Annotated in this window: 49 protein-coding genes, 1 tRNA gene and 1 pseudogene (1 of these 51 running past the window's edge); 28 read left to right on the plus strand and 23 right to left on the minus strand. The window is 69.1% G+C overall.

All coding sequences use genetic code 11. The features are described 5' to 3' along the window. Positions 1-788 carry the 5' portion of an aspartyl protease family protein gene (locus tag BW41_RS03315; RefSeq protein ID WP_037531420.1) on the minus strand. The gene continues 394 nt to the left of window position 1, outside the view, so the window shows 788 of its 1,182 coding nt (coding positions 1-788); the start codon lies at positions 786-788; the stop codon falls past the left edge of the window. Between the two features lie 192 nt (positions 789-980). On the opposite strand from BW41_RS03315, the gene BW41_RS20850 reads away from it, so the two are divergent. From BW41_RS20850 to BW41_RS03330, 3 genes are all read left to right on the plus strand, one after another. Further along, complete coding sequence (locus tag BW41_RS20850; protein WP_037531421.1) at positions 981-1,403, plus strand: DUF2946 family protein; 423 nt, start codon at positions 981-983, stop codon at positions 1,401-1,403. Positions 1,404-1,467: 64 nt separating this feature from the next. Beyond that, positions 1,468-3,501, plus strand: a complete 2,034-nt coding sequence (locus BW41_RS03325; protein WP_037531423.1) for a TonB-dependent receptor — start codon at positions 1,468-1,470, stop codon at positions 3,499-3,501. Beyond that, positions 3,498-4,610: a PepSY-associated TM helix domain-containing protein gene (locus BW41_RS03330; protein ID WP_037531425.1), complete on the plus strand. Its 1,113-nt coding sequence runs from the start codon at positions 3,498-3,500 to the stop codon at positions 4,608-4,610. Before BW41_RS03325 ends, BW41_RS03330 begins: the two co-directional genes overlap by 4 nt. 8 nt (positions 4,611-4,618) lie before the next feature. Here the strand turns inward: BW41_RS03330 and gorA are convergent, their stop codons facing one another. The 5 genes from gorA to pgi all read right to left on the minus strand — a co-directional run bounded on the left by gorA (position 4,619) and on the right by pgi (position 8,561). Beyond that, a complete protein-coding gene (gorA, locus tag BW41_RS03335) occupies positions 4,619-5,965 on the minus strand; it encodes a glutathione-disulfide reductase (RefSeq protein ID WP_037531428.1) in 1,347 nt (448 codons plus the stop codon). 103 nt (positions 5,966-6,068) lie between these two features. After that, a complete protein-coding gene (gene vapC / locus BW41_RS03340) occupies positions 6,069-6,380 on the minus strand; it encodes a type II toxin-antitoxin system VapC family toxin (RefSeq protein ID WP_235199493.1) in 312 nt (103 codons plus the stop codon). Then, a complete protein-coding gene (locus BW41_RS03345) occupies positions 6,377-6,580 on the minus strand; it encodes a type II toxin-antitoxin system VapB family antitoxin (protein ID WP_037531430.1) in 204 nt (67 codons plus the stop codon). The genes vapC and BW41_RS03345 overlap by 4 nt, the downstream gene beginning before the upstream one ends. Before the next feature lie 54 nt (positions 6,581-6,634). Next, on the minus strand, positions 6,635-7,036 hold the full coding sequence (locus BW41_RS03350) for a DUF4174 domain-containing protein (RefSeq protein WP_037531432.1): 402 nt from the start codon (positions 7,034-7,036) through the stop codon (positions 6,635-6,637). A gap of 34 nt (positions 7,037-7,070) precedes the next feature. Then, complete coding sequence (pgi, locus tag BW41_RS03355) at positions 7,071-8,561, minus strand: glucose-6-phosphate isomerase (RefSeq protein ID WP_200870334.1); 1,491 nt, start codon at positions 8,559-8,561, stop codon at positions 7,071-7,073. A gap of 116 nt (positions 8,562-8,677) precedes the next feature. Here pgi and lepB point away from each other — a divergent pair, with 116 nt between their 5' ends. Genes lepB through era form a run of 3 tightly spaced genes read left to right on the plus strand, consistent with a single transcriptional unit; the run spans position 8,678 to position 11,137 of the window. After that, positions 8,678-9,514: a signal peptidase I gene (lepB, locus tag BW41_RS03360; protein WP_037531436.1), complete on the plus strand. Its 837-nt coding sequence runs from the start codon at positions 8,678-8,680 to the stop codon at positions 9,512-9,514. After that, positions 9,511-10,179 carry a ribonuclease III gene (gene rnc / locus BW41_RS03365; RefSeq protein WP_037531533.1) on the plus strand — a complete coding sequence of 223 codons (669 nt, stop codon included), beginning with the start codon at positions 9,511-9,513 and terminating at the stop codon, positions 10,177-10,179. Before lepB ends, rnc begins: the two co-directional genes overlap by 4 nt. A 58-nt stretch (positions 10,180-10,237) precedes the next feature. Next, positions 10,238-11,137: a GTPase Era gene (era, locus tag BW41_RS03370; protein ID WP_037531438.1), complete on the plus strand. Its 900-nt coding sequence runs from the start codon at positions 10,238-10,240 to the stop codon at positions 11,135-11,137. A gap of 162 nt (positions 11,138-11,299) precedes the next feature. Here era and BW41_RS03375 read toward each other — a convergent pair whose 3' ends face one another. Beyond that, the gene (locus BW41_RS03375; RefSeq protein ID WP_037531441.1) at positions 11,300-11,992 is read right to left on the minus strand and encodes an NAD-dependent deacylase; all 693 of its coding nucleotides are present in this window, start codon (positions 11,990-11,992) and stop codon (positions 11,300-11,302) included. Positions 11,993-12,073: 81 nt separating this feature from the next. On the opposite strand from BW41_RS03375, the gene BW41_RS03380 reads away from it, so the two are divergent. The 5 genes from BW41_RS03380 to opgC all read left to right on the plus strand — a co-directional run bounded on the left by BW41_RS03380 (position 12,074) and on the right by opgC (position 15,261). Beyond that, a complete protein-coding gene (locus BW41_RS03380; RefSeq protein WP_037531443.1) occupies positions 12,074-12,349 on the plus strand; it encodes a hypothetical protein in 276 nt (91 codons plus the stop codon). Between the two features lie 103 nt (positions 12,350-12,452). Then, complete coding sequence (gene dapB, locus BW41_RS03385) at positions 12,453-13,181, plus strand: 4-hydroxy-tetrahydrodipicolinate reductase (protein WP_037531445.1); 729 nt, start codon at positions 12,453-12,455, stop codon at positions 13,179-13,181. After that, a complete protein-coding gene (gene nth, locus BW41_RS03390) occupies positions 13,178-13,843 on the plus strand; it encodes an endonuclease III (RefSeq protein ID WP_037531448.1) in 666 nt (221 codons plus the stop codon). The genes dapB and nth overlap by 4 nt, the downstream gene beginning before the upstream one ends. A gap of 46 nt (positions 13,844-13,889) precedes the next feature. Continuing rightward, a tRNA-Arg gene (locus BW41_RS03395) sits at positions 13,890-13,966 on the plus strand. 185 nt (positions 13,967-14,151) lie between these two features. Next, positions 14,152-15,261, plus strand: a complete 1,110-nt coding sequence (gene opgC / locus BW41_RS03400) for an OpgC domain-containing protein (protein WP_081792873.1) — start codon at positions 14,152-14,154, stop codon at positions 15,259-15,261. On the opposite strand, the gene BW41_RS03405 is transcribed toward opgC, so the two are convergent. Continuing rightward, complete coding sequence (locus tag BW41_RS03405; RefSeq protein WP_037531454.1) at positions 15,251-15,721, minus strand: hypothetical protein; 471 nt, start codon at positions 15,719-15,721, stop codon at positions 15,251-15,253. The two genes, opgC and BW41_RS03405, sit on opposite strands and share 11 nt — an antisense overlap. Positions 15,722-15,788: 67 nt before the next feature. Further along, the gene (locus tag BW41_RS03410) at positions 15,789-15,959 is read right to left on the minus strand and encodes a Flp family type IVb pilin (RefSeq protein WP_037531535.1); all 171 of its coding nucleotides are present in this window, start codon (positions 15,957-15,959) and stop codon (positions 15,789-15,791) included. 90 nt (positions 15,960-16,049) lie between these two features. Here BW41_RS03410 and BW41_RS03415 point away from each other — a divergent pair, with 90 nt between their 5' ends. The 5 genes from BW41_RS03415 to BW41_RS03435 all read left to right on the plus strand — a co-directional run bounded on the left by BW41_RS03415 (position 16,050) and on the right by BW41_RS03435 (position 21,839). Next, on the plus strand, positions 16,050-16,832 hold the full coding sequence (locus tag BW41_RS03415) for an enoyl-CoA hydratase-related protein (RefSeq protein ID WP_037531456.1): 783 nt from the start codon (positions 16,050-16,052) through the stop codon (positions 16,830-16,832). An 81-nt stretch (positions 16,833-16,913) separates the two neighbouring features. Continuing rightward, on the plus strand, positions 16,914-18,416 hold the full coding sequence (locus BW41_RS03420) for an efflux transporter outer membrane subunit (RefSeq protein WP_051583224.1): 1,503 nt from the start codon (positions 16,914-16,916) through the stop codon (positions 18,414-18,416). Next, positions 18,416-19,795 (plus strand): efflux RND transporter periplasmic adaptor subunit, encoded by a 1,380-nt coding sequence (locus BW41_RS03425; RefSeq protein ID WP_037531459.1) that lies wholly within the window; start codon positions 18,416-18,418, stop codon positions 19,793-19,795. Before BW41_RS03420 ends, BW41_RS03425 begins: the two co-directional genes overlap by 1 nt. Positions 19,796-19,917: 122 nt before the next feature. Continuing rightward, a complete protein-coding gene (locus BW41_RS03430; protein WP_037531460.1) occupies positions 19,918-20,637 on the plus strand; it encodes an ABC transporter ATP-binding protein in 720 nt (239 codons plus the stop codon). Next, positions 20,634-21,839, plus strand: coding sequence for an ABC transporter permease (locus BW41_RS03435; protein ID WP_037531462.1), 1,206 nt, complete (start codon positions 20,634-20,636; stop codon positions 21,837-21,839). The genes BW41_RS03430 and BW41_RS03435 overlap by 4 nt, the downstream gene beginning before the upstream one ends. Before the next feature lie 79 nt (positions 21,840-21,918). On the opposite strand, the gene BW41_RS03440 is transcribed toward BW41_RS03435, so the two are convergent. The 6 genes from BW41_RS03440 to BW41_RS03465 form a co-directional block, all read right to left on the minus strand. Beyond that, on the minus strand, positions 21,919-22,548 hold the full coding sequence (locus BW41_RS03440) for a nucleotidyltransferase family protein (protein WP_037531464.1): 630 nt from the start codon (positions 22,546-22,548) through the stop codon (positions 21,919-21,921). Then, on the minus strand, positions 22,545-23,471 hold the full coding sequence (locus BW41_RS03445) for an XdhC family protein (RefSeq protein WP_037531466.1): 927 nt from the start codon (positions 23,469-23,471) through the stop codon (positions 22,545-22,547). Before BW41_RS03445 ends, BW41_RS03440 begins: the two co-directional genes overlap by 4 nt. Before the next feature lie 153 nt (positions 23,472-23,624). Continuing rightward, on the minus strand, positions 23,625-25,811 hold the full coding sequence (locus BW41_RS03450) for a xanthine dehydrogenase family protein molybdopterin-binding subunit (RefSeq protein WP_037531467.1): 2,187 nt from the start codon (positions 25,809-25,811) through the stop codon (positions 23,625-23,627). A 385-nt stretch (positions 25,812-26,196) separates the two neighbouring features. Next, positions 26,197-28,431, minus strand: a complete 2,235-nt coding sequence (locus tag BW41_RS03455; protein WP_037531468.1) for a xanthine dehydrogenase family protein molybdopterin-binding subunit — start codon at positions 28,429-28,431, stop codon at positions 26,197-26,199. A 2-nt stretch (positions 28,432-28,433) separates the two neighbouring features. Then, on the minus strand, positions 28,434-29,414 hold the full coding sequence (locus tag BW41_RS03460; protein ID WP_037531469.1) for an FAD binding domain-containing protein: 981 nt from the start codon (positions 29,412-29,414) through the stop codon (positions 28,434-28,436). Further along, positions 29,411-29,950, minus strand: coding sequence for a 2Fe-2S iron-sulfur cluster-binding protein (locus tag BW41_RS03465; RefSeq protein WP_081792874.1), 540 nt, complete (start codon positions 29,948-29,950; stop codon positions 29,411-29,413). Before BW41_RS03465 ends, BW41_RS03460 begins: the two co-directional genes overlap by 4 nt. A 144-nt stretch (positions 29,951-30,094) precedes the next feature. Between BW41_RS03465 and BW41_RS03470 the strand changes: the two genes are divergently transcribed. Beyond that, positions 30,095-31,087, plus strand: coding sequence for a glycerophosphodiester phosphodiesterase (locus BW41_RS03470; RefSeq protein WP_235199494.1), 993 nt, complete (start codon positions 30,095-30,097; stop codon positions 31,085-31,087). Beyond that, a complete protein-coding gene (locus tag BW41_RS03475) occupies positions 31,088-31,363 on the plus strand; it encodes a hypothetical protein (RefSeq protein WP_037531471.1) in 276 nt (91 codons plus the stop codon). A gap of 618 nt (positions 31,364-31,981) precedes the next feature. Here BW41_RS03475 and BW41_RS03480 read toward each other — a convergent pair. Together BW41_RS03480 and BW41_RS03485 are read right to left on the minus strand one after the other, a co-directional pair. Next, a complete protein-coding gene (locus tag BW41_RS03480; protein WP_037531473.1) occupies positions 31,982-32,770 on the minus strand; it encodes a hypothetical protein in 789 nt (262 codons plus the stop codon). Next, positions 32,761-33,435, minus strand: a complete 675-nt coding sequence (locus BW41_RS03485; protein ID WP_051583225.1) for a TIGR02117 family protein — start codon at positions 33,433-33,435, stop codon at positions 32,761-32,763. Before BW41_RS03485 ends, BW41_RS03480 begins: the two co-directional genes overlap by 10 nt. 26 nt (positions 33,436-33,461) lie before the next feature. Between BW41_RS03485 and phhA the strand changes: the two genes are divergently transcribed. After that, complete coding sequence (gene phhA, locus BW41_RS03490; protein ID WP_037531476.1) at positions 33,462-34,322, plus strand: phenylalanine 4-monooxygenase; 861 nt, start codon at positions 33,462-33,464, stop codon at positions 34,320-34,322. Positions 34,323-34,372: 50 nt separating this feature from the next. Here the strand turns inward: phhA and sdhA are convergent, their stop codons facing one another. The 3 genes from sdhA to sdhC are packed head-to-tail and all read right to left on the minus strand — an operon-like array spanning position 34,373 to position 36,986. Next, a complete protein-coding gene (sdhA, locus tag BW41_RS03495) occupies positions 34,373-36,175 on the minus strand; it encodes a succinate dehydrogenase flavoprotein subunit (RefSeq protein ID WP_037531479.1) in 1,803 nt (600 codons plus the stop codon). Next, positions 36,175-36,558: a succinate dehydrogenase, hydrophobic membrane anchor protein gene (sdhD, locus tag BW41_RS03500; protein ID WP_037531481.1), complete on the minus strand. Its 384-nt coding sequence runs from the start codon at positions 36,556-36,558 to the stop codon at positions 36,175-36,177. The genes sdhA and sdhD overlap by 1 nt, the downstream gene beginning before the upstream one ends. Next, complete coding sequence (sdhC, locus tag BW41_RS03505) at positions 36,558-36,986, minus strand: succinate dehydrogenase, cytochrome b556 subunit (RefSeq protein ID WP_037531484.1); 429 nt, start codon at positions 36,984-36,986, stop codon at positions 36,558-36,560. Before sdhC ends, sdhD begins: the two co-directional genes overlap by 1 nt. A 207-nt stretch (positions 36,987-37,193) precedes the next feature. On the opposite strand from sdhC, the gene BW41_RS03510 reads away from it, so the two are divergent. From BW41_RS03510 to BW41_RS03550, 9 genes and pseudogenes are all read left to right on the plus strand, one after another. Next, entirely contained in the window at positions 37,194-38,555 is a 1,362-nt protein-coding gene (locus BW41_RS03510; RefSeq protein WP_081792880.1) for a methyl-accepting chemotaxis protein, read from the plus strand. 1 nt (position 38,556) lies between these two features. Then, positions 38,557-39,894 (plus strand): methyl-accepting chemotaxis protein, encoded by a 1,338-nt coding sequence (locus BW41_RS03515; protein ID WP_037531485.1) that lies wholly within the window; start codon positions 38,557-38,559, stop codon positions 39,892-39,894. Between the two features lie 321 nt (positions 39,895-40,215). Continuing rightward, entirely contained in the window at positions 40,216-40,908 is a 693-nt protein-coding gene (locus BW41_RS03520) for an SDR family NAD(P)-dependent oxidoreductase (RefSeq protein WP_037531487.1), read from the plus strand. Beyond that, positions 40,898-41,854, plus strand: a complete 957-nt coding sequence (locus BW41_RS03525) for a 50S ribosomal protein L11 methyltransferase (RefSeq protein ID WP_037531488.1) — start codon at positions 40,898-40,900, stop codon at positions 41,852-41,854. Before BW41_RS03520 ends, BW41_RS03525 begins: the two co-directional genes overlap by 11 nt. Positions 41,855-42,125: 271 nt before the next feature. Beyond that, complete coding sequence (locus tag BW41_RS03530) at positions 42,126-42,665, plus strand: glycoside hydrolase family 108 protein (RefSeq protein WP_037531490.1); 540 nt, start codon at positions 42,126-42,128, stop codon at positions 42,663-42,665. 14 nt (positions 42,666-42,679) lie between these two features. Further along, positions 42,680-42,919 (plus strand): annotated as a pseudogene (locus BW41_RS03535) (3TM-type holin); the annotation flags it as partial. Positions 42,920-43,243: 324 nt separating this feature from the next. After that, complete coding sequence (gene hslV / locus BW41_RS03540; RefSeq protein WP_081792876.1) at positions 43,244-43,789, plus strand: ATP-dependent protease subunit HslV; 546 nt, start codon at positions 43,244-43,246, stop codon at positions 43,787-43,789. 97 nt (positions 43,790-43,886) lie between these two features. Next, entirely contained in the window at positions 43,887-45,179 is a 1,293-nt protein-coding gene (hslU, locus tag BW41_RS03545) for an ATP-dependent protease ATPase subunit HslU (protein ID WP_037531497.1), read from the plus strand. A gap of 83 nt (positions 45,180-45,262) precedes the next feature. Then, entirely contained in the window at positions 45,263-46,363 is a 1,101-nt protein-coding gene (locus BW41_RS03550) for a mechanosensitive ion channel family protein (RefSeq protein WP_037531499.1), read from the plus strand. On the opposite strand, the gene BW41_RS03555 is transcribed toward BW41_RS03550, so the two are convergent. The 3 genes from BW41_RS03555 to otsB are packed head-to-tail and all read right to left on the minus strand — an operon-like array spanning position 46,305 to position 50,253. After that, positions 46,305-47,723, minus strand: coding sequence for an alpha,alpha-trehalose-phosphate synthase (UDP-forming) (locus BW41_RS03555; RefSeq protein WP_051583226.1), 1,419 nt, complete (start codon positions 47,721-47,723; stop codon positions 46,305-46,307). The two genes, BW41_RS03550 and BW41_RS03555, sit on opposite strands and share 59 nt — an antisense overlap. Next, a complete protein-coding gene (locus BW41_RS03560) occupies positions 47,705-49,510 on the minus strand; it encodes a glycoside hydrolase family 15 protein (protein ID WP_037531501.1) in 1,806 nt (601 codons plus the stop codon). The genes BW41_RS03555 and BW41_RS03560 overlap by 19 nt, the downstream gene beginning before the upstream one ends. Further along, positions 49,507-50,253 (minus strand): trehalose-phosphatase, encoded by a 747-nt coding sequence (gene otsB, locus BW41_RS03565; RefSeq protein ID WP_037531503.1) that lies wholly within the window; start codon positions 50,251-50,253, stop codon positions 49,507-49,509. The genes BW41_RS03560 and otsB overlap by 4 nt, the downstream gene beginning before the upstream one ends. Positions 50,254-50,272: the final 19 nt, after the last annotated feature.

Below are 50,272 nucleotides of genomic sequence, written 5' to 3' on the forward strand. Positions count from 1 at the left end.
GGCTCGACGCGCGTCTCGACATTGCGGATCTGCTGCTGGCCGATCTCGACCGCCGGCAGGATGGCGAGCGTGCTCACCGTCTCGCCGGCGAGGCCGAAGGAGATGGTCGTCGTCGTCGGCAGCTTGGCGATGCCCGCACTCGCCGCCGACGCCGCCGACAGCGTCAGCGCCGACCCGTCGCCGGTGTCGACGATCATCGGCGACAGCCGCTTGCCCGCGATCGTCGCGCTGCTCTCATAGACGCGGCGCCCGGCCGAGATGGTCAGCGGCGCGATCGCGCCGACGAACGGCAGCCGCCCCGACGGGAGCAGGCGGAAGCGGTGATTGGCATAATCGATGTCGAGCGCATGGCCGCCGGTGACGTCGCGGCCGATCAGCATGTCGACCGCCTGTGCGCTGCCGGTGGCGAGCGCCGGTAGATCGGCGACGGTGACGCCGCCGCCGCTGCGCGTCAGCCCGCCGATCACCAGCCGCCGGGTCGGCAGCCAGCCGACCGCCACCGCGCCGTTGCCGCCGCCGCCGATCGCCGTCGCCTGTCCGTCGGCGGTGATCCGCGCCGGATCGGCGGCGGCGGATTTGCTCGCCAGCACCGAATAACTCACGCCGGTATCGAGGATTGCGGTCACGGGGCGCGCATCGAGCGTCAGCGTGAAGCGGATCTGGTTGCCCGGGGTGAGATCGAACGGCACCCAGCGCGCTTCGCTGTCGGCGGCGAGCGTCGCCACGCCTTCGCGCACCGGAGGCACGGGCGCGGCGGCGATCAGCAGCAGGGGAAGAAACAGACGCATCGCCGGACCCTAACGACGGATCGCCGACGCCGCCACAAAGGCTTGGGGGCAGGGTGGCATCAACCCGGTCGAGGATCGGGCCGAATGTCGCTCGATGCTTGTGCAGGCATGGCCCTGGCGCGATCCACCCACCCATCACCGCCGTCATCGCGGTGAATGACAGCCGCCGCCGCGTCGCCTAAGGGATTGCGCGTGACGTCGCTCCGCCGCCTGTTGCTGGATCATCGCGCGCTGGCGGCGTGGCTGCTGGCGCTGGCGCTCGCCGTGCGGCTGCTCGTGCCGGCGGGCTATATGATCGATCGGGTCGATGGCCGGCCGGTGCTGGCGATCTGTAGCGGTTATGGGCCGGTGCGCGCCGCGCCGATGGCCATGACGATGCCGATGGCGCATGCCGGTGCCGGCCATGACGCGCAGGGCGCACCGCATCCGGTCGCGGACAGCCCTTGCCCGTTCGGCGCGCTCGCGCAGGCCGTCGCGCTGCCGGTCGTGCCGCTGCTGCTCGCGCTCGCGATCGCCTTTGCGATGGCGCTGGCGATGCGGCCGCACCGCCGGCCGGTCCTGCCCGACCGCATCTACCCCCGCCCGCCGCTGCGCGGACCGCCGCGCCCCGCCTGATCCGACCTTTGCCTTCATGACGGCGCGCGCCAGCGGGTGCGCGCCTGGATCAGGACGAATATCAATGCACCTCAGACCAACCGCGGCAGCGGCGGGCCTTGCGCTCGCGCTGGCGAGCCCGGCATCCGCACAACAGGACGACGCCACGCGACCATCGGCGACGCAGGACACCAGTTTCTCGGTCGGCGACATCGTCGTCACCGCCGGCGAGATGATGCGCGCGCCGAGCAACGTCGTCACCTCGATCGACCGGCTCGGCGGCGATGTCGCGCAGCGGCAGAATGTCGACAACAGCTGGGAATTGTTCGCGCGCCTGCCCGGCGTGTCGCTGACCGACTTCAACCAGGGCACCACCTCGGGCCGCTTCTCGATCCGCGGCTTTAACGGCGAGGGCGAGATCAACGCGGTCAAGCTGCTGATCGACGGCGTGCCGAGCAATGCCAACGACGGCAGCATGCCGCTGATCGACGCGGTGATGCCGCTCGACATCGCGCAGATCGAGCTGGTCCGCGGCACCGCCGACCCGCGCTACGGCCTCCACGCGATCGCCGGCAGCGCCGATATCGCGACGCGGATCGGCGGCAATTACCTCGACATGCGCGCGCTCGGCGGCGCGTTCGGCACCGCCGACGGACAAGTGTCGGCGGGGGTCGAGACCGGCCGGTTCAGCCAGAATTACGCGCTCGGCTACCGGCATAGCGACGGCTATCGCGATCATGCCGGGCTCGATCGGCTGAGCTTCGCGGGCAAATGGTTCTACGACTGGGGCGGGGTGCGGCTCGGCGGCATCGCCCGCTATGCGCAGACGCGCGCCGACGAACCCGGCTATCTGACCGATGCCGATGCCTATCGCGACCGCCGCCTGTCCTATCCCGTCTCGGCGAGCGACGGCGGCCGGCGGCAGACGGGCCAGTACAGCCTTCACCTCGATGCCGATCTCGCCCCGACGCTGGCGCTGACCGCCAAGGGCTATGCCAGCAGCCTCGACGACGATCGCTACGTCCGCTTCTCGGCGACCGTCGCGCAGCAGCGGCGGCTGACGCAGGAGCAGCAATACGGCGGACTCGCCGCGCTCCATTACCATCCGCAGGTCGGCTTTCTGCACCGGCTGATGATCGAGGTCGGCGGCGACGTACAGCGGCAGGACAACCAGAGCCTGCGCTGGCTGACCGCCGACCGCCGCATCACCAGCCAGACACGCGATCAGGCCTTCGGTCTGACGATCGCCGGCGGCTATGCGCAGGCGGTGATCGAGCCGGTCGGGTGGCTCAGCATCACCCCGGGCTGGCGCATCGACACGGTGTCGGGATCGCTGCGCAACCGCCTCAACGGATTACGCTATCCCATCAACGATTACGGCACGATCAGCCAGCCCAAGCTCAGCGTCGCGGTCATGCCGCTCGCCGGCCTTACCGCTTACGGCAATTACGGGCGGACGTTCCAGATCGGCGTCGGCGCGGGCTCCTATCGCGTGCCGCCGCGGATCACCAATCTCGCGCCGTCGATCAACGAAGGCTGGGAGGCAGGCGTCAAATATGCACGTGGCCGCTGGCTCGAGACGCGGGTCGCGCTGTGGCAGCAGACCGCGAGCGGCGAGATCAAGCGCCGGCTCAACGATCCCTCGGGCGACAGCGACAATCTCGGCAGGACACGCCGGCGCGGGGTCGACGTCCAGCTCAACCTGACGCCGGTGCGCGGCGCGACGCTGTGGGGCGCCTATTCCTACCAGCATGCGCGGATCGTCACCCCCGATCCGGCGACGCCGTCGCAGGCGGGCAATTGGATCGACCATGTCCCCCAGAACCTGTTCTCGGGCGGTGTCGACCTCGTCCCCGCCGAACGCTGGCGGCTGTCGCTGTCGGGCAACGGCCAGTCGAGCTATCATCTCACCCCGGCCAACAGCCTGCCGCGCTATGGCGATTATCTGGTGGTCAACGGTGAGGTGGCGTGGCGGCTGCGACCGCAGCTGGAGCTCGCCGCGCAGCTCAAGAACATCGGCAACCGGCATTACGAATATGCGTGGTACGACGGCACGCAGGTGCTGCACTCGCCCGCCGATCCGCGCGCGCTCTACGGCAGCCTGCGGCTGACGCTGTGAGCGCGCGCGGTATCGTCCGCCGGGTGCATCTGTGGCTGGGGCTGAGCGTCGGCGCATTGTTCGTGCTGACCGGGCTGACCGGCAGCCTGCTCGTCTTCTACCCGGCGATCGACGGTGCGCTGCACCCCGGCCTCGCGCGGGTGGCGGCGGGCGCACGGCCGGCGTCGTGGCAGGCGGTATATGACGCGCTGCGCCGCGCCGAACCGGGGCGTGACGGGGCATGGCGGATCGAGGTGACGCCCGACGGCGGGCCGATCCCGGTCCGCTATTACGCCGCCCGCGAGACGCGCGCGCGTGCCTTCGCGCCGCTGATGCTGTGGCTCGATCCGGTACGGCTGACGGTGGTGCGGCGCGGTTTCTGGGGCGGCTATGCGACGACCTGGCTCTACGATCTCCATTACCGGCTGCTGCTCAAAAAGCCGGGGGCGCTGGTGATGGGGATCGCCGGGATCGTCATGCTGGCGATGCTGGTCAGCGGATTGTGGGCGTGGTGGCCGCGACCCGGCGGCTGGCGACGCTCGCTTGCGTGGAAGCGGGAGGCGGCGCGCTCGCGGCGCCTGTACGACTGGCACAAATGGGCGGGGATCGGCAGCGCCCTGGTGCTGGTCGTCGTCGCCGCGACCGGCGTGCTGCTCGACCTGCCCGATCAGGTCCATCCGCTCGTCGCGCGCGCCTCGCCGCTGTTCGCGACGCCGCGGCTGCGCAGCGTCCCGAACGGCCCGCCGCTGCCGCTCGATACGCTGGTCGACCGCGCGGAGCGGGCGCTGCCTGGCGGCGCGCTGGCGTGGATCGAGACGCCGGCGGACGCGCATGGCGTGGTGCGCGTCAACCTCGCGCTGCCGGGCGAGCCGAGCCGCCGCTTCCCGCGCAGCAACGTCTGGCTCGATCCCTATACCGGGCGGGTGCTCGCGGTGCGCGACGCGCGGCGCGACGGCGGCGGCGATACGCTGCTCGACTGGCTGCACCCGCTGCACGATGGCGAGGCCTTCGGACTGGCGGGACGCTGGCTGGCGTTCGTCTCCGGGCTGGTGCCGGCGGTGCTGTTCGTCACCGGTGTGTGGCGGTGGCGGGGGCGGGGGCGGGCTCGAGCGAGGGCGGAGGCGCGCTAGGCGCCGCCTTATTTCATCAGCACCAGTTCCTCCGCCATCGTCGGGTGCAGCGCGACCGTCTCGTCGAACTGCGCCTTGGTCAGCCCCGCCTTGACCGCGATCGCCGCCGCCTGGAGGATTTCCGGCACGTCGGGGCCTATCATGTGCAGGCCGACGATCCGCCCGGTCTCGCCGTCGCAGACCATCTTGTAGAGCGCCCGCTCGTTGCGCCCGGCGAGCACGTTCTTCATCGGCCGGAAGTCGGACGAGTAGACGCGGATCGAGCCGAGCTTCTGCTTCGCCTCGCTCTCGGTCAGGCCGACGCCCGCCATCGGCGGATGGCTGAACACTGCCGAGGGGATGTTGGTGTAATCGACGCTGGTCGGCTTGTTGCCGTAGAAGGTGTCAGCGAACGCCTGGCCCTCGCGGATCGCCACCGGGGTCAGCTGGATGCGGTTGGTGACGTCGCCGATTGCGAAGATGCTGTCGATGCTCGACCGGTTCTGCGCATCGACGACGATCGCACCCCTGTCGAGCGCGACGCCTGCTGCCTCGAGCCCGAGGTCGCGGGTATTCGGTACGCGGCCGGTGGCGAACATCACCATGTCGACGGTGACCGGCTCGTGGTTGCTCATATGCACCGTCAGGCAGCCGTCCTCGCCCTTGACCAGTTGCTGGAAGGTCGCGTCGAACTTGAATTCGAGGCCCTTCATCATGCTGATCTGCAACAGCCGGTCGCGGATCGACAGGTCGTAGCCGCGCAGGATGTCCTGCGTCCGGTTCATGATCGTGACGTGCGCGCCGAGCTGATGGAAGATGCCGGCGAATTCGTTGGCGATATAGCCGGCACCGGCGATCAGGATGCGCTTGGGGATGGCATCGAGGTGGAACGCCTCGTTGCTGGTGATGCCGTGCTCCGCACCGGGGCAGTCGGGCACCGCCGGATGCGCGCCGACCGCGACGAGGATGCGCTCGGCCGTCTTCTCGCTGCCGTCGGCGAGGCGGACGCTGTGCGGGCCGGTGACGACGGCGCGCTGGTGGATGATCTCGACGCCGTGATTCTCCAGCGTCTGCGTATAGGCGCCGTTGATCCGGTCGACCTCCTCCAGCACATTGTCGCGTAGCGTCGGCCAGTCGAAGGCGCATTCGTCGGGCACCTGCCAGCCGAAGCGCTTGGCGTCCTTGAGGTCCTCGGCGAAATGCGCACCGTAGATCAGCAGCTTCTTGGGCACGCAGCCGCGGATGACGCAGGTGCCGCCGACGCGATATTCCTCGGCGACCGCGACCCTGGCGCCGTGCGCCGCGGCGACGCGGCTGGCGCGTGTGCCGCCCGATCCTGCGCCGATGACGAACAGGTCGTAATCATAGTCAGCCATTATACACTCCGGGAGCGTCGAGCGCCGACCGAAGGCCGAGATGCTGGACGAAGGGGTCGAAATCACGATCGCTATACAATAGCGGCAGGCGATCAAGGATGCATCACGTCGCGATCAGCGTGTCGATCGTCTTGCGGACGGTGATGCCGCGGCTGCGCAGGTGGCGATAGTGGCGTGCCGCTTCGATGGCGACGCGGTGGTCGCTGACGAAAACGAATTCGAACGCCGACAACGCCGCCAGAGCGGACGAGAATTCCCGTTGATCGCGTGTGCCCTGCAACACTTCCGTGAGGATGAGATCGCCGACCAGGAGCTTACCATGCCGGGCCGTGATCGCCCGCAACGCGGTGGTGTGCCGCGTAACACGATGCGCTAGGTGATCGATCCATACCGATGAATCAACAAGTACGATCACTTCGCCGGGATGTACTTGCTGGTCCGCATGTCGTCGAGGTCACCTTCCCAGCCTAACCCCTGAAGGGCGTCCAGCGCCGCCAGTTGACGCTTGACCCGAAGATACTCCCTCAACGCATAGGATACTGCTTGCTCGGCGGTAGTGGCGTTCGCTACCTGCATTGCTTCCGTGACCAATGCATCATCGATTTGGACGTGCATGTCTTAGACTCCGCCGATACCTCAATATAGAGGCATCGCGACGCAGCGACAACGTCACCGCTCGCCGGCGCGGCGCATCGGCATGGCGTCGATCGTTTCGGCGAGCATCTCGGCCGCGATCGGCGTGGCCTTGCGCAGCTTGACGCCGCCGTCCTTGCCGATCAGCACCGCGGCGAACCGGTCCGCCGGCATCCGGTAGCGCCGGCGCAACGCCGTCGCCGTATCGGCCGCGCCGGTGACGCGGTCGCCGATCACCGTCACCACGGTGAGGTCGCGCTCGCGCGCCGCTGCATCCCAGCCGGCAAGCGCGTGGCGCTGCGCCACGAGCGCGGGATCGTCCGCGCGCGGTGCCGTCATCACCAGCACGCGCCGCTGCCAGCGCATGGCGGCGACCGTCGTCGGCGACGGAGCGGCTGGGGCGGGTGCAAGCGCCGCGGCGAGGAGGAGCGGGATCATCCGACGTCAACGCCCGACGATCCCGCCGGTCGCATCAGTCGAGCCCGGCGCGGCGGATCAGGTCTTCGGTCGAGGCGTCGAACGACTGGCCGCCGTGATCCGCCGCCTTGGCCATCTCCTTGCCGAGCTCGACGCCGAACTGGTCGAACGAATTGATGTCGAGCAGCACGCCGTTCACGAACACGCGATGCTCGTAGAAGGCGATCAGCGCGCCCAAGGTCCGCGGGTCGAGCACGTCGAGCAGCAACGTCGAGGACGGCCGGTCGCCGCTGTACGAGCGCGCCGGATCCTCGACCTGCTTGCCCTTCATCAGCGCCGCCCCCTGCGCGAAGGCGTTGAGCAGCAACTGGCGGTGGTGATCCTCGGCCAGCGTGTCGCCCGGCTCGATCACCGCGATGAATTCGACGGGGACGAGGTGCGTGCCCTGGTGGAGCAGCTGGAACACCGCATGCTGCGCGTCGGTGCCGACGCCGCCCCAGGTGATCGCCGCGGTCGGCCGCCCGACCGGCCGACCGTCGACCGTCACCCCCTTGCCGTTCGACTCCATCTCGAGCTGCTGGAGGTAGCTCGGCAGCAGCCGCAGCCGCTCGTCATAGGCGAAGGGCGCGCGCGTCTCGGCATGGCGGACCTGCGTGTAATAGAGGTCGGCGAAGGCGGCGAGCGCCGGCGCATTCTGCGCGAGCGGGGTCAGGCGGAAATGCCGGTCCATCGCCGCCGCGCCTTCGAGCAGCTCCTCGAACGCGCCCCAGCCGAGCGCGATCGCCGCGGGGAAACCGATCGACGACCAGAGCGAATAGCGGCCGCCGACGCCCTCGCCGAACGGCAGGATGCGCGTCTCGTCGACGCCCCATTCCATCGCCTTGTCGGGTGCGGCGGTCAGCGCGATCACCTTGCCATAAGGGTCGCTGACGCCGTGTTCGGTCATCCACTGCAGCGCCGATTCGGCGTTGAGCATCGTTTCCTTGGTGGTGAAGGTCTTCGACGCGACGACGAGCAAGGTCGCGGCCGGATCGAAATCCTTGATCGCATCCTCGAGCGCGACGCCGTCGACGTTGGAGACGATCGCGACGTCGTAGCGCTTGTCCTCGCGGCCGAGCGCGTCGACGAGCAGATGCGGCCCGAGCGCCGAACCGCCGATGCCGATGTGCAGCACGTGGCGGATCTCGCCGAGCGCGCCGCCCTCGATCGCGTCGATCAGCGAACGCATCCGCTCGTGGAACTTGCGCGCCAGCGCGACGCTCTCCGGATCGCCCTCGCCGCGCTCGGCGGTGTGACCGACCGGGCGGTCCTCGGTGACATTGACGTGCTCGCCGCCGAACATCGCGTCGCGCTTGCCGGCGAGGTCCTTGGCCTCCGCCAGCGCGACGAAGGCGTCGATCGCCTCGCGGGTCAGATGCGTCTTCGACCAGTCGAAATGGATGCCGGCGACGTCGAGGCTCAATGTGGAGAGCCGCTCGCCGTCCTGTTCGAACAGATCGACCAGCTTGACGGAGGGGAGGGCTTCGATCGCAGACCAGTCGCTCATGATATGTCCTTCGGGGAAGGGATGTCCGGTTGGCTCCGTATCGAACCTGCGCGTCGCGGCAAGCCCCTCGGAACGACTACTCAGGACGCTTAGGGGGCGCTAAGGCTCCCTTCGCTATGGATCAGACTCCCCAAACCGCGCCGGCCGCGGCGACCACGCCGGCCAAGCCCCGGTCCGAACTCGCCGAGACGCTGCGCTTCCTCGTCAAGCTGGCGGTCATCGTGCTGATCCTCAGGAGCTTCCTGTTCGCGCCCTATTCGATCCCCTCGGAATCGATGCTGCCGCGGCTGCTGATCGGCGACTATCTGTTCGTCACCAAGTGGAATTACGGCTATTCGCGCTGGTCGCTGCCGGCCGGGGTGCCGCTGATCCCGGGGCGGATCCTCGGCCGCGATCCGGCGCGCGGCGACGTCGTCGTGTTCCGCTCGCCGGGGCCGGACGATCATGACGTCATCAAGCGCGTCATCGGCCTGCCCGGCGACACGATCCAGGTCCGCCACGGCCAGGTCATCCTCAACGGCAAGGCGATCCCCAAGCAGCGGATCGGTGATTTCATCCTGCCGCTCACCGCCAATTTCGATGCGCAGAAATGCGGCGCGAGCTTTCAGGACGTCGATGCCGCCGGCGTGCCGATCTGCCGCTACCCGCGCTTCCGCGAGACGCTGCCCAACGGCAAGAGCTATGAGGTGCTCGATCAGGCCAACATTCCGCAGGCGGACGATACCGGCCTCTATACGGTGCCGGCGGGCGACGTCTTCCTGATGGGCGACAATCGCGACGACAGCGCCGACAGCCGCTTCCCCGCGCCGATCGGCATGGGCTATATTCCGATGGAGCGGATCGAGGGCAAGGCGGTGGTCACCTTCTTCTCGACCAACGGCAATGCCTCGTGGATCAATCCGGTGAGCTGGTTCACCGCCGCACGCTGGCAGCGGATCGGAGAGGGCTTCTGACCGCCGCGCTACCCGACTGGCTCGGCCGCACCTTCGGCCGCCGCCCCGCCGACCTCGCCCCCTTCGAACGCGCGCTGACCCACGGCAGCCAGGCGGCGGAGAATTATGAGCGGCTCGAATTCCTCGGCGACCGCGTCCTCGGCCTGGTCGTCGCCGAATGGCTGTGGGAGCTGTTCCCGAACGAGCCCGAGGGCCATCTGTCGAAGCGGCTCAACGCGCTCGTCACCGGCGCGACCTGCGCCGAAGTCGCGCGCGAACTCGGTGTGCGCGATCATCTCCGCCTCGGCAAGCAGGCGCGCGATGACGGCGCGTCGAACAGCGACAATATCCTCGGCGACGTGATGGAGGCGCTGATCGGCGCCTGGTATCGCGAGGCGGGGCTCGACGGCGCGCGCGCCTTCATCCGCTCGGCGTGGCGCGAGCGCGTCCAGCGCGGCGACAAGGCGCCGCAGCATCCCAAATCGGCGTTGCAGGAATGGGCGGCGGCGGCGGGGCGTCGCGCGCCCGAATATCAGGTCGTCGACCGCTCCGGCCCGCATCACGCGCCGCGCTTCACCATCCAGGTCCGCATCGGCAGCTTCGCCGAAGCGAGCGCCACCGGCACCAACAAACAGGAAGCGGAAACCGCCGCGGCCAAGGCGCTGCTGGACAAGCTGCGCACATGAGGCGCTTTCCGTTCCCCTCGATTGCACCGATCGTGCATCGCCCAACACCGGACCATCCATGACCCAGACCCAACATTGCGGCCTCGTCGCCGTGGTCGGCGCGCCCAATGCGGGCAAGTCGACGCTCGTCAATGCGCTCGTCGGCCAGAAGGTCGCGATCGTCAGTCCCAAGGCGCAGACGACGCGCACCAAATTGCTCGGCGTCGCGATCGAGGGCGAGGCGCAGATCCTGCTGGTCGACACGCCCGGCATCTTCGAGCCGCAGCGCCGGCTTGATCGCGCGATGGTCGCCGCCGCCTGGACCGGAACGGAGGGCGCCGATCTGATCGCGCTCGTCGTCGACGGCAAGGGTGGCGTCGGCGGCAAGGTCGAGCGGATCGCGGAGGCGCTGAAGGATCGGCCCGAGCGCAAGATCCTCATCCTCAACAAGGTCGACATCGCCGACAAGCCGAAGCTGCTGCTCCACGCCGAGAAGCTCAATGCCTTGATCGGTTTCGCCGACACCTGGTTCGTCTCGGCGCAGACCGGCGACGGCGTCGCGGAACTCAAGGCGGCGCTCGCCGCCGCCATGCCGGCGGGGCCGTGGCATTATCCCGAGGATCAGGTGTCCGACGCGAGCGAGCGGGCGCTGGCCTCCGAAGTGACGCGCGAGCAGCTCTACCTCCAGCTCCACGCCGAACTGCCCTATGCGAGCACCGTCGAGACCGAGAAATACAGCGAGCGCGAGGACGGATCGGTCGAGATCCACCAGCAGATCCTCGTCGAACGCCCGACGCAGCGCGCAATCGTGCTCGGCAAGGGCGGCCAGCGGATCAAGGAGATCGGCGCGCGCGCCCGCGCCGAACTGGCGGGCATCATGGACCGGCCGGTCCACCTCTACCTCCACGTCAAGGTCAAGCCGGGCTGGGACGAGGACCGCGAGGTCTATCGCGACATCGGCCTCGACTGGGTGGAATAGCGCGCGAGGCGGCGCCCCCGTCGCGGGAGGGGAGTCGGGAGGATGTTCGCGCGCAGGCGCGGAGGGCGGGTGACCGCCGCGGCAGCGCCATTCTCCCGGTCAGGTTGAACCATGCCGTGCCCTCTCAGGCGCGCGCCTCCGCGCCTCCGCGCCAACCCGCTGCTAGGCCAGCATCTCCGCCACCCAGGCCGGCACCAGCGTCCCCGCCGGCCCGAGCCGCGTTTCGGCGAACAGCGCGCTGCCCGCCGAGCGTTCGAGATTGAGTTCGAGCGTGTCCGCGCCATAGGCATCGGCGAGCTGGACGAAGCCGGCGGCAGGATAGACGGCGCCCGATGTGCCGATCGAGACGAACAGGTCGGCGCGCGCCAGCGCCGCCTCGATCCGTGCCATCTGATAGGGCATCTCGCCGAAGAAGACGATGTCCGGGCGCAGCGCCGCCGCACCGCACGTCTCGCAACGGGTGCCCGGCGGCAGCGCCTCGGACCATGGCCGACGCGCGCCGCACGCGGCGCATAGGGCCGACTGGAGTTCGCCATGCATGTGCAGCAGCCGCCGCGTCCCGGCGCGCTCGTGCAGATCGTCGACGTTCTGCGTCACGATCAGCAACTCGCCGGGCCAGGCCGCGTCGAGCGCGGCGAGAGCGCGATGCGCCGCATTGGGCTCGACCGCGGCGAGCGCCGCCCGCCGCGCGTCGTAGAAGCGGTGCACCAGCAGCGGGTCGGCAGCGAGCGCCTCGGGCGTGCAGACGTCCTCGACGCGGTGCCCCTCCCACAGGCCGCCCGGCCCGCGGAACGTGGCGATACCCGACTCGGCGGAGACGCCGGCGCCGGTGAGGATGACGAGCGATGCGGTCATCCCGCCACGATAGCGCCGCGCCGCCGCCGCGCCAGCATCAGTTCTATGACGAGGGGTCAGCGGACGGCGGGGAGGGGGATATTGATCGCCTATCTCGCGACGGTGGCATTCGACCAGACGATCCTGCTGATCGCGCTGATCGGCGATCATCAGGGGCTATCCGACGGCTATCGCTTCGGGACACCCGATTGGCCGGTCCTCGATCGGGCAACGCATCCGTACCTGATGCTCATCGGATCAGCGCTGTTCTGCCTTGGCGTGGCGATGATCTTGGGGCGGCGTCGGCTCGGCCTCCGCCTCCGCACGATCGTCGGTTGGATCGGCTACCTTGGCCGGTTCGTCACCGATCTGGCATAAGCGGCACGCTCGATCTCTGTCAGCGAGAGGCTGGGCTGTCGCCCGGCGCGGCGCTGTGGCAGAGGGCGCGCATGGACCATTCTCCCCACGTCGGACCCGCAGCATGACCGCGATCGGCATCTATGGCAGCAGCGGCCGGATGGGCCGCGCGATCACCGAGCAGATCGCGATCGAAGGCGCGACGCTCGCCGGCGGCACCGATGCCGGCGGCGATCCGGCGGTGCTGGCGCGCGTCGCCGACGTACTGGTCGATTTCTCGACGCCGTCGGCGCTCGGCGCGCATCTCGCCGCCGCCCGCGCGGCGCGCACGCCGCTGCTGATCGGTACGACCGGGCTGACCCAGTCGCAGCATGCCGCGATCGACGACGCCGCTGCCGAGATCGCGATCCTGCAGACCGGCAATACCTCGCTCGGCGTGACGCTGCTCGCGCAACTGGTGCGCGAGGCGGCGACGCGGCTCGGCACCGACTGGGATATCGAGATCGTCGAGAGCCACCACCGCCACAAGGTCGACGCGCCCTCGGGCACCGCCATCCTGCTCGGCGAGGCGGCGGCGGCGGGGCGGGGGACGATTCTGTCGGAGCTGCGCGTCGACGGCCGCGCCGGGCTGACCGGCGCGCGCACCGAGGGGACGATCGGTCTGTCGTCGCTGCGCGGCGGATCGGTGATCGGCGATCATACGGTCGTCTTCGCCAGCGAGGGCGAGCGGATCGAGCTGTCGCATCTTGCGCAGGACCGGTCGATCTTCGCCAAGGGCGCGGTGCGTGCGGCGCTGTGGCTCGCCGACCGGCCCGCCGGCCGCTATCGCATGGGCGACGTGCTCGGCCTGTGAAGAAGGCCGACGTCTTCGAATTCTACCGGCGGCTGGGGGAGGCCAATCCGCATCCCGAGACCGAACTCGAATCGGGCAACGTCTTCCAGTTGCTCGTCGCGGTGGTGCTGTCGGCGCAGGCGACCGACGCCGGCGTCAACAAGGCGACGCGCGCCTTGTTCGCCGAGGTCGGGACGCCCGAACAGATGGTCGCCCTCGGGCTCGACGCGCTCAAACAGCATATCCGCACGATCGGCCTGTTCAACACCAAGGCCAAGAACGTCATCGCTCTGTCCGAGGCGCTGGTCGCCGACCATGACGGTATGGTGCCCGCCGACCGCGCCGCGCTCGAGGCGCTGCCCGGCGTCGGTCGCAAGACCGCCAATGTCGTGATGAACGTCGCCTTCGGCGCGGAGACCTTCGCGGTCGACACGCATATCTTCCGCGTCGGCAACCGTACCGGCCTCGCTCGCGGCAAGACGCCGCTCGCGGTCGAGCGCAAGCTCGACGCGGCGACGCCGCAGCCGTTCCGCCTGCACGCGCATCACTGGCTGATCCTGCACGGCCGCTACGTCTGCAAGGCGCGCCGGCCCGAATGCTGGCGCTGCATCGTCGCCGACCTCTGCGCCTTCAAACCCAAGACGCCGCCGCCGAAGACCGCCGCATCTCCGCCACCGGCATAAAGCCACTGGCGCCGCGCCTTCGGCTTTGCTAGGCGCAGCCAACCAGGCACCCGTAGCTCAGCTGGATAGAGCGCTGCCCTCCGAAGGCAGAGGCCACAGGTTCGAATCCTGTCGGGTGCGCCACCCATTCGTCCTGTCCCATTTGCCGGTCACCACCGGTCAAGCCGTCCGTCGCATACGGGGCCGCCTGCGATTCAGCGGCGGCGGAGGTGTCCTGCGTCACGACAAAAACGTCACCCTTCAATACCAAAAACTAAACCTTTGTGGTCACTGGCTATTTCGAGGGCCGGCGAGGCCAGGTGACGGGGATGGTTACGATGACGGCGGGGCCAGGACGCGAGACGCGTATCGATATCTTGCGCGGGCTGGCGATGGTGGTGATCGCGATCAACCACATCACCGTCGCCTTCCAGATCTATCATCTCGACGGTCGCGGCGTACCGACGCCGTCGTCCTTCGGCTATTCGTCGTCCGCGTCGATCTTCGTGATCATGTCGGGCTACATGGTCGGCATGGTCTATCAGCGAAAGGCCAATCCGACCGCGGCGGTGTTGCGGCGGGCGGCACGGCTCTACGTCTACGACGGGCTGCTGCTGCTCGCGGTGACGCCGGTCCTGGCGATGATGCCGGCCTGGGAGGCGACGGCCTGGAGCGCCGACTTCCTCCATCGCAGCCCCACCGAAGGGCTGCTGCTGTTCCTCGCGCTGCTGCGCGCGCCGACACTGCTCGACGTGTTGCAACTCTATGTGATCTTCATGCTGGTCACGCCGGTGGCGCTGTGGCTCCACCGGCGCAGCGCGACGCTGTTGGTGGGCGTGTCGGTCGGCCTGTGGCTGGCATCGCAGCTCGCGACCCTGACCGGGCTGCTCGATCCTGCGGTGGTCGAGTGGAAGTTCAACCCGGCGGCGTGGCAGATCTTCTTCTTCGTGCCGATGCTTCTCGGGACGCGTCGCGCGCATGAGCGGGTCTTCGCCTATCTGGAAGCGCATCGCCAGACGACGATCCTGCTGGCGGTGACCGTCGGTGCCTTCGCGGCCGCCAAGCTTCTCCATATCGAGCGGCATATTCCCAATTCCGGGCTGCTGACGTCGAAGGGCAATCTCGGCCTGCTGCGGCTGATCCATGCGCCGATCATCATCGCCTTCTATTGCGGCCTGCTGTCCTGGCGGCGCGATCTGGTGGCATCGGCGCCGATGCGGGCGCTCGCCTGCATCGGCCGGCAGACGCTCTATTGCTATATGGCGACGGTGTGGATCACCTATGTGCTCGCCGCGCTATGGTATCGTGCGGGCGGGGGTTATGCGACCTATCTCGGCGCGGTGATGCTGGCGGTGCTGCTGACGGCGGCCGTCGCCGTGGTGTTCGATGCGCGTGCGCGGCGGACGACGGCGCACCGGAAGCTGGCGATCACCGCGTAGCGGGCACGTCGCCGGCATTCCGATCGGCGCCGAGCAGCGAAGCGATCGCGGCCTGTTCGACGCGCAGATGGTCGAGCAACTGTTCGGTGATCGTCATCATGTCGCGCCGATAGGCGGCCCAGTCGGCGGCGAGGTCGGCATGCTGCCAGCGGCTGACATAGGCGGCGAAGCTGTCGCCCATCAGCACGCATTCGCATTTGAGCAGCCGCGCCGTCGCGCAGCGCCTGCCATGCCCTTCGGCGATGACCGGATCGAACACCCGGCCGTGCTTGAACCGCTGATAGTCGCCGAGCAGCGCGACGATGCGCGCCCGGTCGCGGATCAGCGTCGCCGCCGCGGCGCGCCTGTCGGCGATCACCAGCGCCCGCGCGTCGCGAAGGAGGGTCGTCGCCTCTGCGACGAAGCGATCGGCCGCGATCCCGACCGCGGCGATGTCAGACGGGCATAAGTCAATGTCCATATCGGACTATTGCGGCATCATCTGTTAACGGAAGCACCTTGATCGAAGGCAGCGTGTCGCCTTTGCTCTAGGTCGCCTTCATGTTGGATGAGACGTTCTGGAACGTCGTCTTGAGCTTGTTGCCGAGGCCCTGCATCGCGGCGATCGCTGCGACCGCGATAAGTGCGGCGATCAGCCCATATTCGATGGCGGTGGCGGCCTTGCGGTCGCGGACGAGCGAATGAAGGATATGACGCATGATCATCCGCTCAACCACGCGAAGGTGAAGAAAGCGTAGCGCCCGCCGCGGCGGCGGCCTAGACCTGCGCGAGCCATGCAGGGGAGAGCGATGACCTACCAGCATATCCTCGCCGAGGCGCGCGGCGACGTCCGCGTGCTGACGCTCAACCGGCCCGAGCGGCTCAACGCCGCACCGCCCGCGCTGTTCGACGAGCTGCGCGACGCACTCGACCGGCTCGACGGCGCCCGCGCGGTGCTGATCACCGGGGCAGGGCGCGCCTTCTGTTCGGGCGCGGACGTGGCCGGCGGCGCGCTCGACGGCGACGATCCCGGCACGGCGACGCATGCGGCGCTCACCGATCATTACAATCCGACATTGGTCGCGATCGCCGATTGCCCGGTGCCGGTGGTCAGCGCGGTGCGCGGCCCCGCCGCCGGCATCGGCTGCAGCCTCGCGCTCGCCGCCGATCTCTGCATCGCCAGCGACACCGCCTATTTCCTGCAGGCGTTCGTCAATATCGGGCTGGTGCCGGACGGCGGCGCGACCTGGATGCTGCCGCGGCTGATCGGCCGCGCCCGCGCCACCGCGATGATGCTGCTCGGCGAGCGCGTCCCCGCCGCCACCGCGCGCGACTGGGGGATGATCCACGACGTCGTCGCCGACGATGCGCTCGATGCGGCGGCGCTGGCGCTGGCGACGCGGCTCGCCGCCGGGCCGACGGTGGCGCTCGGGCTGATGCGCCGCGCGATCGGCCGGGCGCTCGACGGCGACTATGCCGGCGCGCTCGCCGCCGAGGCGGAGGCGCAGCGGACCGCGCGCGGCACGGCGGATTCGCGCGAGGGCGGAGCGGCCTTCCTCGCCAAGCGCACACCCGTCTTCACCGGCCGCTGAGCCGCGGCGGCGCGCGGATGCGACACATATTGCGACATAAAAAGGCTGGACGCGCCGGTGTGTCGGCCACACGATACGGCCATGGTCCGCGCCTCCGCTCTGTTGCTCGTCCCCGTCGCGCTCGCCGGATGCACCGTCGGCCCTGACTATCACCCGCAAAGCGCCGCCGCGCTCGGCGTGCCCGACGGCTATTCGGTACCGGCGCAGCAGACCGCCGAGGACCTGACCCGCTGGTGGGCGAATTTCGACGATCCGGTGCTCGGCCAGCTGGTCGAACAGGCGCGGCTCGCCAACACCGATATCGCGCAGGCGGTGGCGCGGCTGCGGCAGGCGCGCGAATCGCTGGTGCAGAGCCGCGCGTCGCTGCTGCCGACGCTGTCAGGTTCGGCAGGCTATCAGCGCAACGAGAACCTGCGCGGCGGCGGACGCTCGTTCACCTTGCCCGACGGCACCGTCGTCGACACCGGCGGCGGCGGCACCAACAGCTTCTCCGCCGGCCTGTCGGCGAGCTACCAGCTCGGCCTGTTCGGCGAGGTGCGCCGCACGGTCGAGGCGACGCAGGCGCAATATGCCGCGACCGGCTTCGATTATGCGACGACGCTGCTGACCGTCGAGAGCGAGGTGGCGACCAATTACGTGCTCGCCCGCGCCTATCAGGCGCAGCTCGCCAATGCCCGCGCCAATCTCGCGATCCAGGACGACAATCTCGAGATCGCCGGCTTCCGCGTCCAGGCCGGGCTGGTTTCCTCGGTCGATGCCGAACAGGCGCGGGCGCAGCGCGCGCAGACCGCCGCGACCGTGCCGCAGATCGAACAGCAATATGCCGCCGCGGTCGCGCGGATCGGCGTACTGACCGGTCAGGCGCCCGGCGCGCTGCGCAGCCGGCTCGCCGCCGCGCGGCCGATCCCGCGCGGCCCGGCGACGGTCGGCGTCGGCATCCCCGCCGACGCATTGCGCCGCCGCCCCGACGTACGCGCCGCCGAACGCGCGCTCGCCGCCGCGACCGCGCAGATCGGCGTCGCCAAGGCGCAGCTCTATCCGGCGCTGGCGATCAGCGGCAACGTCAACTCCAACGCGACCGGGCTCGGCAGCCTTGGCAATGCGATCACCGGCAGCCTGTTCGCCGGGCTGACCCAGGCGATCTTCAACGGCGGCCGATTGCGCAGCCAGGTGCGATCGAACGAGGCGGCGGCGGATGCGGCCTTCGCCGCCTATCGCGGCACGATCCTCACCGCGCTCGAGGATATCGAGAATGCGATCGTCGCGCTCGATTCGGCGCGCCAGCGCGAGACGCAATTCGGCATCGCTTATGATGCGAGCAACGCCGCGGCGATCCTCGCGCGCAGCCAGTATCGCAGCGGCCTCACCGATTTCACCACGCTCAACCAGCAGGAGGCGACGCTGCTCTCCGCGCAGAACGGCCTGACCCAGGCGCGCTCGGACCAGGCGACCGCGCTCGTCGCGCTGTACAACGCGCTCGGCGGCGGCTGGGACCCGAGCGTCACGCCTGAGGCGCCCGCCCGCGCCGCCCGCAACCCGGCGGCGCAACCGCCTGCTCGAACCGCTCCAGAAGAGACCCGCTGATGGCCGAACCGATCGACGATTTTCTCGGCGTGAAGCCGGTGCCGGTGTGGCGGCGCTATCTCAAATGGGTGTTCGTCGCGCTCGGCGTCGTGCTGCTCGCGCTGCTGCTCAAGAGCTGTTTCGGCGCCAAGGCGGAGGCGGGCTATGCGACGCAGGCGGCGACGCGCGGCAATCTCACCGTCACCGTCTCGGCGACCGGCAAGCTCGCGCCGACCAATCAGGTGACGGTCGGCTCGCAGCTGTCGGGCCTCGTCACCAAGGTGGTGGTCGACGTCAACGACCGCGTCAGCGCCGGCCAGCCGCTCGCGCTGATCGATCCGCAGCAGATCGACGACCAGATCCGCCAGCAGCAGGCGCAGATCGCCGCCAACCAGGCGCAGGTCAATCAGGCGCAGGCAACCGTCGCCGAAAGCCGCGCGCAGCTCGCCCGGCTGGAGGAGGTCTACAAGCTGTCCAACGGCCGCGTCCCCTCGGGCACCGAATTGCAGACCGGCCGCGCCGATTATCAGCGCAGCGTCGCCGCGCTGAAGGTCGCGCAGGCGAACGTCGCCGCGGCGCAGGCGGCACTGGCGCAGAACCAGACGCAGCGCGCCCGCGCGGTGATCCGCTCGCCGGTCAACGGCGTCGTGCTCGCGCGCCAGATCGATCCCGGCGCCACGGTCGCCGCCTCGTTCAACACGCCGACCCTGTTCGTCATCGCCGAGGATCTCAGCAAGATGAAGCTCGAGGTGGCGATCGACGAGGCCGATGTCGGCGAGGTCAAGGTCGGGCAGAAGGCGAACTTCACCGTCGACGCCTTTCCGGGCCGCACCTTCCCGGCGACGATCACGCGCGTCGATCTCGGCTCCAACCTGACCGTCAGTTCGGCGAGCTCGACCTCGACGACGACCACCACCAGCTCGACCAGCGGGCAGGTGGTGAGCTATGCCGCCGACCTCACCGTCGCCAATCCCTCGCTGCAGCTGCGCCCCGGCATGACCGCGACCGCGGACATCGTCACCTCCGACAAGCAGAACGTGCTGCTCGTCCCCAATGCGGCGCTGCGCTTCAAGCCTGCGGCGGGCGGCACGGCGGGCGGGTCGAGCGGCGGCATTGCCGGCTCGCTCACCTTCCGCCCGCGCCGCGATCGCCCGGAGCGTACCGCGACGCTGGCGCGCGGCGCGTCGCAGACGGTGTACGTCAAGGGCGCGGACGGCAAGCCGCAGGCGGTGCAGGTGACCACCGGCGATACCAACGGCACGATGACCGAGGTGCTCGGCGGCGACCTCAAGCCCGATCAGCAGGTGATCACCGGCCAGCTGTCGAGCGGCAACGATGCCGGCGGCGGCGCGAAGCGCGGCGGCGGCCAGCGGCGTCAGGGTGGCGGCGGTGGACAGTAAGCGGCCCGCCGTGTCGTCCTCGCGCAGGCGAGCGGCGAGCGACGCAAGTCGTCCGGCTCCTGCGCAGCGCGGGCGCGTCTGGCTCCCCGCCTGCGCGGGGATGACAGGCGAGGGAAAAGCGCATGGCTGACCCGATCATCACGCTGCGCAACGTCACCAAGGTCTACGGCACCGGTGCGACGCAATTCCAGGCGCTGAAGGGCGTCGACCTCGATATCGCGGCGGGGGATTTCGTCGCGGTGATGGGGCCGTCGGGATCGGGCAAGTCGACGACGATGAACATCCTCGGCTGCCTCGACGTGCCGTCGGGCGGCACCTTCCTGTTCCGCGGCCATCATGTCGAGACGCTCGACCGCGACCAGCGCGCGCTGCTGCGCCGCCGCTACCTCGGCTTCGTCTTCCAGGGCTTCAACCTGCTCAGCCGGACGAGCGCGCTGGAGAATGTCGAGCTGCCGCTGCTCTATCGCGGCGAGGACAAGAAGGCGCGGCGCGAGCTCGGCATGGCGGCGCTCGCCAAGGTCGGGCTCGATCGCTGGTGGGATCACACCCCGGCCGAACTGTCCGGCGGCCAGCAGCAGCGCGTCGCCATCGCCCGCGCGATCGTGACGCAGCCCGACGTGCTGCTCGCCGACGAGCCGACCGGCAACCTCGACAGCGAACGCTCGGTGGAGATCATGGAATTGCTCACCGACCTCAACCGTACCAGCAACATCACCGTGCTGATGGTGACGCACGAGCCCGATATGGCCGCCTTCGCGCGCACCGTGATCCACTTCAAGGACGGGCTGGTCGAGCGGATCGAGGCGCAGCATCGCCAGGGCGAGGCCGTGGACGCGTCATGATCGGCACCACGCTCATCCTCGCGCTGCGCTCGATCCGGCGGCATCTGCTGCGCTCGTTCCTCACCATCCTCGGCATCGTCATCGGCGTCGGCGCGGTGGTGACGATGGTGACGCTGGGCAAGGCGACCACCGCGGCGGTGCAGCAGCAGATTTCCGCGCTGGGCAGCAACATCCTTCAGGTGCGGCCGGGGCAGGGCTTCGGGCGCGGTGGCGGTGGGCCGCCGCCGCCGCCGTTCAAGATCGCCGATGCCGATGCGATCGCGACGCAGATCGCCGGCATCACCGCGGTCGCGCCGCAGACCAGCTCGAGCGCCACCGCGATCTACGAAGGCGCCAATTGGTCGACGACGATCAACGGCACGACGCTGGCGTTCAACACCGTCCAGCCCTGGCCGCTCGCCTCCGGCCGCTACTGGACGCCGGGCGAGGAGGAGGCGGGCAAGGCGGTATGCCTAATCGGCAATACCGTGCGCCAGAATCTCTACCGCGGCGGCGATCCGATCGGCACGCGCATCCGCCTCGGCAACGTCAGCTGCGACGTGATCGGCGCGCTGACGACGCGCGGCCAGGGTGGCTTCGGCGATCAGGACGATGTCGTCGTCATGCCGATCAAGACCGTGCAGCGCCGCTTCGTCGGCAATGACGACGTGCGCGTGATGCTGGTCGGCGTCGACAGCGATTACCAGACGAGCGCGGTACAGGCCTCGATCACCGCGCTGCTGCGCGAGCGGCGGCACCTGTCCGGCGGGCGTGACGACGATTTCAACATCTTCGACACCAAGCAGATTTCCGACACGCTCACCGGCACGACGACCCTGCTGACGCGGATCGTCGCGGCGGTGGCGGCGATCAGCCTGGTGGTCGGCGGGATCGGCATCATGAACATCATGCTCGTCTCCGTCACCGAACGGACGCGCGAGATCGGCATCCGCCTCGCGATCGGCGCGGTGGCGCGCGAGGTGCTGCTCCAATTCCTCGTCGAGGCGGTGGCCTTGTCCTGCCTCGGCGGGATCATCGGGCTGGTGATCGCGCAGGGCGCGATCCTCGCGCTGGTGCCGCTGATGCAGGTGCCGTGGACGTTCGATCCGCAGATCAACATCATCGCCTTCGCCATTTCGGCGGTGATCGGCGTGGTGTTCGGCTATTTCCCCGCCCGCCGCGCGGCCGCGCTCAACCCGATCGACGCACTGCGCCACGAATAGGGGGGCGCTCTGAGGGGCGAGCCTTACCCTGCACCCTGTCATCCCCGCGCAGGCGGGGATGATGAGTTGGGATAAAGCTCTACCCCTCCGCCGCCACCCGTCGACCGACCCGCGTATACACCTCCGGCGCATGGACCAGCTCGCGCAACCGGGCGAGCTCCTCCGGCGTATCGACATCGATCAGCTCGGCGGGCGTCGTCACGACATGCTTGCCCGCCCGCACCATCGCGCGCGCACCGGCGTCGCCCTCCAGCGCGAGCAGCGCGTCGAAGCGGCCGGCGCCGAACACCGCGGGCGGCTTGGGCGCGCGGCCGTCGCTCGACGCGACGATCGCATCCGCGTCGTCGGCGGCATCGAGCAGCTGATAGATATGCGTCGCGGTCACCCGCGGCATGTCGGCGAGCGCGACGACGATGCCGCGCGCCTCGAGCGCGCGCGCGCGCTCCACGCCGAGCGCCAGCGACCGGCTCATCCCCATCGCGGGATCGTCGTTGCGGATCAGCGTGAAGCCATGCGCGGCATAATCGCATTGCGCGCGCCCGACGATCGCCACCCGTTCCCGGAACGGCATGTCCTCGAGCGCGATCGCGACGTGCAGGCCGAGCGGCCGGCCGAGGAACGGTTCGTCGAGCTTGCTGCCGACATCGCCCATCCGCTGCGACCGCCCGGCGGCGAGCAGCACCAGCACGCAATCCGCCGCCGCGATCATGCGCGCTGGCCGTGGAACGCGCCGACCATCGCCGCGGCGATCGACAGCGCGATCTCCGACGGGCCGATCGCGCCGATGTCGATGCCGACCGGCGCGTCGATCCGGTCGATCTGCGCCGCGCTCAGCCCCGCCGCGGCGAGCCGGTCGCGGCGCGCGGCATGGCTGCGGCGGCTGCCGAGCGCGCCGACATAGGGCGCGTCGCTGGCGAGCGCGGCGATCAGCGCGGGATCGTCGATCTTGATGTCGTGGCTGAGCGTCACCACCGCGGTCGCCGGACCGGGGCGCAGCGCCTCGATCGCCTCGTCGGGCCAGCGGTCGTCGAGCGTCACGCCGGGGAAACGCTCCTCGGTGAGGAAACGCGCGCGGGGATCGATCACCGTCGTGTCGATGCCGAGCGTGCGGGCGAGCGCGGCGAGCGCCTGGGCGATCTGCACCGCGCCGACGATCAGCAGCCGCCGTGCTGGATCGTAGCGGTTGGCGAACACCTCGCCGGTTTCGATGGGGCGCAAGTCGCTGTGCCCGGTGGTGAGATCGGTGGTGACGGTGAGCGCCTCGCCGCGTTCGCGCGCCTCGGCGATCCGGTCGAACAATTCGGGGTCGAAGCCCGCCGCCGAAACCGGCTGCACCATCACCGCGATCTCGCCGCCGCAGGGCAGGCCGACCTCCCATGCCGCATCGTCGGCGACGCCGTAGCGCTTGAGCTGGAAGGGCGCGCCGGCGATCACCTCGGCGGCGGTCTGTAGGATGTCGCTCTCGACGCAGCCGCCCGACACCGATCCTTCGAACCGTCCGTCGGCATGGACGAGCATATGGCTGCCGCGCGGCCGCGGCGCGCTGCCCCAGGTGGAGACCACCGTCGCGAGCGCGAGCGGTTCGCCCTGCCAATGGCGGGCGGCGGCGAGGACGGAATCGTTTTCGGCCATAGTCTATCCTTTGGTTCCTCCCCGGTACGGGGAGGGGGACCGCGCCCGTCAGGGCGTGGTGGAGGGGGGCTTCCACAAGCGATACCGTTTGCGGAAGCCCCCCTCCACCACGCCGCTACGCGTCGCGGTCCCCCTCCCCTTTCAGGGGAGGAATTATACGTCAGGCAATCCTGCCAGCAATTTATCCAGCGTCACCGGAAAGTCGCGCACGCGTACGCCGCAGGCGTCGTGGATCGCATTCGCCACCGCCGCACCCGCGCCCGAGATGCCGAGCTCGCCCACTCCCTTGGCGCCGACCGGATTGGCGCTGTCGTCGATCTCCTCGATGAAGCGGACGTCGATGCGCGGCACGTCGGCGTTCACGGCGACGTGATATTCGGCGAAGTCGGGATTGACGAAATGGCCGTTGCGCACGTCGACCACCGCCGCCTCGCCGAGCGCATAGGACAGGCCCCAGACCATGCCGCCGATCAGCTGGTTCGCCGCAGTCTTGGCGTTGAGCACGCGTCCGACGTCGAACACGCCGAGCATCCGCCGCACCCGCACCTCGCCGGTGACGGCATGGACCGCGACCTCGACGAAATGCGCGCCGTGGCTCGCCTGGCTGGTGGCCTGCGTCTCGGCGCCGGGGCCGGTCTTGCCGGTGGCGACGATGGCGGCGCCGTCGAGCAGGTCGACGAGCGCGACGCTGCGCCCGCCCGCCGTGACGACCCCGTCGTGCAGCAGCAGATCCTCGGGCGCGGCGTTCATCCGCAGCGCGAGCGTGGCGAGGATGTCCTCGCAGGCGAGCACCGCCGCCGAACAGGCGCTGCCCGCGCCGAACGATCCGCCGGAGCCGGCGCTGGCGGGCAGGTCGCTGTCGCCGATCTGCACCTCGACCGCGGCGATCGGCAGGCCGAGCATCTCGGCGACGGTCTGCGCGAGGATCGTATAGGTGCCGGTGCCGATGTCGGTCATGTCGCAGGCGACGATCGCGCGCCCGTCGCCGCCGAGCGTCACCCGCGCCTCCGCCTTGACGGTGAAATTGCCGCGCAGCGCCGCCGCCATGCCGTGGCCGATCAGCCAGTCGCCCTCGCGCCGCTTGCGCCGCTCCGCCCAGCCGAAGGCGCGTGCGCCCTCGTCGTAGCAATCGAGCATCCGCCGCGTCGAGAAGCGCTTGCCGCTGACCGGATCGACCTCCGGCTCGTTGCGGCGGCGCAGCTCGACCGGGTCGAGGCCGAGCGTCTCGGCCAGCTCGTCCATCGCGCATTCGACCGCGAAGGTGCCGATCGCCTCGCCCGGTGCGCGCACCGCGCCGGTGGCGGGCAGGTCGACGCGGACGAGATCGGTGCGGAAGCGCCGGGCCTCGCCGGCGTAGAGCGGCAGCGAGCCGAACGGGATCGGTTCGAGGAAACTGGCATCGTCGTTCTGCGCGGCGACGCCCTCATGCGCAAAGGCGGTGATCCGGCCGTCGGCGGTGGCACCGATCCGCACCCGCTGCGTCGTCGCCGAGCGATGGTGGACGAGATAGGCGGTCTGCGCGCGCGGCAGGGCGATCTTGACCGGCCGGCCAACCCGCTCGGCGGCGATCGCGGCGAGGATCACCTCGGGGCCGACGCCGGTCTTGCCGCCGAAGCCGCCGCCGACGAAGGGAGCGAGCACGCGAACGTCCTCGGCGGCGAGGCCAAGGGCCTTGGCGATCGTCCGCCGCGCGCCGCCGATCACCTGATTGCTGGTGCGCACCAGCAGCTTGCCGTCCGCCCAGGCGACCGTGCTGGCATGCGGTTCGAGCGCGGCGGGGAAATGGACCGGCGTCGTATAGCTGCGGTCGAGCACCACCGGTGCCGCCGCCAGCGCCGCATCGACATCGCCGATCTCGACCGGCTTGAGGAAGCCGATGTCGGGATCGCGCTGCACCGGCTGCGCCGTGGGATCGAACCGGCCGTCGCCGGTCTCGGTCGAGACGACGACCAGCGTCGCGGCCTCGCGGGCGACCGCCTGATCCACGGCGACGACGATCGCGACCGGCTGGCCGTAGTGGAAGATGCGGTCGGTGTCGCTGTGTGCCTGCGCTTGCGAGTTGCTTCCGCCGGTCACCATCCGCGGATCGCCATGGATCACCGCGAGGACGCCGGGCAGGGCCTCCGCCGCCGCGGCGTCGATCGCGGTGACGCGGCCGCTGCCGACCGGCGCGCCGACGATCGCGGCATAAGCGATGCCGGGCTCGGCGCCTTCATAGGCATAGGTCGCGGTGCCGCTCACCTTCGCGGGTCCGTCGATCCGCGGCACCGGCGCGCCGAGCACCTCGCCACGCGCCAGCCCTGCCGGCCGGTAGGCACGGTCCATCGTCATATCGTTCATCGGCTTATCCTCGCCCCCGGGCGCAGGCTATGTAGGACGGGCAGGCGGCGAGGAACAGGGGAGGGGGCTGATGATCCTCGCCCGCGGTGCGCGTAACGCCTGCCGAGAGGGCTCCCGGTGATAGCGGCACCACGGATCGTCGCGAACACGAGACCTTTGCGATGTCTCGGCCTGGCCCGAAACGCACCGTCACCCCGGACGTGTTCGGGGGTCCACCGTGCCGCGGAGGCAATGGCTGAGGCTCCTGCGGGGCCGTGGATGCCGGAACGAGTCCGGCATGACGGAGGGGGGAACCCAGTGGCCGAGCAGAGCAGCTACCTCGCGCTCCGGAACACCGGGCTCCCACCCGCGCGGGGGCAGGGCCGCAAGCACCCCCCGCACCGCCTCACACCACCGGAAGTCCGTCGAGCAGCTTGTCCAGCGTCAGCGGATAGTCGCGCACGCGCACGCCGGTGGCGTTGTAGATCGCATTGCCGACCGCCGCCGCCGCGCCGCAGATGCCGACCTCACCCAGCCCCTTGGCGTGGAGCGGATTGGCCTGGATGTCGCGCTCGTGCAGGAACTCGACCTCCAGCTGCGGCACGTCGGCGTTGACCGGCACGTGATACTCGCCGAGGTCGCGGTTGACGACCTTGCCGTTGCGGGGATCGTGGACCAGTTCCTCGGTCAGTGCGCTGCCGATGCCGAAGGTCATGCCGCCGAGGCATTGCGAGCGCGCCGTCTTCTCGTTGAGGATGCGCCCCGCGGTGAACACGCCGAGCATCCGCTTGACCCGCACCTCGCCGGTGACGACGTTGACCGCGACCTCGGCGAAATGCGCGCCGTAGCTCGCCTGGTTGAACGTCTTTTCCTGTCGGCCGGGGGCGATCTCGCCAGTCGCTTCCATGCCGTCGCCGACCAGCTCCGCGAGCGGCACGCTGCGGTTGTCGGCGATGACGCGCCCGTCCTTGAGCGTCATCGATGGCTCGTCGACGCCCATCGCCTTGGCGATCTGTCCGCGCAGCGCCTCGCAGGCGAGATAGACCGACGACCCCGACGATCCGGCGCCCCACGATCCGCCCGATCCCGCACCCGGAGGCGCATCGGTGTCGCCGAGGTGGACGATGACGTCCTCGATCGGCAGGCCGAGGATCTCGGCGGTGATCTGGCCGAGGATCGTGTAGGTGCCGGTGCCGATATCGGTCATGTCGGTTTCGACATGCGCCTTGCCCTGACCGTCGATCGACACCTTGGCGGCGGACTTCTGCAACTGGTTGGAGCGTGCCGCCGAGGCGACGCCGATTCCGTACAGCCAGTCGCCGCGGCGATCGGTGCCCGCCGGCTTGCGCTTGGCCCAGCCGAACCGCTCCGCGCCGCGTTCGAGACACGGGATCAGCATCCGCGACGAATAGGGGACCTTCTTCTCGGGATCCTGTTCCGGCTCGTTGCGGCGGCGCAGCTCGATCGGATCGATGCCGATCTCCTCGGCCAGTTCGTCGATCGCGCCTTCCAGCGCGATCAGCCCGACCGCCTCGCCGGGCGCGCGCATCGATCCGGACAGCGTCCAGTCGAGCCGGACGATATCGTGCGTGATCAGCCGATTCTCGCCGTCGTACAGGAAGTGCGTCGCCATGCCGGCGGGCTCGAAATAATCCTCGCCGGGCAGGTTGGAGGTGATCGTCTCATGGCCGATCGCGATCAGCTTGCCGTCGGCATCCGCGCCGAGCCGCATCCGCTGTTCGGTGTTTGAGCGACGGACGGTGGCGTCGAACACCTGCTGGCGGGCCATCACCGCCTTGACCGGGCGGCCGAGCCGCTTGGCGGCGATCGCCGCGGCGACGCTCTCCGGCGCGATGCCGAGCTTCGAGCCGAAGCCGCCGCCGACATAGGCCGCGACGATCCGCACCTTGTCCGCCGAGACGCCGAGCGACTTGGCGAGCTGCTGCTTGTCCGATGCCGGCATCTGGTAAGCGCCGTACAGCGTCAGCGCGCCGTCTTCCCATACCGCGAGGCTGGCATGGGGCTCCATCGCCGCCGAATTCTGGCTCGGCGTGGTGTAGGTGACGTCGATCCGGTGCTGCGCCTGCTTCATGCCTTCTTCGATATCGCCCTGCTCGTGATAGGGCGGGATCTGCTGCGGCGACGGCTTCTCCGCCTCGTTGCGATGCGTCTGGAAATCGTAGCGGCCTTCGCTCGGCGCATAGTCGACATGGAGGCGCAGCGCCGCGTCGCGCGCCGCCTCATAGCTTTCGGCGACGACGATCGCGATGATCTCGCCATAATAAGCGACCTGTTCGACGCCCTGCGTCGGTGCCTCGGTCTCGCCGCCCTGCTGCGGGTTGCGCAGGAAGGTGGCGTAATCGGTGATGACGTCGATCACCCCCGGCATCGCCTTGGCGGTCTCGGCGTCGAGCTTGGTGATCTTGCCCGCGCCGACCGTGGCGCGGACGAGATAGCCGTAGGCGACGTTGTCGAGCGCATATTCCGCGGCATAGGTGGCCTTGCCGGAGACCTTCTTCGGTCCGTCGATCCGGTCGATCGGCTTGCCGATCACATCCTGCGCCGAACTGTCGAGCAGCGACTCCGGATGCGCCTTGTTCATCGTCAGCGAGTTGGTGTCGCCCTTGCCGAAACCGAACATGCTCATTCTCCCGTCAGGTCGCGCAGCGTCGCGATCAGGACCCGCCGCGCCAGCGGGATCTTGAAGTCGTTCGAACCATAGCCCTTGGCATCGGCGAGCAGCGCATCCGCCGCCGCGGCGAACACCGCGTCCGACGGCGCCTGGCCGACCAGCGCCGCCTCCACCGCCGGATTGCGCCACGGCATAGGACCGAGTCCGCCGAAGGCGAGCGCGGCAGAGGCGATCTTGCCGTCCGCCACCTCGACCACCCCTGCGATCGAGACGAGCGCGAAGGCGTAGGACGCGCGGTCGCGGACCTTGACGTAGACCTGCTTGCCCTTGGGCGGTGCGGGCAGTTCGACATGGGTGATCAGCTCGCCGGCTTCGAGCACCGTCTCGATCTGCGGCGTATCGCCGGGCAGGCGATAGAAATCGCCGATCGGGATGCGGCGCTTGTCGCCGTCGGCCTTGAGCGTGATGATCGTCGCATCGAGCGCACGCATCGCCACCGGCATGTCGCCGGGGTGGGTGGCGATGCAATGCTCCGACGTGCCGAGCACCGCGAGCACGCGGTTGAAGCCGCCGATCGCCGAACAGCCGCTGCCGGGCTCGCGCTTGTTGCACGCCGTCGACGTGTCGTAGAAATAGTAGCAGCGCGTCCGCTGGAGCAGATTGCCGCCGGTCGTCGCCTTGTTGCGCAGCTGACCGCTCGCACCGGCGAGCAGGGCGCGGCTCAACACCTCATATTTGGCGATGACGCGCGGATCGGCGGCGAGGTCGGAATTGGGCACCAGCGCGCCGATCGTCAGCCCGCCATCCTCGCGCTCCTCGATCTCGCCGAGCGGCAGGCGGCTGATGTCGACCAGTTTCTCGGGCGTCTCGACCTGCAGCTTCATCAGGTCGAGCAGATTGGTGCCGCCCGCGATATATTTGGCGCCGGAGACGTGCGCATCGCGCACCGCGGTCTCGGCGTCGTCCGCCTTGGCGTAGCTGAAGGTCTTCATGCGCCTGCCTCCACCGGCTGACGGGGGGCGATCTTGGTGTCGCCGTTGCTCTCGGCGACCTCGCGGATCGCGTCGACGATATTGGGGTAGGCGGCGCAGCGGCAGATGTTGCCGCTCATCCGCTCGGCGATCTCGCCGTCGTCGAAGGTCGGCGCATCGAGATCGCCGGTGACGTGGCTCGGCCAGCCCTTCTTGACCTCGTCGAGCATGCCGACCGCCGAGCAGATCTGCCCCGGCGTGCAATAGCCGCACTGATAGCCGTCATGACGGACGAAGGCCGCCTGCAACGGGTGCAGATCCTCGGGTGTGCCGAGCCCTTCGATCGTGGTGATCTCGTCGTCCTGGTGCATCACCGCGAGGCTGAGGCAGGAATTGATGCGGCGCCCGTTGACCAGCATCGTGCACGCGCCGCACTGGCCGTGGTCGCAGCCCTTCTTGCTGCCGGTCAGCCCCAGATGTTCGCGGCACAGATCGAGCAGCGAGGTGCGGATATCGGGTTCGGCCTCGAACGATTGGCCGTTGATCGTGAAATGCATGCGCTGCCTCGCGAGGATCGGGAGTCACACCCGTGAAGGAATGTACGTGTAACGCGCGCAATCATGATGGTTTCCGATTTGCGAATCGCTCTCACCGCCACGCTGCTGCTGGCATCTGCGATGGTCTGCGCGCAGGATCGCGCGATGCCCAGACCCGTCACCGAACCGATCGTCATCGCGCACCGCGGCGCCAGCGGATCGCGCCCCGAACATACGCTCGCGGCCTATGATCTCGCGATCGATCAGGGCGCCGATTTCATCGAGCCCGATCTCGTGCCGACCAAGGACGGCGTGCTGGTCGCGCGGCACGAAAATGCGATCGGCGGCACCACCGACGTCGCCGCTCATCCCGAATTCGCCGACCGCCGCACCACCAAGACGATCGATGGCGCGACACTGACCGACTGGTTCGTCGAGGATTTCACGCTCGCCGAGCTGAAGACGCTGCGCGCCCGCGAACGGCTGCCGCAACTGCGCCCCGGCAATGCCGCCTATGACGGCCGGTTCGAGATTCCGACGCTCGCCGAGATCATCGCCCTCGCCAAGCGCCGCACCGCCGAGACCGGGCGGACGATCGGCATCTATCCCGAGACCAAGCATCCGACCTATTTCGCGAGCATCGGCCTCGGCACCGACCTGCCGCTCGTCGCGGCGCTGCGGCAGGCGGGATGGGACAGGGCCGACGCGCCGGTGTTCATCCAGTCGTTCGAGGTCGCCAACCTCCGGCATATCCACCGCCTCACCAAGGTGCGGCTGATCCAGCTGATGGCGGGGGAGGGCGGCCCGGCCGATCATGCGGTGCCGAGCTATGCGGCGATGCTCACCCCCGCCGGCCTGCGCGCGGTGGCGGGCTATGCCTATGGCATCGGCCCCGACAAGGCGCAGCTGTGGCAGGGCGATACGCCGACGACCCTGGTCGCCGACGCGCATGCCGCCGGGATCAAGGTGCATCCCTGGACCTATCGTGCCGAAAACACCTTCCTGCCGCCGCGTTTCCGCCGCGGCGACGATCCGGCCGCGCACGGCGATATCGCCGGCGAGATCCGCCGCGCGCTCCGCCTTGGTATCGACGGATTCTTCACCGATTACCCGCTAATCGGCGTCGAGACCCGCCGTGCGGCCAAGGATCATCCGTAAATGCGTAGCCTGTTTCTGCTTCTCCCCGTCACGCTCGCCACCGCGGGCTGCGTCAGCACCGCCACCTCGATCGTCAAGGCGCCGTTCCAGGTCGCCGGCAAGGCGGTCGACTGGACGACGACGAGCCAGTCCGAGGCCGACCGCAACTACGGCCGCAAGATGCGCAAGCAGGAGGCGAAGGAAGGCCGCGAACGCAAGAAGGCCGCCGCCCGCTGCCGCTCGCACCCGGACGATCAGGACGCCTGCCACTATGCGGGTTATCGCGCCGGCTATTGAGGGGCATCGGTTGGGGTGATCGGGCCGCGAGCCGGTCGATCGCCTCGGGTATCCGCCGCCTCCGTCGGATTCACCGTCGCTGAGGCTTAAGTGGTTCAGCGCCTCGGAAATCCCAGTCTTGCCGCCGCCCCAAATGCGCCGTCACCCTGGACGTGTTTCGGCGTCCACCGTGCCGCCAGCGCGAGGGCTTATGCTCCTGCGGAACCGTGGTTGCCGGGACGAGTCCGGCATGACGGAAAGAGGTCTGCACGAGTCCCAAGGCTTGCGCTGTCGTCTCGCGGATGTGGGGCTCCCTCATCGCGATCGTGGCCACGCCATGCCCCCGAGCGGGACTCCTCCGCGCCTCCGCGCCTCCGCGTGAATCAACGCCGTTCGCCACGGTCGCCTGTCGACGATGGATCACGCTAAGACGCTAAGACGCTAAGACGCTAAGACGCTAAGACGCGAAGAGAAGAAGGGGTTCACGCGGAGGCGCGGAGAGAAGGTGAACGGAATACGCAGTTCCTGTTTAATCGTCGTCTGAAGGGAGACGGGCCGCGCTCATGCGCACCCTCTTCGCGGCTTCGCGTCCTCGCGTGAATCCTCATACGGCCTCGAAACCCAAACCGCCCGCACCCGCTACCGGTCCTGCACCACCGCATCCTGCGCCAGCGCCGCGGCGATCGCGAGCAGCACCTCCGGGTGGATGTGCACGCCGAGGTGGCCGCTGCTCACCTCGACCGCCTCGGCGCTGGGGTCGTGGCAGATGAAGCCGTTGACGAAGCCGTCGCTGCGGCTCCAGATCGCGGTGCACGGCACCGGCAGCGGCGCGGCGATCGCCTGGCTGCGGGCGATCACCGCCGGGTCGTCGACGCGCTCGCCGGTCGCCCATTCGAACGCCCGCCAGACGTTGGTGGCACGGCCGCCGCCGGCATAAGGCGAACTCACCGTCACCACCTTGCGGACGAGATCGGGCCTGCGATGCGCGACCAGCCGTGCCATGATCCCGCCGAGGCTGACGCCGACCAGCGCCACCGGCCCCGCCTCCGCATGCAGCGCCTCGACGCGGGCAATCAGCCGTTCCGCCTCGGTGCCGACGCTCTTGACGCCGAGGTTGCGGCCCAGCCCCCAGCCTTCGGCGCGATAGCCGAGCTTCGCCAGAAAGTCGCGCAGCACGATGCTCGACCCGTCCGAATCGAACAGGCCGGGCAGCGCCATCACCGCACCGCCACGCCCCGGCGGCACCGCCGCGAGCGCCGCGGCGTGGCGCCAGCGGGTCGCCAACATCCAGGCGACGCGCGGCACCTCACTTGCCGCGAGCGCCTTGGGCGGCGGCGGCGGCGCGAGAAAGTCGGGGCCGAAGCGCGCATGCGCGGGCGGCTCGCTGCGCCAGCGCGCGAGGCCGGCCTGCAATTTGTCTAGAACCATTGCAGCACCGTCACCGGAAACGGCGTCCAGCGGCCGACCCGGACGCCGGCGAAGCGCAGCGCGTCGCCGACCCAGGCGTTGCAGGTCCGCAGCGCGCTGTAATGGCCGCGCGCGGCATAGAAGGCGTCGTTGCGATCATAGCCGCGCCAGCGCTGCCGCTGCGGCGCGGCACTCGACCGGATGAACGCGGCGAGGCGGCGATATTCCTCCGGCCGCAGCACGATGCGGCGCACGTCGTTACCCGGCTCCGGTGCAGGAACGTGCTCGACGTGCAGCAGCGTCGCGTCGCTGCCGATCGTCGCGGCGAGCACGCGCCCCGGCCGCACGTCGCGCCAGTGCGGCGTGTCGAGATAGAAGGTCCGTTCGCCCCAGCCGATCGCAAGATGGTCATATCCTTCGTAACGCGGCGCGGCGAGGTCGGCTCCCGGTGCCCAGCCGCGCCAGTCGATCCCCGCCGCCACCTTGGGCACCACCAGCCCGACATGGATGCCGTTCGACTCGATATAGACGGTTACGCCGCGTGCGGGCGGTCGCCAATCGCGATGCGACGGAATGGCGCCACCGACCAGCCCCGCCACGCCATAGCCGACGACCAGCAACGCGACGAGCGCGGCGATGCGCGCCAGCCAGCGGCTCAGGCTCGTCAGGGCAGGATGTCGTATCATTCGAAACCTTATGCTAGGCTGCCGTCATGGCCGATGAATCACCCCAACCCCACGCCCCGTCCGCCGACTGGACGATCCCGCAGGACTGGCAGCATTATACGGCGGAGGATCATGCCACCTGGGATACTCTGTTCGCGCGCCAATCCCAATTGCTGCCCGGCCGGGCGTCGGAAGCCTATCTGCGCGGCCTCGACGTGCTCAAGCTGTCCAAGCCCGGCATCCCCGATTTCGCCGAATTGAGCGAGCGGCTGATGAAGCTGACCGGCTGGCAGGTGGTGGCGGTGCCCGGCCTCGTCCCCGATGACGTCTTCTTCGACCATATGGCGAACCGCCGCTTCGTCGCCGGCAATTTCATCCGCCGCCCCGACCAGCTCGACTATCTCCAGGAGCCGGACGTCTTCCACGACGTCTTCGGCCATGTGCCGATGCTCGCCGACCCGGTCTTCGCCGATTATCTGGAGGCCTATGGCCGCGGCGGGCAGCGCGCGCTCGGGCTCGACGCGCTCAAATACCTCGGCCGGCTCTATTGGTACACCGTCGAGTTCGGCCTGGTGCAGGAAGGCGACGATCTGCGCATCTATGGGTCGGGCATCGTGTCGAGCTTCGCCGAGAGCCGCTTCGCGCTCGACGATCCCAGTCCGAACCGGATCGCCTTCGATATCGCTCGGGTGATGCGCACCGACTATCGGATCGACGATTTCCAGCAGAATTATTTCGTCATCCCGAGCTTCGACGAATTGCTCCGCGTCACCGTCGAGACCGATTTCGCGCCGCTGTACGAGGAGCTGAAGCGCCAGGACGATATCCCGGTGGCGGCGATCGTCGCGGGCGATCGGGTGCTGACCCAGGGAACGCAGCATTATGCGCGCAGCAAGGCGCGCGGGTAGGGGAGCGATCCGAGCAGGGTGGCGGGGCGGCGATCCGCCCCGCCCGGGGATCAGTAGACCCGCTTCTTCGGCTTGATGTAATCGACGTCGTCGGTGAGCGTGTAATCGTGCACCGGACGATAATCGATCGCGGTCGCGCCGCCGACGCCGCCCCAGCCGGTGAAGCTGGTGATCGTGTGCTTCATCCACTCGCCATCGTCGCGGTCAGGATAATCCTCGTTGACGTGGGCGCCGCGCGATTCCTTGCGGTTGGCGGCGGAGTCGATCGTCACCACCGCCTGCGCGGCGAGATTGTCGAGCTCGAGCGTCTCGATCAGGTCGGTGTTCCAGATCAGGCTGCGGTCGTTGACCGCGACATCGGCGATCTGGCCGTAGATGCCCTTCATCAGCGCCTGGCCCTCGGTCAGCAGCGCATTGTCGCGGAACACCGCGCAATGCTTCTGCATCGTCCGCTGCATCTGGCCGCGGATCTCCGCGGTCGGGATGCTGCCGGTGGCGTTGCGGAACTTGTCGAGGCGGGTCAGCGCCAGCTCCTCCGAGCCCTTGGGCAGCGGATTGTGCGTGCCGTTGGGCTTGCAGATATCGGCGATCCGCTTGCCGGTGGCGCGGCCGAAGACGACGAGATCGATCAGCGAGTTCGAGCCGAGGCGGTTGGCGCCATGGACCGAGACGCACGCCGCCTCACCGACCGCGAACAGGCCGGGGACGACCGTGTCGGGATTGCCGTCCTTGAGGTGGACGACCTCGCCGTGGAAGTTGGTCGGGATGCCGCCCATGTTGTAGTGGACCGTCGGCGTGACGGGCAGCGGCTGGCGGGTCAGGTCGACGCCGGCGAAGATCTTGCCGGTCTCGGTGATGCCGGGCAGCCGCTCGTGCAGCACCTTGGGATCGATATGGTCGAGGTGGAGGAAGATATGGTCGCCGTTCTTGCCGACGCCGCGGCCTTCGCGCATCTCCATCGCCATCGAGCGCGACACGACGTCGCGGCTGGCGAGGTCCTTCGCCGACGGGGCATAACGCTCCATGAAGCGCTCGCCTTCGGAGTTGGTCAGGTAGCCGCCTTCGCCGCGCGCGCCCTCGGTGATGAGCACGCCCGCGCCGTAGATGCCGGTCGGGTGGAACTGGACGAATTCCATGTCCTGCAGCGGCAGGCCGGCGCGCAGCACCATGCCGCCGCCGTCACCCGTGCAGGTATGCGCCGAGGTCGCCGAGAAATAGCAGCGGCCGTAGCCGCCGGTCGCCAGCACCGTATTGTGCGCGCGGAAGCGGTGGATGCTGCCGTCTTCCATGCACAAAGCGACGACGCCGCGGCACTGGCCGTTCTCCATGATCAGGTCGAGCGCGAAATATTCGACGTAGAAGTCGGCATCGTAGCGCAGCGACTGCTGGTAGAGCGTGTGCAGCATCGCATGGCCGGTGCGATCCGCGGCGGCGCAGGTGCGCTGCGCCGGCGGGCCTTCGCCCATGTTCTGCATCATGCCGCCGAACGGGCGCTGGTAGATGCGGCCTTCGTCGGTGCGGCTGAACGGCATGCCGGCATGTTCCAGCTCGTAGACCGCGGCCGGCGCTTCGCGCACCATATATTCGATCGCATCCTGGTCGCCGAGCCAGTCGGAGCCCTTGACGGTGTCGTACATATGCCAGGTCCAGTGGTCCGGACCCATGTTGCCGAGGCTGGCGGCGATGCCGCCCTGCGCCGCGACGGTATGGCTGCGGGTGGGGAACACCTTGGTGATGCAGGCGGTCTTGAGGCCGTTCTGCGCGCATTCCATCACCGCGCGCAGGCCCGAACCGCCCGCGCCGACGACGACCGCGTCATAGGTGTGATCGATGATCTTATAGGCGTCCGACATTATGCGGCAGCTCCGAAGGCGACCTTGAGGATCGCGAAGATGGCGATCGCGGCAGTGGCGACCGTGAAGAAGTTGAGCAGCAGGATCGCGGCGACGCGTTTCTGCTCGTGCTGGTAATCCTCGATCACCACCTGCAGGCCGAGGCGGAAGTGGTAGAAGACCGAGACGATCAGCAGCAGCATCGGCACCGCCGCCCAGCTGTTCTGCAACCAGCTGTGCACATTGGCATAGTCATAGCCGGGCATGCGCAGGATCGAAAAGACGAACCACAGGGTCAGGAACAGGTTGGACCCGGCGGTGACGCGCTGGCGCCACCAATGGTGCGCGCCTTCCTTGGCGCTGCCGAGGCCGCGGACGCGGCCGATATGCGTACCCGAACCCATCACTTGATCCCCAGGTAGAGCCAGAAGGCCACGGTCAGCACGATGCCGCCGGCGATGACGATCAGGCTGAACATCTTGTTGCGCTTCAGTTCGAACGCCGCGCCGGCGTCCATCACGAGGTGGCGGACGCCGTTCAGCATGTGCGTGAAGAACGCATAGGTCATGCCGACGCCGATCACCCAGCCGACGATGTTGAGATGGCCCATGTCGGTGGTGAAGACGTCGCGGAACCGCGCATAGGCCTCCGCCCCCGAGGCGATCGCGGCGAGCCACCAGACGAGCAGCACCGTGCCGACCGTCGCCATCGCCGAGCCCGTCGCGCGGTGGAGGATCGAGACCAGCATATGCGGGCCCCAGCTGTAGTGGAGCTTCAGAAAGCCCGAGAAAAGATGCGGGCTGCGCGGGCGCGCCGGAGTGCGGGATGCCATGAACGGTCCTCGGCCAAAATCGATTGCCTGCCTATTAGGCCTGAGGACGGGCGATGCAAGCCATAGCGGCGCAAAGTGACGCAGCGCACCATCGTCGCGGCAAGGAGTCCGGCCGGCGATCGGCCGACGCCGCCTCTAACCGACCATTAACCAGTGAACTCTAATCCCTGCAACACTCTTGATACATTGCCGACCGTGGAGACGCTCTTGCCCGACCTCGCCCTGCCACAGCCGGCCAGCATTGCCGCCGCGATCGACCTGCGCAGCCGCATCATCGCCTTCGACGGCGGCGAGAACACGCTGATCCCGCGCGCGGCGGAATTGTGGACGATCATCGAGGCCGACGCGCCGACGATCGTCGAGGCCTATTGGGCGCATTGGCGGCGCGCGCATCCCGGTGCGCCGGAATGGACGCCGCTCGAATCCGAACGCCGCGTCACCGCCGGCATCGCCTATCTGCGCAACCGCTGCTGCCACCTCGACGGGCTCGCCTGGGTCGAGTCGCTCGAACGATCGGTCGCCGCCGCTTATGCGGCGGGCGTGTCGACGATGGAGGTGCTCGCCATGTCGTGCGCCAGTGATCGCGCCGCGCTGCGCGCGCTGATGGCCCGCGTGCCGGCCGACGATCCGCGCCACAGCGGCCTGGTCGACGCGCTGATGCGCTTGTTCGGCATGGAGACCGAGCTGACCGTCGAGCTGTTTGCCGGCTATGCCGATCACGGCGCGCGGCTCGCCCGCGAAGGCCTCGCCGACGATTTCCGCGAGGGCATCACCAGCGCGGTCGAGATCGCCACCGATGAAGGCCGCGCGCTGCGCGACCAGGCGCAGCGCAGCTCGGGCTCGGCGCGCGGCATGCTCGGCAAGGCGAGCGAGGTCGCCGCCGCCGCCGAACAATCCGCGGTCGCGATGCGCGAGGCGGCGCAGACCGCCGCCGGTCTGATCCGTGCGATCGAGGACGCCCGTACCGAGGTCGAGGCCGCCGCCGAGATCGCCAGCCGCGCCAGCGTGCAGGCGACCAATGCGGTGGGCATGTCGGAGACGCTGAGCGATCATGCCAAGTCGATCGAATCGATCCTCAGCCTGATCCGCGACATCGCCGGACAGACCAATCTGCTCGCGCTCAACGCGACGATCGAGGCGGCGCGCGCGGGCGACGCCGGCCGCGGCTTCGCGGTGGTCGCGCAGGAGGTGAAGAGCCTCGCCAACCAGACCGCCCGCGCGACCGACGACATCGCCGCCAAGATCGCCTCGATCCAGTCGGCGACACGCTCGACGGTCGAGACCAACGCCAGCATCAAGAGCACCGTCACCGAGGTGCAGGAGAGCGCCGACCGCATCCGCTATGCGATGGAGGCGCAGGCGCAGACCGTCACCGCGATCACCGCCGCAGTCGACGAGACCGCGCTCGCCGCCGATTCGATGTCGAGCACGATCGCCGCGATCCGCAGCGACACCGAGACGGTCGCCGCCGAGATCGACCATGTCGGTCGCGGCTTCGACCGGCTCGACGGCCAGCTGATCGCGCTCAAGACCAGCGCCGGCGAATTCGTCACCAAGGTCGCGGCCTGAGATGACCAGGGCGCAGCGCGATCTCGCCGAGCACCTCGGCGAATATGACTGGGACGGAGAGATCGCGACCTCCTGCCGCGAGATCGCCGGGCTGCTGACCCCGGCGGACTATGGCGAGATCTCGCGCCGCTTCTGGGACCATTATCTGTCGCTGCCCGCGGTGCAGCCGTTGCGGCGGCTGTTCACCGCCGACCGGCTCGAACGGCGGATCGCCGACAGCGCCCGTTACGCCTTCCTCAAGTACAGCGCGCCGTTCGATGCCGCCTGGGGTGCGATCGCGGTGCGCAATGCCGAACAGTCCGCGCAGTCCGGCGTGCCGATGGCGAGCCTGCAGGCGGCGCTCGCCCAGTCGCACAGTTTCACCGTGAGGACGCTGGAACGCCATTGCGAAGGCGATACCAAGCGATTGCTGCGGCTGTGCGACGCGGTCCAGCGCATCTCTCTGGTCGAATCCGACCTGATGACCGGGCGGCTCGTCGCGCTGCGCGACGAGGCGGCGCGCGAGGAGCGGCAGGCACGATCGGCGGCGTTCCGCGAGAGCATCGCCTGCGCGATCGCCGGCACCGCGACGCTCGGCGCGCGTATCCGCGTCCAGGCCGGCGCGGCCTCCGCCTCGACGCGCGAGATGCTCGGCAAGGCGGGGGAGGTCGCCGCGGCGGCGGAGCAATCGGCGGTGGCGATGCGCGAGGCGGCGCAGACCGCGGCGGGCCTGATCCGCGCGATCGACCATGCCCGCGCCGAGGTCGATTCCGCCGCCGGCATCGCGCGGCGCGCCAGCGACCATGCCGGCGAGGCGGTGCGCGCGAGCGCGCTGCTCAGCGATCACGCCCAGTCGATCGAATCGATCCTCGGCCTGATCCGCGACATCGCCGGGCAGACCAATCTGCTCGCGCTCAACGCGACGATCGAGGCGGCGCGGGCAGGGGACGCGGGCCGCGGCTTCGCGGTGGTCGCGCAGGAGGTGAAGAGCCTCGCCAACCAGACCGCGCGTGCGACGGACGATATCGCCGGCAAGATCGCCGCGATCCAGCATGCGACGCGGACGACGGTGGCGACCAATGCGGCGATCCGCGAGACGGTCGGCGAGGTGCAGGTCTCCGCCGATCGCATCCGCGACGCGATGGCCGCGCAGGCGCATACCGTCACCGCGATCACCGCGGCGGTCGACGAAACCGCGCTCGCCGCCGATTCGATGTCGCACACGATCGGGGCGATTCGCGCCGACACGCAGGCGGTCGCCGGCGAGATCGACAGCCTCGGCGCCGGCTTCGGCGAGGTCGGCGACCGGCTCGGGCAATTGCAGCAATCGGCGGACGGGTTCTCGGCCAGCGTCGGATGATGCCGGAAGTCGGCGGGTCGAGAGGCTTGCCGAAGCAATAGGCCCGCGGGGTGGAATTCCTCTCCTCCACCAGTCACCACCCCGGCGAAGGCCGGGGTCCAGTTGGGTGAAGCTCAGTCGAGGCCAACGACCGTTGCCCGACTGGGCCCCGGCCTTCGCCGGGGTGGTCGGCTTATGATGCGCTTTCTGTGCACCTCCGAGACTTTTGGGTTAGTCGAACGGCGCAGCGCCGCCACGCCGCCGCGCCGCCGGGCCTCTGCGTGAACATCCGGCATCAGCGCCGCCATTGCCGCTCCCGGCCGCGCCGCCTAAAGCCACGCCATGGCGATACTTCTTACCGGATCGAGCCGCGGCATCGGCGCGGCGATCGACGTGGCGTTGCGTGAGGGCGGCGCGCAGGTGATCGGACATGGCACGGCGAGCGGCATCGCCGCCGACTTCGCCGATCCCGCCGCGCCGCGGGCCTTGTGGGCGGCGGCGCTGGCGCAGGCCGGGCAGATCGACGTGCTGGTCAACAATGCCGGCGTGTTCGAGGCCAGTCCGTTGACCTGCGACCACGACGACTGGGTCGCCGATTGGGAGCGGACGCAGCGGATCAATCTCACCGCCGCCGCGGAGCTGTGCCGGCTGGCGGTACGCCACTGGCAGCAGCGCGGGTGCGGCGGGCGGATCGTCAACATCGCCAGCCGCGCCGCCTATCGCGGCGATTCACCGGCGCACTGGCATTATGCCGCCGCCAAGGCGGGGATGGTGGCGATGACCAAGACGATCGCCCGCGGCTATGCGCGCGAGAACATCCTCGCCTTCGCGATCTGCCCCGGCTTCACGATGACCGGCATGGCCGACGACTATCTCGCCAGCCGCGGCGGCGACGCGCTGCTCGCCGACATTCCGCTCGGCAAGGTCGCTGATCCGGCCGAAGTGGCGGCGGTGGCGCGCTTCTGCGCGCTCGAGGCGCCGGCATCGATGACCGGGGCGGTGATCGACGTCAACGGGGCGAGCTATGTCCGCTGATACGCCGGGGTCGAGCTGGAAGGTCAGCCTGCCGTGCACCCGCGCCGAGGCGGAGGCGATCGACAGCGCGAGCGATCTCGTCATCGACGCGGTGCTGATGACCACCGAGGAGGTGGAGGACGATGTCGAACGCTGGCGGCTCGACGCCTATCTCGATCATACACCCGATGCGGCGATGCTGGCGACGATCCACGCCCTGGTGCCGAGCGCCAGCGCCCATGATCCGTCGGTCGAGCGGCTCGACGCGCAGGATTGGGTGACGCTGAGCCAGGCGGGGCTGGAGCCGATCCGCGAGGGCCGCTTCGTCGTCCATACCGCCGCGCATGCCGTGTCGCCGCCGCCGGGCGGGCGCGCCTTCATGATCGAGGCGGGGCAGGCGTTCGGCACCGGCCATCACGGCACGACCAGCGGCTGCCTCGCGATGCTCGACGCGCTCGCGGTGGCGGGGCGGCGGTTCGAGGCGGTGATCGACGTCGGCACCGGCACCGGCCTGCTCGCCTTCGCCGCGACCGCCTTGTGGCCGGCGGCGCGGGTGGTGGCGACCGACATCGATCCGGTGGCGATCGCGGTGACGCGCGACAATGCCGCGCGCAACGGCGTGGAGGGGGTCGCGCTCTACGTCGCCGATGGCGCGCGCGATGCGGCGATCGACGCGGCCGCGCCGTTCGATCTGGTGATCGCCAACATCCTCGCCGGGCCGTTGGTGTCGATGGCGCCCGAACTCGCCGCGATCGCCGCGCCCGATGCGGTGATCGTGCTCGCCGGGCTGCTCGAGACGCAGCGCGAGGATGTCGTCGCGGCCTATGCGGCATGCGGCTGCACGCTGGTCGGGATCGACCGGCGGGGCGACTGGACGGTGCTGCAATTGCGCGGCGGCGCGACGCGCTACGTGCCGGAGGGGCCGTTCGACCCCAAGGGGCGCGACGGGTGGGCGCTCGACCTGTAGGGGCGTGGCCCGCGGTGGTGCGAAGCGGGAGGGCTGCGGAGCCATGGGGCGGGCCGCCGTCACGACCGCCGGGCGCTACGGTTTGACAAGCGGCCCGGCCGACTCGGACATGACGATCGCCGGTTGGCGCCGACGCCGTGTTGGAACGGCGGCCGTGCGCATGCCGGCCAAGCCACGCACGCGCCACGGCTTTTACGCCCCCGAAAAAAGCCGCTGTCCTATTTGGAACGGCCATGATCCCGATCGCCGCCTGACCAGCAGGAGGCACGGCATGACGATACAGACCCTCATCGACGACGTGATCGACCGCGAAGGCGGCTTTGTCGACCACCCCGCCGACCGCGGCGGCCCGACCTGCTGGGGGATCAGCGTCGCGGTGGCGCGGGCGAACGGCTACCATGGCGCGATGCGCGATCTGCCGCGCGCCATCGCCGCGGCGATCTACGAGCGCGTCTACTGGCGTGGCGCGGGGTTCGACAAGATCGCCGAACGCGCGCCTGCGCTCGCCGCCGAACTGTTCGACACCGGCGTCAACATGGGCACCGCCACCGCGGCCCGCTTCCTCCAGCGCGCGCTCAACGCGCTCAACCGCAACGGCCGCGATTATGCCGACATCGCCGCGGACCAGCGGATCGGCGCCGCGACGCTCGCCGCGCTCGACGCCTTCCTCGCCATCCGCGGGCCGGCGGGGGAGCGGGTGCTGATCAAGGCGGTCGATGCCTTGCAGGGCGAACGCTATCTCGCGCTCGCCGAGCGCCGCCCCGCCGACGAGGCGTTCCTCTACGGCTGGCTCGCGGCGCGCGTCGCATGAGCGAGCCGCTCCCCGACCGCTGGGTGACGCGCGCGCGGCCTGCCTTCCTCTACGTCATGTACGTGCTGCTGCTTGGCGCGATCCCGGTCGGCCTCGTCGCGGCGATCCGCCCGGCCTGCGCCGCGGCGATCGCGCACGGCATGGCGGCGTACCTCGCCGCGATCCCGGAGCCGCTCTACGCGCTCTTCGGCACCGGCTATCTCGGCTACACCGCGGCGCGCACCGTCGGGAAGATCAAGGGCGTCGATCGGTGACGGTGTAGCGGAGGGTTCACGCGGAGGCGCGGAGAAGAAGCATCGGTTCGCGCAGAGGCGCAGAGGACGCAGAGTTGACGTGCTCTGCCGCGGAGCGGCCTTTTCGCTACGCGACCTAGTCAGGAAGGGTGCTTCGCGCCGACGCGATGCCTCTGCGCCTCTGCGCGAAACGCCTTTTCGCGTCTTAGCGTCTTCGCGTGAACCCAACCCTGCCTCTCCGCGCCTCCGCGAGACCCCGATCGTCCTCACTCGCCAAGACGGACCCGATCGACTTGCCCCGCACCGCAGGCACCCTACATCGCCCCCATGAGCGATTCCCATTCCATGCCGGTCTGGCATGGCACCACCATCCTGTCGGTCCGGCGCAACGGCAAGGTCGTCGTCATCGGCGACGGTCAGGTCTCGATGGGCCAGACCGTGATGAAGCCCAATGCCAAGAAGGTCCGCCGCCTCGGTGCGGACGGGCAGGTGATCGGCGGCTTCGCCGGCGCCACCGCCGACGCCTTCACCTTGTTCGAGCGGCTGGAGGCGAAGCTGGAGCGGCATCAGGGCAAGCTGATGCGCGCCGCGGTCGAACTCGCCAAGGACTGGCGCACCGACAAATATCTCCGCAATCTCGAGGCGATGATGATCGTCGCCGACAAGGACGTGACGCTGATCCTCACCGGCAACGGCGACGTGCTCGAACCGGAGGCCGGCGTCGCCGCGATCGGCTCCGGCGGCAATTACGCGCTCGCCGCGGCGCGCGCGCTGGTCGATTACGAGGCCGATGCCGAGACCGTCTGCCGCAAGGCGATGGCGATCGCCGCCGAGGTCTGCGTCTACACCAACGATCGCACCACGATCGAGGTGATGGACAGCACGACTTAAGGATAGACAGCGCCGCCCCGGCGAAGGCCGCGGTGTCGTGACCTTACTGCGCCCTGGCGGCGCGCGATCCCAGCACAGCTGTGACCCAGGATTTCCGATGAACCAGAATCTCACTCCCAAGGCGATCGTCGCCGCCCTCGACGCCCATATCATCGGCCAGCGCGACGCCAAGCGCGCGGTGGCGGTGGCGATGCGCAACCGGTGGCGGCGCCAGCAACTCTCGGCCGATCTGCGCGACGAGGTGACGCCCAAGAACATCCTGATGATCGGGCCCACCGGTTGCGGCAAGACCGAGATCAGCCGCCGCCTCGCCAAGCTTGCCGACGCGCCGTTCGTCAAGGTCGAGGCGACCAAGTTCACCGAGGTCGGCTATGTCGGCCGCGACGTCGAACAGATCGCGCGCGACCTCGTCGAGGAAGCGATCCGGCTGGAGAAGGAGCGCCGCCGCGTCGCGGTCAAGGACAAGGCGGAGGAAGCGGCGATGAAGCGCCTGCTCGACGCCCTGGTCGGCAAGGATTCGAGCCAGGCGACGCGCGAGAGCTTCAAGCAGCGCTTCGCCGACGGCCATCTCGACGCGACCGAGATCGAGATCGAGCTGGAACAGGCCGCGGCGACACCGTTCGACGTGCCGGGCAGCGGCCCGCAGATGATCAACCTCGGCGAGATGATGAAGTCGCTGAGTGGCAATCAGCCGCTCAAGCGCCGCAAGCTGTCGGTGCGTGCCGCCTGGGACAAACTGGTCGAGGAGGAGGCCGACAAGCGGCTCGATCAGGACGAGGTCAGCCGCACCGCGCTGGCGGACGCCGAGGCGAACGGCATCGTCTTCCTCGACGAGATCGACAAGATCGCGGTCAGCGACGTGCGCGGCGGCTCGGTCAGCCGCGAAGGCGTGCAGCGCGACCTGCTGCCGCTGATCGAAGGCACGACGGTGGCGACCAAATACGGGCCGATGAAGACCGACCATATCCTGTTCATCGCCAGCGGTGCCTTCCATGTCGCCAAGCCGTCCGACCTGCTGCCCGAGCTGCAGGGCCGCCTGCCGATCCGCGTCGAGCTGAAAGGCCTGACCGAGGAGGATTTCATCGCCATCCTCTCCGACACCAAGGCATCTCTGCCGGCGCAATATCAGGCGTTGCTGGCGACCGAGGGGGCCGAGGTCCGCTTCACCGACGACGGCATCGCCGCGATCGCACGCATCGCCGCCGAGGTGAACGGCCAGGTCGAGAATATCGGCGCGCGCCGCCTTCAGACGGTGATGGAGAAATTGCTCGAGGAGGTGAGCTTCGATGCCGAGGATCGCGAAGCGCCGGTGACGGTCGACGCCGCCTATGTCGAGGCGCAGCTGGCCGGGATCGCCCGCAACACCGATCTCAGCCGCTTCGTGCTGTAAGGCGGCGGCGAAGACGTTTCGCAGGTGCAGCATGAAAGCGGGTCGGCAAGGGAGCCTTAACCCGCGTCATGCGTGATAGCGGGATGCGCATTCCGTATCTCGACGTGACCCTGCCCGAATGGACCGCGCGCCTCGGCGGCGTGCTGCTGGTGGTGCTGGTGCTCGCGCTGGTTCACCGCAGCCTGTTCGCCGTGTTGCGGCGGATCGCCAGCCGCACCGCGACCAAGACCGACGATATCCTGATCGCGCGGCTCGGGCGGCCGACCTTCTGGCTGATGATCGGCGTCGCGTTGGCGGCATCTGGGCCGGGGCTCGACCTGCCGCGCTATTGGGAGACGATCTGGCAGCGTGCGATCGGGCTGCTCACCCCGGCGATCTTCGGCTGGATGCTGCTCGCCGCGCTCACCGCCTATCGCGACGTCAGCGAGGTGCGGTTCGACATATCGGCGACCGACAATCTGCGCGCGCGGCGGCGGCGGACGCGGATCAGCATCCTCCACCGCATCGGCGTGTTCGTGCTGGTGATGCTGACGGTGATGATGATGCTGATGAGCATCCCCAGCGTCCGCACGATCGGCGTGACGCTCGCCGCCTCCGCCGGTGTCGCCGGCCTCGCCATCGGCGCCGCGGCGCAGCCGGCGCTCAAGAACGTCATCGCCGGTATCCAGATGGCCTTCACCGAACCGATCCGCATCGACGACGTCGTCATCATCGACAATGAATGGGGGCGGATCGAGGACATCCGCCTGACCTATGTCGTGGTGCGCATCTGGGACGACCGCCGGCTGGTGGTGCCCGTCTCCAAATTCCTCGAGAACAGCTTCCAGAACTGGACGCGCGAGACGAGCGCGCTGCTCGGCTCGGTCTTCTGGTATCTCGATCCCGCCGCCGACGTGCCGCGCATCCGCGCCAAGCTGGAGGAGATCGTCCGCGCCAATCCGCGCTGGGACCAGCGTTTCTGCAACCTTCAGGTCACCGATGCGAAACCCGACGGGACGATGGAGCTGCGCGGGCTGATGACCGCGAAAGACGCCTCCACCGCCTTCGACCTGCGTTGCGACGTGCGCGAGGCGATCTACGCCTTCATCCGCGACGAGATGCCCGAGGCGCTGCCGCGCGAACGCTTCATGCGGGCTCCGTCTGCGCCTCCGTCTCCACCGCCGGACCCATCAGCGCATCGGTGAAGGTCTTGCGCCACCAGCCGATATCCTGCCGGGTGATGACGTCCATCATCTTGGTCCAGCGTTCGATCCGCTCCTCGCGCGGCATGCGCAGCGCGAGCATGATCGCGTCGGACATTTCCTCCGCCGAATAGGGGTTGATCAGCACCGCATCGGTGAGTTGGCAGGCCGCGCCGGCGAAGCGCGACAGGATCAGCACGCCCGGGTCCTCCGGATTCTGCGCGGCGACATATTCCTTGGCGACGAGGTTCATGCCGTCGCGCAACGGGGTGACGAGGCCGATCTTGGCGGCACGATAGATGCCGGCGAGCACGTCGCGCGGATAGCCCTGGTTGACGTAGCGGATCGGCACCCAGTCGATATCGGCATAGGCGCCGTTGATCCGCCCGGCGAGCCCTTCGAGGTTGCTGCGGATCTTCTGGTAGCTGCCGACCGTCGCGCGGCTCGGCGGCGCGATCTGGAGCAAGGTGACTTCCTTGCGCTCCTCGGGATGTTCGGTGAGGAAGCGTTCGTAGCCGAGGAACCGCTCCTCCAGCCCCTTGGAATAATCGAGCCGGTCGACGCCGACGATCATGTCGCGCCCCACCGCGGCATCGCGCATCTGGCGGAAGGCGAGGCGACCGCGCGTGCTGGTGGCGAGTCCGGCGAATTCCTTGGCGTCGATTCCGATCGGGCAGGCCATGACGCGGACGCGGCGATCGTCGAGGACGAGGTCGTCGCCCTCCATATGCGCACCGAGTTCGGCGGTGGCATAGTCGCAGAAGCTCTGCAGCCATTCCTCGGTATGGAAGCCGATCACGTCATAGGCGAACAGGCTGCGCACCAGCGCCTGCGCTTCGGGCAGGATCGACAGCAGCCGCCGCGGCGGCCACGGAATGTGCAGGAAGAAGCCGAGGCGGTTGGTCGCGCCGCGCTTGCGCAATTCCTCGCCGAGCGGAAAGAGATGATAGTCCTGGATCCAGACCGCATCATCCTCCTCGATCAGCGGCTGGACGGTATCGGCGAAGCGTTCGTTGACGCGCTGATAGCCGCCGGCAAATTCGCGCTCATATTCGGCGAGGTCGACGCGGTAGTGGAACAGCGGCCACAGCGTTCGATTGGCATAGCCGTTGTAATATTCGTCGATGTCCTGCTCTTCCAGGTCGACGGTGGCGGTGGTGACGCCGTCGTTGCGCTGGAAGGTGATCTGGCCGGTATATTCGTCGGTCTGGTCCCCCGACCAGCCGAACCACATGCCCTTATATTCGCGCAACGCCGAGGCGAGCGCGACGGCAAGGCCGCCCTGCGCGCCGGAGTCGGACCCCTTGGGCGCGGACACACGATTGGATATGATGATCAGGCGGCTCAGCGGATCGAACTCCATGGTTTGGACAATAGCGCAGCGCAATTGATCATGCCGACCAGCGAATAGGTCTGCGGATAATTGCCCCACAATTCCCCCGATGTCGGGTCGATGTCTTCGGAAAGAAGACCGGCTGCGGTGCGTCGTGCCAGCATCTCGTCGAACAGCGCACGGGCATCGGCGTGGCGGCCGGTGAAGTGCAGCGCCTCGATCAGCCAGAAGGTGCAGACGTTGAAGGCGGTTTCGGGCAGGCCGAAATCATCCTCGGTGTCGTAGCGCAGCATGTGGCTGCCGCGTCGCAGACCCTTCTCCACCGCCTCCAGCGTGCCGACGAAGCGGGGATCGTCGGGCTCGAAGAAACGCAGGTCGAGCAGCTGGATCAGGCTCGCGTCAAGGTCGTCCCCCGCGAAGGTCGCCGACATCCGGTTGGTCTCGGGCCGCCACGCGCGCGTCTCGATCTCGGTGCGGATCGTGTCGGCGCGGCCCTGCCAGAAGTCGCGCCGGTCGGACAGGCCGAGGACGTGCGCGGCATTGGCGAGCCGGTCGCACGCCGCCCAGCACATGGCGGAGGAATAGGTATGGACGCTCTGCCGGGTGCGCAGCTCCCACAGACCGGCGTCGGGCTGATCGTGGAACTGCCAGGCGCGTTCGCCGACATGTTCGAGGCTCTCGAAATCCTCGCGACCCGACTGGCGGAACAGCCGCTGGTCGAAGAAGGCATGGACGCTGCACAGTACGATCTGGCCGTAGGCGTCGTGCTGGATCTGCTCATAGGCCTGGTTGCCGACCCGCACCGGCCCCATGCCGCGATAGCCGGCGAGCGCCGGCGCGAACCGCTCCTCCAGCGTCGGCTCGCCGAGCACGCCGTACAGCGGCTGGATATGCCCGCCCGCGGCGCTGTCGACGATATTGCGCAGATAGCCGAGATAGCCCTCCAGCACGTCGAGCGCGCCGAGCCGGTTGAGCGCCTGCACCGTGTAATAGGCATCGCGCACCCAGCAATAGCGATAGTCCCAGTTGCGCTCCGACCCGGCATGTTCGGGGATCGAGGTGGTGAGCGCGGCGACGATCGCGCCGGTCTCCTCGTGCTGGCACAGTTTGAGCGTGATCGCCGAGCGGATCACCACATCCTGCCATTCGAGCGGGATGGCGAGGCCGCGCACCCATTCCTGCCATTCGGCGATCGTCTGCGCGAGCATCGCCTCCAGCGTCTCGGCGAGGTCGCCGCTGAAGCTCTCGTCCGGCCCGAGGAAGAAGTGCAGCGGCCGTTCGAGGCGGAAGGCGCGCTCCTCCTGCACCATGCCGATCGGCGCGGTGGTGGTGAGCCGCAGCTGCATCGCATCGAGCAGGATACGCAGATGGTTGGAGCCGCCGATCTGTTCGCGGCAGGTGCCGCCCCAGCCGCAGGTGGTGCGGAGCTTTACCGTGACGCGCGGGCTGCCGGCGATCGGACGGACGATGCGCGCGAAGGCGACCGGGCGATAGGTCCGCCCGGTGCGCACGAAGCGCGGGCAGAAATCGGTGACCTCCAGCACGTTGCCGGCATCATCGGTATGCGTGCTGACCAGGATCGGGGTGTTGCGGATATAATGCTGCTCGACCTTGACCGAATTTTCGATGCCGATCGACCAATAGCCGCCGTCGGGATCCGCCCCGCCGACCAGGGCGGAGAAGAGCGGATCGCCGTCGACGCGCGGCACGCACGCCCAGACGAAGCGCCCGGCGCGATCGACCAGCGCGCTGACCTGGCAATTGCCGATCGGCCAGAGGTCGACGCTCATCGCATTGGCGTCGGGCGTGGAGGTCATGCGGCAAGGCTTTCGGTTGCGGCTTCGAGCCAGTGGAGCGTGCTGGCGACGCTGTCGAGACGATAGGCGGCGGCGGTCTCGCGCGCCGCGCCGATCAGCACGCCCGCGCCGCCCAGCGCGCGCGCGGCGACCATCGCCGGCTCGTCGGTGTCGTCGTCGCCGAGGAAGACCGGACGCGCACCGGCCATCGCCGGGCTCTGCATCAGCGTGCGCAGCGCGGTGCCCTTGTCGGCGCCGGGAACACGCACCTCGACCATCATCTTGCCGGTCTGGAGATGCAGTCCGGCGTCGGCGGCGAGCTGGCGGGCGAGGTCGTGCGCCTGCGCCTCCGCCTCCGGCACCGCGCGGTAATGGAGCGCGGCGCCCAGCGGCTTTTCCTCGACCAGCACGCCGCGTGTTGCAGATGCGAAGGCTTTCATTGCCACGACTATACGGTCGAGGGCGGCGGGGCGTTCCGCGCGCGTGTGCGTGCCGTCGGGCCACAGTACTTCGAGGCCATGGCTGCCCGACACGGCGAAATGCGGATCGCCGAACAGCGCGCGGATGCCGCTGACCGGCCGGCCGGAGATGATCGCCACCCGGCCGTCGAGCCGATCCGACAGCCGATCGATCAGGGCCGCGAGCCGCGCATCGACCGCCACCGCCTCGGGATGCTCCGCCAGTTCGACCAACGTGCCGTCGAAATCGAGGAACAGCGCGGCATCGCGCAACAGGTCGGCGGGGGGCGGGGGCAGATGCGTCACGCGGCGCGGTGTCGGGGAT

The organism is Sphingomonas sp. RIT328, assembly GCF_000632225.1.
In the GTDB taxonomy this organism is placed as follows: Bacteria; Pseudomonadota; Alphaproteobacteria; order Sphingomonadales; family Sphingomonadaceae; genus Sphingomonas; species Sphingomonas kyungheensis.

What these genes read in the sequence shown, in the direction of transcription:
- BW41_RS03325 (WP_037531423.1), top strand. Translation starts at nt 1,468, where the DNA reads ATGCACCTCAGACCAACCGCGGCAGCGGCGGGCCTTGCGCTCGCGCTG.
- gorA (WP_037531428.1), bottom strand. Translation starts at nt 5,965, where the DNA reads ATGGCTGACTATGATTACGACCTGTTCGTCATCGGCGCAGGATCGGGC.
- BW41_RS03345 (WP_037531430.1), bottom strand. Translation starts at nt 6,580, where the DNA reads ATGCACGTCCAAATCGATGATGCATTGGTCACGGAAGCAATGCAGGTA.
- BW41_RS03350 (WP_037531432.1), bottom strand. Translation starts at nt 7,036, where the DNA reads ATGATCCCGCTCCTCCTCGCCGCGGCGCTTGCACCCGCCCCAGCCGCT.
- pgi (WP_200870334.1), bottom strand. Translation starts at nt 8,561, where the DNA reads ATGAGCGACTGGTCTGCGATCGAAGCCCTCCCCTCCGTCAAGCTGGTC.
- lepB (WP_037531436.1), top strand. Translation starts at nt 8,678, where the DNA reads ATGGATCAGACTCCCCAAACCGCGCCGGCCGCGGCGACCACGCCGGCC.
- era (WP_037531438.1), top strand. Translation starts at nt 10,238, where the DNA reads ATGACCCAGACCCAACATTGCGGCCTCGTCGCCGTGGTCGGCGCGCCC.
- BW41_RS03375 (WP_037531441.1), bottom strand. Translation starts at nt 11,992, where the DNA reads ATGACCGCATCGCTCGTCATCCTCACCGGCGCCGGCGTCTCCGCCGAG.
- dapB (WP_037531445.1), top strand. Translation starts at nt 12,453, where the DNA reads ATGACCGCGATCGGCATCTATGGCAGCAGCGGCCGGATGGGCCGCGCG.
- opgC (WP_081792873.1), top strand. Translation starts at nt 14,152, where the DNA reads ATGGTTACGATGACGGCGGGGCCAGGACGCGAGACGCGTATCGATATC.
- BW41_RS03405 (WP_037531454.1), bottom strand. Translation starts at nt 15,721, where the DNA reads ATGGACATTGACTTATGCCCGTCTGACATCGCCGCGGTCGGGATCGCG.
- BW41_RS03410 (WP_037531535.1), bottom strand. Translation starts at nt 15,959, where the DNA reads ATGCGTCATATCCTTCATTCGCTCGTCCGCGACCGCAAGGCCGCCACC.
- BW41_RS03415 (WP_037531456.1), top strand. Translation starts at nt 16,050, where the DNA reads ATGACCTACCAGCATATCCTCGCCGAGGCGCGCGGCGACGTCCGCGTG.
- BW41_RS03420 (WP_051583224.1), top strand. Translation starts at nt 16,914, where the DNA reads ATGGTCCGCGCCTCCGCTCTGTTGCTCGTCCCCGTCGCGCTCGCCGGA.
- BW41_RS03425 (WP_037531459.1), top strand. Translation starts at nt 18,416, where the DNA reads ATGGCCGAACCGATCGACGATTTTCTCGGCGTGAAGCCGGTGCCGGTG.
- BW41_RS03430 (WP_037531460.1), top strand. Translation starts at nt 19,918, where the DNA reads ATGGCTGACCCGATCATCACGCTGCGCAACGTCACCAAGGTCTACGGC.
- BW41_RS03435 (WP_037531462.1), top strand. Translation starts at nt 20,634, where the DNA reads ATGATCGGCACCACGCTCATCCTCGCGCTGCGCTCGATCCGGCGGCAT.
- BW41_RS03440 (WP_037531464.1), bottom strand. Translation starts at nt 22,548, where the DNA reads ATGATCGCGGCGGCGGATTGCGTGCTGGTGCTGCTCGCCGCCGGGCGG.
- BW41_RS03445 (WP_037531466.1), bottom strand. Translation starts at nt 23,471, where the DNA reads ATGGCCGAAAACGATTCCGTCCTCGCCGCCGCCCGCCATTGGCAGGGC.
- BW41_RS03450 (WP_037531467.1), bottom strand. Translation starts at nt 25,811, where the DNA reads ATGAACGATATGACGATGGACCGTGCCTACCGGCCGGCAGGGCTGGCG.
- BW41_RS03455 (WP_037531468.1), bottom strand. Translation starts at nt 28,431, where the DNA reads ATGTTCGGTTTCGGCAAGGGCGACACCAACTCGCTGACGATGAACAAG.
- BW41_RS03460 (WP_037531469.1), bottom strand. Translation starts at nt 29,414, where the DNA reads ATGAAGACCTTCAGCTACGCCAAGGCGGACGACGCCGAGACCGCGGTG.
- BW41_RS03465 (WP_081792874.1), bottom strand. Translation starts at nt 29,950, where the DNA reads ATGCATTTCACGATCAACGGCCAATCGTTCGAGGCCGAACCCGATATC.
- BW41_RS03470 (WP_235199494.1), top strand. Translation starts at nt 30,095, where the DNA reads ATGCCCAGACCCGTCACCGAACCGATCGTCATCGCGCACCGCGGCGCC.
- BW41_RS03475 (WP_037531471.1), top strand. Translation starts at nt 31,088, where the DNA reads ATGCGTAGCCTGTTTCTGCTTCTCCCCGTCACGCTCGCCACCGCGGGC.
- BW41_RS03480 (WP_037531473.1), bottom strand. Translation starts at nt 32,770, where the DNA reads ATGGTTCTAGACAAATTGCAGGCCGGCCTCGCGCGCTGGCGCAGCGAG.
- BW41_RS03485 (WP_051583225.1), bottom strand. Translation starts at nt 33,435, where the DNA reads ATGATACGACATCCTGCCCTGACGAGCCTGAGCCGCTGGCTGGCGCGC.
- phhA (WP_037531476.1), top strand. Translation starts at nt 33,462, where the DNA reads ATGGCCGATGAATCACCCCAACCCCACGCCCCGTCCGCCGACTGGACG.
- sdhA (WP_037531479.1), bottom strand. Translation starts at nt 36,175, where the DNA reads ATGTCGGACGCCTATAAGATCATCGATCACACCTATGACGCGGTCGTC.
- sdhD (WP_037531481.1), bottom strand. Translation starts at nt 36,558, where the DNA reads ATGGGTTCGGGTACGCATATCGGCCGCGTCCGCGGCCTCGGCAGCGCC.
- sdhC (WP_037531484.1), bottom strand. Translation starts at nt 36,986, where the DNA reads ATGGCATCCCGCACTCCGGCGCGCCCGCGCAGCCCGCATCTTTTCTCG.
- BW41_RS03515 (WP_037531485.1), top strand. Translation starts at nt 38,557, where the DNA reads ATGACCAGGGCGCAGCGCGATCTCGCCGAGCACCTCGGCGAATATGAC.
- BW41_RS03520 (WP_037531487.1), top strand. Translation starts at nt 40,216, where the DNA reads ATGGCGATACTTCTTACCGGATCGAGCCGCGGCATCGGCGCGGCGATC.
- BW41_RS03525 (WP_037531488.1), top strand. Translation starts at nt 40,898, where the DNA reads ATGTCCGCTGATACGCCGGGGTCGAGCTGGAAGGTCAGCCTGCCGTGC.
- BW41_RS03530 (WP_037531490.1), top strand. Translation starts at nt 42,126, where the DNA reads ATGACGATACAGACCCTCATCGACGACGTGATCGACCGCGAAGGCGGC.
- hslV (WP_081792876.1), top strand. Translation starts at nt 43,244, where the DNA reads ATGCCGGTCTGGCATGGCACCACCATCCTGTCGGTCCGGCGCAACGGC.
- hslU (WP_037531497.1), top strand. Translation starts at nt 43,887, where the DNA reads ATGAACCAGAATCTCACTCCCAAGGCGATCGTCGCCGCCCTCGACGCC.
- BW41_RS03550 (WP_037531499.1), top strand. Translation starts at nt 45,263, where the DNA reads ATGCGCATTCCGTATCTCGACGTGACCCTGCCCGAATGGACCGCGCGC.
- BW41_RS03555 (WP_051583226.1), bottom strand. Translation starts at nt 47,723, where the DNA reads ATGGAGTTCGATCCGCTGAGCCGCCTGATCATCATATCCAATCGTGTG.
- BW41_RS03560 (WP_037531501.1), bottom strand. Translation starts at nt 49,510, where the DNA reads ATGACCTCCACGCCCGACGCCAATGCGATGAGCGTCGACCTCTGGCCG.